The sequence below is a fragment of the Streptomyces sp. NPDC058674 genome (genome assembly GCF_042716505.1).
Lineage (GTDB): Bacteria > Actinomycetota > Actinomycetes > Streptomycetales > Streptomycetaceae > Streptomyces.
On record NZ_JBHXSC010000064.1, the window covers coordinates 1 to 42,675 of the forward strand.

Sequence of the window (42,675 nt, forward strand, 5' to 3'; positions counted from 1 at the left end):
TCCGCGTGCCCCCCCCCGCCCCCCCCCCCGCGGGGGGGGGGGGGGGGGGGGGGGGGGGGGGCCCGCCGCCCGCCCCCCCGGGGGGCGGCCCCCCCCCCGGCCCCACCCCCGGTGCCCGCGCCGTTCGACGGCGCGGGCCGTGGCCCGCCCTGTGAGAATCCCGGACCGCGCTGACGGTCCGCTGAGCTGTGCCTGACGTGCGCGCGTGACCTCGTAACCCCCCGGACGTGAGGAGTTCCCGGTCAGCGGGCCGCGGCCCGCGCCCGCGTCGCGGCCAGGTCGGTCTTGCCGTTGGCGTTCACCACGATCTCGTCCACCAGGTGCACCGCGCCCGGGACCAGCGCCGAGGGCAGCGCGGCGGCGAGCGTCTTGCGGACCAGCGCCGAGAACTCCTCCCCGTCGGGCCGCGGACCCCGTCCGCCCAGCCGGACGTACAGCTCCAGGGTGTCCACCGGTCCGCGCACGATGTCGAAGGCCGCGTCGGCGATCCCCGGCACGGACAGCACGTGGTGGCGCAGCTCGCCGAGCTCCACCCGGTACCCGTTGACCTTCAACTGGTCGTCCCCGCGGCCGAGGTAGAGCAGCGCCCCTTCCGGCAGCAGCTCCACGGTGTCCCCGGTCCGGTAGGCGCGCCCGCCGGCCGGCCCGCCCAGCGCGGCCTCGTCGAGGAACTTCCCGCCGCCCGCACCGCCCAGGTAGCCGGCGGCCACCGCCCGCCCGGCGACGACCAGTTCGCCGGGCGTGCCCGGCGCCACCGGGCGCAGCCCCTCGTCGACGACGTACGCCCGGGTGTTCCAGGCGGGCCGGCCGATCGGCACGGTGGGCGTCGACGGCACGCTGTGGCGGTCGAAGCGGTACGCGCAGCAGCCGATGGTGGTCTCCGTCGGGCCGTAGTGGTTGACCAGCCGGACCCCGTCGAGCCGGGAGCCGAGCGAGGCGATCAGGGCGGGGTCCAGGCCCTCCCCGCCGAACATCAGCAGCCCCGTCACCCGGTCGTAGCGCGGCGGCTCGGCCAGCACCTCGAAGAAGCGGGCGTGCGAGGGGGTCATCTTCACGAAGGTGTAGGGCTCCTCCCGCCCGCCGAACAGCGTCCCCTGGTCCCAGATCCCGGCGACCGCGGTGACCGTGCGGCCCTGGGCGAGCGGCACCCACAGCGAGGTCAGCGCGAGGTCGAAGCCGAGGCTCCCGAAGAGCGGGCTGCCGCCGCCCGCGCCGCCGACCAGGTCCCCGCACCAGGCGACGTAGTTGGTGAGCGAGCCGTGCGGGACCATGACGCCCTTGGGGGTGCCGGTGGAGCCGGAGGTGAAGACGATGTACGCGATGTCCGCGGAGCGCGGCAGCGCCGGCTCCGGCAGGCCGGGGGGCGCCGGCAGCTCCCGTACGTCGATGACCGGCACGGTCAGGGCGGGCAGCGTCCCGGCGCCCGCGGCGCCGTCGTGGAGCAGCGCGGCCGGCGCGGCCCCCGCCAGGACGGCGGCGGTGCGCTCGCCGGGGTGCGTCGGGTCGACGGGGACGTACGCGGCTCCGAGGGCCATCGCCCCCAGCGCGCCGGCCACCGTCCCGGCGGTCCGGTCGGCCCACAGGGCGACCCGGTCGCCCGGTCCGGTCCCGGCCTCGGCGAGGGCGGCGGCGACGGCCAGGGCCCGCTGCCACAGCTGCCGGTAGGTGACCTGTTCCCGGCCCGAGCGGACGGCGACGGCCTCCGGCCGGGTCCGGGCGTGCGCCCGCACCAGGTGCACGAACGACTCGGCCGCGACGGGCCGGACCTCGCCGGCGATCGAACTGGGGTGGGGTGCTGAGACCATCGCTCCTCCTGTGGTTCGCCCGGGCGGCCCTGCGCCGTACGGTCCGGGGCCCCGCCGGCACCGGGCCGGGGCCGTTCGCAGGCTAGGAGGGTCCGGCCGGCTCGGACCAGGCTCTTAAGCGCCCGGCTAATGTCCGGGGTCCGCACCCCGCGCGCCGTCCGCGGGGGTCGCCACGACCGCGACCAGCAGGCCGTTGCCCGCGCCCCACCGGCCCCGCAGCAGCACACCCGGTGCGCGTCGCACCCGCGCCTCGAACCGGCCGCCCGAGGCCGGGCCGCCGAAGTCCACCTCCACGTCGCGGAAGCCGATCAGGACGCGTGCGTGCGGGAACCACGCCTTGTAGGCCGCCTCCTTGGCACAGAACAGCAGCCGGTCCCCGCACACGCCGCCGCCCCCGCCGAAGCCGTCCCCGCCGAAGCCGTACGCATCCGTGCCGCACGCGCCGGGGTCCTCCCCGCCCGGCCCGTGCGCGATCAGGCCCGGCAGTGCCGCCCGCTCGGCGGGCGAGGCGATGGTCTCCAGCACCCCGGGGCGCAGCGGGCGGTCCGGCTCGGCGTCGATCCCGAGCCGGGCCACGTCGGCGGCGCGGGCGACCACGGCCGCGCGGTACCCCCGGGTGTGCGTCATGCTCCCCACCAGCCCGTCGGGCCAGCGGGGCACGCCGTCCCGGTCCGGCAGCAGCGCCACGGGCGGCGGGGCCGGCCCCGGGGAGCGGCCGGCCAGCTCGCGCAGCGCCCGGCGCGCGCAGTGCCGGACCGTGGCGAACTCCCGCCGCCGGCCGGGCGCGACCCCGGCGACCACCGCTTCCTCGGCCGGGAGCAGCGCCCCCTCCGGGGCGTCCCCGAAGGCGTCCGCCCCGGCGGCCCCCGCGGGCAGCAGGGCGCGGATCACCCCCGGAGCCGGCGGGCGACCGCCGCGCCGAGGGCGGTGGCCGGCGCCCCGAGGTCGAAGGGCAGGTCGAAGTGGTGCCGGCCGGGCACCACCAGCTCGTCCACGTCCGCGCCGCCGGCCCGGGCCGCCCGGGCGAAGGCCTCCTGCTGCCCGGCGAAGGCCGCGGTCTCGCGGACGCCCCGGGCGAGGACCAGCGGCGGCAGGGCCCCGGCGCCGGCGGGCAGCCGGCGCTGCGGGCTGACGTCGCGGGCCTCCCGCGCGTCCATGCCGAGCGCGTCGTTGACGTACGTGCGGGTCAGCGGCTCCAGGTCGTAGACCCCGCTGATCAGCGTCGCGGAGGCGATCTCCGCGGCCGGGTCCAGCCCCGCGGCCCGCCAGCCCGCGGTGTCCAGGAGCGCGGAGGCCACCAGGTGGGCCCCGGCGGAGTGGCCGCTGAGGTGCACGGAGGCGGGGGCGCCCGGCAGGCCGGACCGCCCGGCGCAGATCCGGCGTACGGAGTCGGCGGCCATCGCGGTGATCGCGCGCATCCGGTGGCGCGGGGCCAGGCCGTAGCCGAGCGCGGCGAACGACACGCCCGCCGCCACGAAGTCCGCCGCGGCGAAGGCCGCTTCGGCCCTGCTCAGCTCCTGCCAGTAGCCGCCGTGCACGAACACCATCAGCGGAGCCCCCGGCGCGGCGGCCGGGAAGAGGTCGAGCCGCTGCTCCGGCAGCGGACCGCACGGCAGGTCGCGGTGGACCCGCAGGGTCGTGCGGGCGCGTGCGCTGTCGGCCGCGTACCGCGTCAGGTGGGCGCCGAGGTCGGGGACGAGGGAGCTGGGGGAGTAGTCGCGGTCGAGGTCGGCTCCGGCCGTGCTCACGCCAGTTCCGCCCACACCTGGGGCAGCACGCGCCGGCGGGCCGCCATCCACAGGTAGGAGGCCCCGTCGGAGCCGGCCGTGCCGGTGCCGCCGCCCAGGAACCGCTCGGCGAGCACCGCGTGCCGGGCCCGCCACATCGCCACCGCCTCGTCGAAGTCGACCAGCGTGCGCCGCGCGGCGTCGGCGGACTCCCGGTCCGGACCGCCGGACACGTAGGCCTCGTACGCCTCCTGTACGGACCGCTGCTCCAGACGGTCGCGCAGCCGCTGCCGCTCGGCGGCGCTGAATCCGGCGGTGTTCAGGAAACGGGTGTCGCGCAGCCCGCAGAGGTACTCGATCTCGCGGAACTGCGCGGACTGGAAGCCGCTGGCCTCGCCCAGCGCGGTGCGGATGACCTCGAAGGCGGCCGGGGTGAGCGTGGCCAGCCCGTCGAACTGGCCCACGAGCGTGCGGAAGATGAGGGGCAGGGGAGCGGCGCGGCGGGCGGCGAGGAAGCCGTCGCCCGCGTCGAGGGCGTCCCGTACGTCCTCGAGGTGGCGCAGCACCACGGCGAAGAAGATCTCGCAGGACTGGTGGGTGGCGAGGAACAGCACCCGCTCCACGTCGTCCTCGCGGACACACGCGGCCTCCAGGAGCTCTTCGAGCCGCAGGATGCGGCCGTACGGCGGGGCCTCGGCGGTGTCGTTCACGGGGACCTGCTTCCTGGCGGAGGCGGGGCCTCCGCGCATACAAGGGGTAAAGCAGACGGGGAGCGTCTGTAGGGGAATTCGAGCGTAAGGAGTGGGCATGCGGGCAACATCGTCATCAAGTGCTCGCTTAAAGGCCCGCCGAGGCCCCGCGGACCGCGCCGGATGTCCGGTTCGCACCCCGCTCCGGAGGTGCTCCCGGAGGTGTCCCGCGGCCATGTGAAATCTTCATCTCGCGGTGGTGAGCCGGGCACTGTCAGGGCTCAGCAGTTCCTCGCAGAATCGTCAGCGAACGGACCGAATCCGCTCCACGACGACGCAGAGGGAACTCACCGCCATGACCATCATTTCGGCAGGCGCCCGCACCAGTTCCACCGAATCCGCGGCCCTTCCCGCCCGATCCCTCAGACGGGGTCTGGTGATCGAGAACCTTGACTCACTGACCGATGTGCCGGTCGTCCTCTTCACGATCTGCGGCCTGACGCAGATGACGGGCCCGGTGGCCCCGACCGCCGGACGGCTGGGGGCATGACCTCTGCCGAGATCGGGCGTGCGGCGGCCGTGCCGACGGACGCCGACGCGCTGGTGGGCTTCAAGTCCCACCTGAGGCCGACGGTCGTGCCGGACGACGCCGCCTACCTGGTGTCCCGGCGCGGAGTGACCGCCCTGCACGGCAGCGAGGCGGAGATCCTGGTGCCGCTCCTCGACGGGACCCGCACCGTGGCGGCGGTCCTGCGGGAGGCCGCGCGGGCGCTGGGCCCCGAGGACGTCGAGGCGGCCCTGGAGGCCCTGGCGGACGCCGGGCTGATCCGCTTCACCGCCCCGGCGGCGTCCGGCTCGGTGCCGGCGCCGCGCAGTGCGGAGGCGGAGGCGTACTGGGACCTGGCCGGGCTGGACGGGGGCCGGGCCGCCACCGACCTGTCCCGGACCTCGGTGGCGGTCGAGGCGCTGGCGGGCCTGGACCCCGCGCCGGTCGCCGCCGCCTGCCGGGCGTCGGGCATCCCCGTCACGGACGTCCCCGGGGACGCGGACCTGGTCCTGGTGCTGTGCGACGACTACCTCTCCCCGCAGCTGGCCGCCGCGGACGCGTTCCACCGCGCCGCCGGCCGGCCGTGGGTGCCGGTCAAGGTGTGCGGGACCGATCCCTGGGTGGGCCCGTTCTTCCAGCCCGGCTCCGGACCCTGCTGGCACTGCATGGCGGTGCGGCTGCGGGGACACCGCCACTCCGAGCTGCCGGTGCGGCGCGCCCTGGGTCTGGACGGCCCCGTGCCGCGGCCGCCCGCCGGGCTGGCCTCCGGGACGGCGCTGGCGGTGAACTTCGCCGTGCTGGAGACGGCGAAGTGGCTGGCGGGCCTGCGCCGCCCGGAGCAGGGGCACGTGCAGACCCTGGACACCCTGCGGATGCGCACCGCCAGCCACCCGGTGAGCCGGCGGCCCCAGTGCGCGGGCTGCGGCGACCCCGGGCTGGTGGCCCGCCGGGTCACGGCGCCGTTCGTCCCCGCTCCGCGTCCCAAGGCCGCGTCGGCCGGGTCTGACGACCGGGCGCTGACGGCGGCGCAGATGCTCCGGCGCTACGCACACCTGGTGGACCCGGTGACCGGGGTGGTCAAGGAGGTCCGGCGGGCGCCCGGGGCGCCCGACTTCGTCTCCTCCTACGTGTCGGGGCACAACCTGGCGATGGAGTCGGCCTCCTTCGCGGGACTGAGCTCGGGCCTGCGCGCGCTCAACGGCGGCAAGGGCCGCACCGAGGAGGAGGCGCGCACCAGCGCGCTGTGCGAGGCGGTCGAGCGCTACAGCGGCACCCGGCACGGCGACGAACCGGTCGTACGGGACTCCCTGCGGGGCCTGGGGGCGGCCGCCGTACACCCCAACGACTGCCAGCTGTACGGCGACCGCCAGTACGCGGACCGGGAGTACTGGAACGCGCAGCACTCCCGCTTCCACTACGTCTCCACGCCGTTCGACGAGGACCGGCCCACCGAGTGGACGCCGGTGTGGTCGCTCACCGAAGGCGTACAGCGGCTGCTGCCGACCTCGATGTTGTACTACGCGCGGGGCGACGTCCGGGCGGCGGGCCCGTCCTGGGACGGCCTGTGGGCCGACTCCAACGGCAACGCGGCGGGCAGCAGCCCCGAGGACGCCGTGGTGCAGGGCTTCCTGGAGCTGGTCGAGCGGGACGCGGTGGCCCTGTGGTGGTACAACCGCACCCGGCAGCCCGGGGTGGACCTGGACGCCTTCGCGGACGACTGGACCGAGCGGGTCCGTGCCGGGTACCGGCGGGTCCACCGGGAGGTGTGGGTGCTGGACCTCACCTCCGACCTGGGGATACCGGTGATGGCGGCGCTGAGCCGGCGGACGGACAAGCCCGACCAGGACGTCATCTTCGGCTTCGGGGCGCACTTCGACCCCGCGGTGGCGCTGCGCCGGGCGCTGTCGGAGATGGGGCAGCTGCTGCCCGCGGTGGGCGACGTACGGGCGGACGGCTCGGGGTACCGGATCACCGATCCGGAGCCGCTGTCCTGGTGGCACGTGGCAACGGTGGCCAATCAGCCCTATCTGGCGCCGGATCCGAAAGCGGCGCCGCGAACACCGGGGGACTGGGCTCCGGTTCGGCACGAGAATTTGCTTGATGATGTGGACATGATCAAAAATGTGGTCGCCGGAAAGGGGCTCGACTTGCTGGTCCTGGACCAGAGTCGGCCGGATCTGGATCTTCCGGTTGTGAAAGTCATCGTTCCCGGACTGCGCCACTTCTGGGCCCGATTCGGGCCCGGCCGCCTATTCGACGTGCCGGTCACCCTCGGACGACTGGCCGTTCCCACACCATACGGGCAGCTCAACCCCATCCCGTTGTTCGTTTGACCCGCAGAATCCCACCCTCCTTTCCCGTCCCTCGCCTATGCTCGCGCTGGACCTCGAACAGGGGCGTGCCGAAGGGGGATTGACATGGCTCACCGCCGCAAGGCCTCGGGTGAACTGCCGGAGGCGGTGGCAGTCGAGGGCATTCTGCGCCGAAGTCGGGATTTGCCCGCCCCGCGGATGGCCGAGGTCATCCTGATTGTCGCGATCCTCTGTTATGTGGGCATCACCATCCTCAACATCCTCAGTGCCGGGGTCGAGGGCCGCGGCCTGGCAGCCGCGATGGGCTGTCTGGCCGCGGTCTTCGCACTCCAGCTCCTGCACTCCCGGCCCGGCGCGCGCCACGTGCCCGCCGCCCGCAAGGCGCTGACCCTCGGCACCCAGGCCCTCTTCACCTACCTGCCGCTCATCGCCCTGAAGTCCCAGTGGGGCGCGATGGCGGGCTTCCTCGCCGGCTCCCTGCTGCTGCTCCTCCCCGCGCGCCTGGGCTGGACCCTGTACGGACTCGTGGGCGTCAGCATGCTGGTGCCCCCGGTGCTGGAGGGCCGGCCGGTGCTCGACAGCGTCTACCTCGTGCAGACCACCCTGCTGACCGGGCTGGTCACCTTCGGGCTGACCCGGCTGTCGGAGCTGGTCCGGGTCCTGCACGAGAGCCGGGGGGAGCTGACCCGGGCCGCCGTCACCCGGGAGCGCCTGCGCTTCGCCCGGGACCTGCACGACCTGCTCGGGTACAGCCTGTCCGCGATCCAGCTCAAGGGGGAGCTGATCCACCGTCTGATCCTGGCCCACCCGGCCAAGGCCAAGCAGGAGGTCGAGGACGTCCTGGCCATCTCCCGCCAGTCGCTCGCGGACGTACGGCGGGTCGCGAGCGGCTACCGGGACATGTCGCTGGAGGAGGAGATCGGCTCGGCCAGGTCGGTGCTCGGCGCCGCGGAGGTCAAGGCGGTGACCGACATCCGGATGGGCCCCGTCAGCCCGCCGGTGGACACCGTTCTCGCCACCGTGCTCAGGGAGGCCGTCACGAACGTGCTGCGCCACAGCCGGGCGGCGCAGTGCGAGATCACCGCCGTCGAGGTGGACGGCCTGATGACGCTCTCGGTCACCAACGACGGTGTCACCGAGGGGTACCGCGACTCCTCCCCGCACAGCGGCAGCGGCCTGGGGAACCTGGAGCTGCGCCTGCGGGCGGTGGGCGGTGAGCTGGAGGTCGACCGCGGCCCCGGCAACGTCTTCCGGCTGACGGCGCGGGTCCCCGCCCAGGGCGCTCTCGACCGCGACGAGGACCGCGACGGATCGGCGGAGGACGACGGCGCACGCCTCGCCGCATGAACAGACGTTTTAACCGCGGGTAGTTAACCGAATCCGGCCAAGTTGCTATGCTCGGCGGCACAAGATCGACCGCGCGGACGGGGGGGCTCGCAACGGTGATCAGAATTCTGTTGGCCGAAGACATGAACATGGTGCGCGGAGCGCTCGTCGCCCTGCTCAACCTGGAGGACGACCTGGAGGTCGTCAGCGAACTGGAGCGCGGTGACGAGATCCTCGCCGCCGCCCTCGACGTCAAACCCGACATCGCGATCATCGACATCGACCTTCCCGGCCTCGACGGGCTGAGCGCCGCCGTGCAGATCCACGAGCACCTGCCGGAGTGCCGGACGCTGATGCTCACCAGCCTCGGCCGGCCCGGCACCCTGCGCCGGGCGCTGGCGGCCCAGGTCTCCGGCTACCTGCTCAAGGACGACTCCCCGAAGGAACTGGCCAGCGCCATCCGCCGGGTGGTGGCCGGGCAGCGGGTCATCGACTCCAAGCTGGCCCTGGCCGCGTGGAGCGGCCTGGAGAGCCCGCTGACCGACCGGGAGACCGAGGTGCTGCGGATGGCGGCCCAGGGTGCGGAGGCGACCGAGATCGCGGGTGAACTGCACCTCTCCACCGGCACCGTGCGCAACTACCTGACGACGGTCGTGGCGAAGCTGAACGCCCGCAACCGGGTCGACGCGATCCGCATCGCGCGCGACGCGGGCTGGCTGGTCTGAGGGCCCGCCCGCCGGGATGGCGGGACGGCCCTCAGAGCAGGACCGGCGGGCCCCCGGGCGGGGACTCGTCGACGGAGGTGACCATGCCGGCCGCGTACAGGTACCCGATGATGTCCTCGGTCATGCGCGCGGGCAGCGGCAGCGCGGCCGAGGCCGCCGCGAGCGTGGTCGGCCAGGCCAGCAGCATCGCCACCCAGGCCGCCTCGGGCCGGTGCAGGACCACCCGGTGCGGCGAGTGCACGGATTCCAGCACGCACCCGCTGCCCGACTCCGGGACGGTGAAGGCCACGTGCCCGGGGAGCCGCACCCGGCGCTCGCCGGGCCGGCGGAGCAGGACCAGCGGCGCGGCCGGCGACAGCGGGAACACCGACAGCAGCGGCCCCTTCAGGTCGTCGACGCCGAGCGTGCGCACCACCAGGTGCGACAGCTTGGCGAGGGCCGGCAGCGCGGTCAGGCGCAGGTCCTCGGAGCCGCCCACGGCATTGCCCAGCAGCACCGGACCCAGCTCCATCCGGCGCAGCGCCTCGCGCACCGCCGGGCTGGGCCGGTCGAGCCGGTCCTGACCCCACCTGCTGGTGAGCAGCAGCGCGTCGTCTCCCGCACCCTGGTCGACGACCACGTCCTCGGACAGCGACCAGAGATGAACGGTTGGGGCATCCCCAGTCGTGCGCCGCATATCGCACCTCTCTTGCCCGGCGGCGGGATTCGTCGAGTATGGGGCCGGGCCCCGGCCCCACGACAGCCACGGCGTCATACGCCGACCATGAACTTCTCACGTCGTCCCTACAGCGCGACCAGGCTCGCAACGGGCGCGTCCAGGGTCGGATCGCAGCCCAGTACTGCCTGGTGCAGCTCCTGCAGCCGCCGCGACGGCTCGATGCCCAGCTCCCCGACGTAGGTCGAGCGCAGCCGCCGGAAGACCTCCAGGGCGCGCGAGGCGCGGCCGCTGCGGTACAGCGCGAGGATCAGCTGGGCGTGCAGGTTCTCCTGGAGGGGGTACAGCGAGGTCAGCGCCGTCAGCTCGCTCACCAGCCGGGTGTGCGCGCCGAGCCGCAGCTCCGCCCCGATCCGCGCTTCCAGCGCGGCCAGCCGTACCTCGTCCAGCCGCAGCGCCTCGGCCCGCAGCACCCCTCCCTGCTGGACGTCGCCCAGCGCCGGGCCCCGCCAGGAGGCGAGCGCGGAGCCCAGCAGGCCGGCGCCCCGCTCGTCGTCGCCGCAGGCCAGGGCCCGGTGGCCCTCCGTCACGGTCGCCTCGAACTCCCGGGTGTCGACCCGCGCGGCGGCGGAGCCGAGCCGGTAGCCCCCGTAGCCGGTGGCGACGATCTCCTTGGGGTCGGCGCCGGTGGCGGCCGCGATGCGGTGCCGCAGGTGCTTCACGTACGTCTGCACGGCGGCGGTCGGCCCACTGGGCGGGCACCCGCCCCACAGCTCCTCGACGATCGTCCCCATGCTCACCTCGCGCCCCATGTTCACGGCCAGCAGCGCGAGCAGCCTGCGCTGCTTCGCGGCACTGGGGACGACGGACCTGCCGCCGACCGTGACGACGAGGGGCCCCAACAGACCGATCTCCAGCCGCTCCATGTCCACTCCCTTCGGTGACCGCCCTCAGGCTCCCACCCGCGCCCCGCGGCAGGACAGTTACGCCGACACCAGTCGGCCGTGAGCTGCCGCCGCCCTCGCCATGAGAACTTCACGCCGGTCGCTCCGGCGGCGACTTTCGTCGGGGCCGAAGCGACGAAAGAGGGCAGCCGGAGCCCGACGCGGGTGTCTAGGGTCGTCGGGTGGATGCGATGGCGAAGACACGTGCGGGCCGGGAGTGGCTGAAAGGGCCCGAACCGTGGACCCGGCGGATGCTGGCCGGGGACCTGGCGATCGGCTCGGTGGCGGTCCTGCTCGGGCTGGGCGTCGAGGAGCTCGACAGGGGTTCCGGCCTGCGGATGCTGGTGAGCGCCGCGGTCGTCATGGCACTGACCCTGCTGCGCCGGCGGCTGCCGGCGGCGACGCTGGTGGCGGGTGCCGCACTCGGCGCGTTCCTGCCCGGAACGGTCCTGGTCACGACGGTGCTGGGCTGGTCGGCGGGGCGCCGGATCATCGGGGTGGGGCGGGCGGGGGCCGCCTTCACGCTGGCCTTCTTCGCGTCGGTCGGCCTCGGGGTGGTGCACGAGTGGTCGCAGATGCGCCCCCTGCTGGTGGTCATCTTCACCACGCTGATGTTCCTGGCGACCACGGTGATCCCGGGTCTCGCCAGCCGCTACTGGTCGCAGCGCCGCACCCTGCTGAGCGCGCTCCAGGAGCGCAACGGGCAGCTGCTGCGCGAGCGCGCGATGGTCGCCGGCCAGGCCCGGCTGCGCGAACGCCAGCGGATCGCCCAGGACATGCACGACAGCCTGGGCCACCAGCTCGCCCTGATCTCGGTGCACACCGGGGCGCTGGAGGTGGACCCCCACCTCACCGACCGCCAGCTCGAAGCGGTGGGCGTGCTGCGCCAGGCCTCCGTGGCGGCGATGCACGAGCTGCGCGAGGTCGTCGGGATTCTGCGGGACGGGGTCGAGGCGCCCCTCCCGGTGGAGGAGGCGGCGCAGCCGGCGGCGCGGGGGGTGGCCGGGATCGCGGGGGTCGTGGAGGCGGCGCGGGGCGCGGGCACGGACGTACGGCTGACGGCGTCGGGGGAGCCGAGGCCGCTGGCCGCGGCGTGCGACCACGCGGCCTACCGGATCGTGCAGGAGGCCCTGACGAACGCGTACAAGCACGCTCCGGGTGCCCCGATCACGGTGGAGCTGCGGTACGAGGACGACTCGCTGGTGGTGGAGATCGCCAACGGCCCGGCGGCCGGCCCGGGGGTCGGCGGGCTGGTGTCGGGCGGACAGGGGCTGACGGGGCTGCGCGAGCGGGCCCGGCTCGTCGGCGGGATGGTGCACGCCGGGGCGGTGGACGGCGGCGGGTTCCGGGTGGCGGGCGTCCTGCCGTACGGGGCGGAGCCGGCCGGGGCGGCGGACGTGGCCGACGACTTCGGGCAGCAGGCGCAGGCGCAGGGGCTCCGGGGTGTGCCGCCCATGGACTGGTCGGTGGTGGACCGGGAGCTGTCCGTCCCGGGGCGCACCAGGACCGGCGGCTTCGCGCTGGGGTGCGGCATCGCCTTCGCGGCGGTGGTGCTCCTGGTGATCGTGGTCGGCGCCGGGGTGGCGTTCCTGGTGGGCTCCATGGACGATTCGGTGATCGACCGCACGGAGTTCGAGGCGGCGCAGGTGGGCGCGGCGGAGCAGGCCGTGCGCGACCGGCTGCCGAGCAGCGGCGGCTTCCTCGTCGAGGGGGCGGCGGAGAAGGGGCCGCCCCGGCCGGAGGGCTCGCAGTGCACGGCCCGGCTGGCGAGGGACCAGCCGGGTGCGCTGGGGACGGACCTGGTTTTCCGGTTCTGCTTCAAGGACGGCAAGCTCGTGGACAAGCAGGCGTACGAGGTCAAGCAGTAGGAGCGCGGGGTGACAGCCCAAGTGATCAGAGTGGTGATCGCCGACGACGAGCCGCTGATCCGGGCCGGGATCAGGATGATCCTGACCTCGGCTCCGGACATCGAGGTCGTCGCGGAGGCGGCGAACGGCCGCGAGGCGGTGGAGTCGGCCTTGGCCCACGCCCCGGACGTGGTGCTGCTGGACATCCAGATGCCCGTGATGGACGGGCTGACCGCCCTGGCGGAGCTGGGGCGGGCCGTGCCGGGGGTGCGGGCGTTGATCCTGACCACCTTCGGCGAGAAGGAGAACGTCCTGCGGGCGCTGGGCCGGGGCAGTGCCGGCTTCCTGCTGAAGGACTCGGCCCCCGGCGAGCTCATCGGGGCCGTCAGGGCGGCCGCTGCCGGGGACGCGTACCTCTCGCCCGGGGCGACCCGCCATGTCGTCGACCAGCTGGCGTCCGGGAAGGCCGTCGCTCGCGGCGAGCAGGCGCGCCGGCAGGTGGCGGAGCTCAGCGAGCGCGAGCGCGGGGTGCTGGCGCTGCTGGGCGAGGGGTTGTCGAACGCCGATGCGGGCCGGCGGCTGCACATGAGCGAGGCCACGGTGAAGACGTACGTGAGCCGCATCCTCGCGAAACTGGGCTGCGACAACAGGGTGCAGGCGGCGCTGCTGGCCAGGGACGCCGGGCTGTAGGTACGGTCAGCGCGTTCTTGCGATCGACGGACGGGTGGGGCGGGGCACATGGCGGCTGGGGCTGGGCAGCGGATTCCGGAGGTGGCGGGGTTCGCGCCGCGGGTGGCGGAGGATTCGCCGAAGGAGCGGGGCAAGGCGCTGCGGGAGCGGGTGCCGCGGGCTGCGCACGCCCGCTTCGTGGCGCCGGCCGGACGGCCGGACGCCGTGCGCGCCGTGGAGGAGTCCAATGTCGGCCGGGTCGCCGGGCTGACGCCGATACGGGTCGGCCGGATGGCCGCGAACCCCTTCGCGTTCCTGCGCGGGGCGGCCGGGCTGATGGCGCACGACCTGTCCGCGGGGCCGGTCACCGGGATCGGCGCGCAGATCTGCGGGGACGCGCACGCGGCGAACTTCGGCCTCTACGGCGATGTGCGCGGGCACCTCGTCATCGACCTGAACGACTTCGACGAGACCGTCTTCGGCCCGTGGGAGTGGGACGTGAAACGGCTGGCGACCTCCCTGGTGCTGGCCGGTCGGGTGGCCGGGGCGGACGAGGACACCTGCCGGGCGGCCGCGCGGGACGCGGCCGGCGCCTACCGGCGGACCGTGCGGCTGCTGGCCCGGATGCCCGCACTGGACGCGTGGAACGCGATCGCGGACGAGGAGCTGGTCTCGCACGCCGACGCCCGGGACCTGGTCGGCACTCTGGAGCAGGTCTCGCAGAAGGCCCGCAACAACACCTCCGCACGGTTCGCGGCCAAATCGACCGCGCCCGCGCCGGACGGCGGGTGCCGGTTCGTCGACGCGCTGCCCGTGCTGCGCCGGGTCGGGGACGCGGAGGCGGCGGCCGTGGCGGCCTCCCTGGGGCCCTACCTGGAGACCCTCCAGGGGGACCGGCTGCCGCTGCTGGGCCGGTACACCATCCACGACGTGGCCTTCCGTGTCGTGGGGACCGGCAGCGTCGGCACCCGCTCGTACGTGGTGCTGCTGCTGGACCACCGGGGCGAGCCGCTCGTGCTCCAGGTGAAGGAGGCGCGCCCCTCGGCGCTGCTGCCGCACCTGCCCGCCCTGGGCTTCTCGGCCCCGCCGGAGGAGCACGAGGGCCGCCGGGTGGTGGCCGGGCAGAAGCGGATGCAGGTGGTCTCGGACATCATGCTGGGCTGGACCACGGTGGAGGGGCGGCCCTTCCAGGTGCGGCAGTTCCGCAACCGCAAGGGCAGTGTCGACCCGACGGCGCTGGCCGCGGAGCAGTTCGACGACTACGGCCGGATGACCGGGGCCCTGCTGGCCCGGGCGCACGCGCACAGCGCCGATCCCCGGCTGCTGGCCGGGTACTGCGGGAAGAACGAGGAGCTGGACGAGGCGATGGCCGCCTTCGCGGTGGCCTACGCGGACCGGACCGAGGCGGACCACGCCGACCTGGTGGCGGCCGTGCGCGCCGGGCGGATCGCGGCGGAGTCCGGGGTCTGAGCGGGCGCCCCGGGGGCCGGGGCGCCCCGGCCCCGGGGCTCGCGGGCGCGGGCACGGTGCGGGGGCCGGGCACGGTGCGGGGGCCGGCGTTGTTTCACGTGAAACCACGCCCGGACGGGCGGGCCGTAGGCTGGCCGGGTGAGCGAGCAGACCGAGCAGAGCGAGCAGCCCGTGCAGTCAGCCCCCGGGGATGCCGGCGACTCCGGCGGAGAGCGTCCCGAAGCGCGCCTGGAGCGGGCCGTGCGGGCCGCCGAGCAGGCACTGATCGAATTCGAGATCGCGGTGGAGACCTTCCGGGTGGAGGTGGAGAACTTCTCCCGCCTGCACCACCAGAAGCTCGGCCCGATGTACTCGCGGCTCGATGAGCTGGACGCGCAGATCGCCGAGGCCAAGGCGGCCGCCACCGGAGATCCCGAGGATCTGCGGCGGGCCCGCGAGGCGCGCTCGCTGGTCATGCCGATGCCCGGCGTGGACGAGCTGTTCCACGACTGGATGGGCTCGGACGGGATCTCCGACGACGCGGGCGCCATGCTCACCGACCGCCCCGTGCGGCCGCCGCAGCGGGTGCGCCCCTCAGAGGAGGTGCGCCGCCTCTACCGCGAACTGGTCCGCCGGGCCCATCCGGACCTCGCCCAGGACGAGGCGGAGCGGGAGCGCCGGGACGCGTTCATCGCGCGGGTCAACGCGGCCTACGGGCGGGGCGAGGAGCAGCAGCTGCGCGAGCTGGCCGAGGAATGGGCGGCCGGCCCGGCGCCCGAGCAGTCGGCTCCGGAGGAGAGCGGGGAGCTGTACGCCCGGCTGGAGTGGCTGTCGCGCCGCAAGGAGCTGTTGTCGCTGGTGGCCAAAGAGCTGGAGGACAGCGCGATCGGGTCGATGCTGCGGATGGCTCCGGACGACCCGGACCGGCTGCTGGAGGAGATCGCGGAGCAGTTGCTGGCGCAGGTCTCCGAGCGCGAGGCGGAGCTGGCCGGGCTGTCCGCCCCGTAGTCGGGGGCTCCGCCCCGTAGGGCGGGGCGTGCCGCCGCGACCGGCGGGGCCGCGAGGCCCCGTCGGATAGGTTGGCCTCCCCATCCGCGATGAGAGAAGGCGACGCATGAACTTCGGACCGCTTCCCTCGGTGGACGCCGCCGCGGTGCCCTCCGAAGGCTTTGTCCTCGACGTCCGTGAGGACGACGAATGGGCGGCCGGGCACGTCGAGGGCGCTCTGCACATCCCGATGAGCGACTTCGTCGCCCGCTTCGGCGAGCTCACCGAGGCCGTGGACGACGGCCGGCGGGTCCACGTGATGTGCCGGGTGGGCGGACGCTCCGCACAGGTCACCCAGTACCTCGTGCGCCAGGGCGTCGACGCCGTCAACGTCGACGGCGGGATGCAGGCGTGGGACGGCGCCGGGCGCCCGATGGTCACGGACAGCGGGAACCAGCCCTTCGTCCTGTAGACCCGCCCCGGTCAGGCGAGGGAGTGGGCGGCCAGCAGGTCGCCCAGGGCCTCCTCGTGCGCGGCGGCCGGACCGAGCTGGAGCTCCAGCTGCTTGGCCCACGCGTGGTAGCGGTGGAGCGGGTAGTCGGTGTCGGCGCCGAACCCGCCGTGCAGGTGCTGCGCGGTCTGGACGACCCGCCGCACCCCCTCCGAGGCCCAGATCTTGGCGACCGCGACGTCCCCGGCGCTCGGCAGGGGGCCGCCCGCTCCGCAGGTCGCGGCGTCGAGGCGCCAGGCGGCCTGCCAGAGGGTGGCCTCCATCGCGCGCAGGTCGATGTAGCGGTCCGCGGCCTGGACGGCCACGGCCTGGAAGGTGGCCACCGGGAAGCCGAACTGCTCCCGTTTGGCGGTGTACCGGCTGGTCATGGTGAGGACGCGCTCGCCGAGGCCGAGCGCGAGGGCGCAGGTCCCGGTGGTGAGGATCTGGCGGAGCCGGTCCCAGGCGCCGGGGGCCGCGATGAGGTGCGTGGCCGGTACCCGTACGCCGTCCAGGGACAGTTCGGCGAGGCGTTCCCCGCTGGTGGAGTACTGCTCGGCGAGGGCCAAGCCAACGGCCGCGCGCGGGACGAGCGCGAGGACGGCCCCGCCCTCGCCGGTGTGGGCCGGTACGGCGATCCAGTCGGCGCTCTGCGCCCAGGGGACGGCGGTCTGCGTGCCGTCGAGCGTCCAGGCGCCGCCCTCCCGGCGGGCGAGCACGGCCAGTTCGGCCGGATCGTGCCCGGAGCGGCCGTGGGCGGCGGCGGTCAGCACGAGGTCCCCGCTCCCGGCGCCGGGCAGCAGTGCGGCGGACAGTTCCGGGCTGCCGTGGGCCTGGACGGCCATGGCGGTGGCGCAGTGCTCCAGCAGCGGCACCCGGGCCAGCACCCGGGCGGCCTCGCGCAGCACCAGGCACAGGGCGACGGTGTCCAGGCCGGCGCCGCCGTGCTCCTCGGCGAGGACCAGGCTCAGCAGGTCGGAGGAGGCGAGCGTGGCCCACAGCGGGCGGTCGAAGTCCTGGGCCACGGCCCCCGGCGTCAGCGCGGGGCTCGGCACGCCGTCGGGCGCGATGTCCGCGAACACGGCCCGCGCCGCCTCGACGGCGGCCTGCTGCTCCTCGGTGAAGGTGAAGTCCACTGCCTGTCCTCCCGCGCACCCGGTCCGTCCTGTTCCTGACGGTGCGTCAAGATAGAACAAGTTCTTGGAAATGCACAGCCTGCGGCGGGACCGGATGCGGAGAGGGGCCCCGGCGCCCGGACCGTGTGCCCTGCACCCGGGACACACGGTCCGCGCCCGGCGCCTGGCACCTGGGGGGCGGGGCGCGGGGGGTCAGCGGTCGAAGTCGATCTCCACGTCCTCGGTCACCGCGTGCGACTGGCAGGCCAGCACGAAACCGGCCTCCGTCTCCTCGTCCTCCAGCGCGAAGTTGCGCTCCATCCGGACCTCGCCCGTCACCAGGAAGGCCCGGCAGGTGCCGCACACCCCGCCCTTGCAGGCGTACGGGGCGTCGGCGCGGTTGCGCAGCACCGCGTCGAGCAGGGACTCGCCGTCGAGGACCGGCCAGGTGCCCGATCGCCCGTCGAGCCGGGCGGTGACCCGGCCGCGGGCGGCGGAGGCCGCGGTGGCCGGGCGGGCGGGCGGGGCGGCGTCCTCGACGTGGAAGACCTCCTCGTGGACCCGGCTGCGGGCGACGCCGAGGGCGGTCAGCGCACGCTCGGCGCCCTGCACCAGGCCGTACGGTCCGCACAGGAACCAGCCCGTGACCTCGGCGACCGGCAGCAGGGCCGGCAGCAGCTCGGCCAGCCGTGCCTCGTCGAGGCGCCCGGAGGGCAGGCCGGCCTCCTGCTCCTCGCGGGAGAGGACCGTCACCAGCTGGAAGCGCGCGGGGTAGCGGTCCTTGAGGTCGGCGACCTCCTCCAGGAACATCGTCGAGGCGGCCGTACGGTCGCTGCGCACCAGGCAGAACCGGGCGTCCGGCCGGGCGGCCAGCAGGGTCGCGGCCATCGACAGCACGGGGGTGATCCCGCTGCCGCCGACGACCGCCGCGTAGTGCCCGCCGGCCGGGCCGGCCGCCGGGTCCAGGACGAACCGTCCGGCCGGGACCATCACGTCCAGTACGTCGCCCGCGGCGATCTCCTTGTGCGCGAACGTGGAGAACTCGCCGCCCTCCACCAGCCGCACCCCGACCCGCAGCTGCTCCGGGCCCGGGCCGTCCGGAGCCGGGGCGGCCGAGCAGATCGAGTACGTGCGCCGGATCTGCGCCCCTTCGGGTGTGGACCGGCGGAGGGTGAGGTGCTGACCGGGAGCGTGCCGGTACTGGGCGCGCAGCCCGTCGGGGACCTGGAGGACCAGCGCCACCGCGTCGTCGGTGAGACGCTCGACCGAGGCCACCGTGAGCGGGTGGAACGCGCCGTGCCGACCGGCCGGCCGGGGTGCCTCGGCCATCTACAGCTCCTTGAAGTGGTCGAACGGTTCGCGGCAGGCGACGCAGCGGCGCAGGGCCTTGCACGCGGTGGAGGAGAAACGGCTGAGCAGCTCGGTGTCGGTCGACCCGCAGCTCGGGCAGCGCACCGAGAGGGTGAGGGGGACCGGACCGTCGGCCGCGTGCGGTCGGGGCGGGGCGATGCCGAACTCGGCGAGCTTGCGGCGCCCCTCGGCGCTGATGTCGTCGGTGGACCAGGCGGGCGCCAGCACGGTGCGCACCCGGACCTCGGGGATGCCGTGGTCGTTCAGGACCCGCTCGATGTCCGCGGACATGGCCTCGATGGCGGGGCAGCCGGTGTAGGTGGGGGTGAGGGTGACCTCGACGTGGCCGTCCTCGTGCATGTGCACCCCGCGCATGACGCCGAGCTCCGCGAGGGTGAGCACGGGCAGCTCGGGGTCGGGGACGGAGCCCGCGAGCGCGGCCAGCTCCGCCTCCAGCCGGGTCGTCCCGGCCGTCCCCGTGCCGGTCACCACGACGCACCCGGGTGGCTGCGGTGCAGGTGCTGCATCTCGGCGAGGAGCCGGCCGAACGGTTCGGTGTGCAGGCCCTGCCGGCCGGCTCCAGCCGCCCAGGCCCCGGTGCGCGGCCCCGCGGGCAGGGCGAGCCCGGCCCGCTCCAGCAGGGCGGCGACCGCGGCCAGCCAGCGGGCCTCCAGAGCGGACCAGTCCAGGTCGAGGCCCTCGACGGGCCGGAACATCTCCCCGGTGTACTTCCACAGGGAGTCCAGGGCAGCCCGTATGCGGTCGTGGCTCTCCGGCGTGCCGTCGCCGAGCCGCAGCGTCCACTGCTCGGCGTGGTCGCGGTGGTAGGCGGTCTCCTTGACGGCCTTGGCCGCGAGCGGGGCGAAGGGGCCCCCGCCGCGCGCCAGTTCCCCGTACAGCTCGTGCTGGTAGAGGGAGAAGAACAGCTGGCGGACGATGGTGTGGGCGAAGTCGCCGTTCGGCTGCTCGACCAGCTGGAGGTTGCGGAAGGAGCGCTCCTCGCGGAGGAAGGCCAGCTCGTCCTCGTCGCCGACCAGGGACAGCAGCACGCGGGCCTGGCCGAGCAGGTCGAGGGCGATGTTGGCGAGGGCGACCTCCTCCTCCAGGACGGGGGCGTGCCCCGCCCACTCGCCGAGGCGGTGGGAGAGGATCAGCGCGTCGTCCCCGAGGGCCAGGGCCGCCGCGGTGACGGCGGGCCCGGCGTGGCCGAGCGCGGTGTCGGTGTCGGTGCCGGTCACAGGTGGCTCACTCCCTCCGGGATGTCGTAGAAGGTGGGGTGCCGGTAGGGCTTGTCGGCGGACGGCGCGAAGAACGGGTCCCGCTCGTCCGGCGAGGAGGCGGTGATCTCCGTGGAGGGCACCACCCAGATCGAGATGCCCTCGCCGCGGCGGGTGTAGAGGTCGCGGGCGTTGCGCAGGGCCATCTCCGCGTCGGGGGCGTGGAGGCTGCCCGCGTGCGTGTGCGAAAGGCCGCGCCGCGAGCGCACGAACACCTCCCACAGGGGCCAGTTCTGCGTCATACCCGTGCCTCCTCGGTCTGTCCGGTCTTCTTCGCGGCCTGCTTGTCCGCATACGCCGCTGCCGCCTCGCGCACCCAGGCGCCCTCCTCGTGGGCCGCGCGGCGCTGGCCGATCCGCTGCTCGTTGCAGGGGCCGTTGCCCTTCAGCACGTCCCAGAACTCGGCCCAGTCGATCGCGCCGAAGTCGTGGTGCCCGCGCTCCTCGTTCCACTTCAGGTCCGGGTCGGGCAGGGTCAGGCCCAGCGACTCCGCCTGGGGGACGGCGATGTCCACGAAGCGCTGGCGCAGCTCGTCGTTGGAGTGGCGCTTGATCCGCCAGGCCATCGACTGCGCCGAATGCGACGAGGAGTCGTCCGGCGGGCCGAACATCATCAGCGAGGGCCACCACCACCGGTCCACCGCGTCCTGCGCCATCGCGTGCTGCGCCTCGGTGCCCTGCGACAGGGCGTGCAGCAGCTCGTACCCCTGGCGCTGGTGGAAGGACTCCTCCTTGCAGATCCGCACCATGGCGCGGGCGTAGGGCCCGTAGGAGCAGCGGCAGATCGGCACCTGGTTGGTGATCGCCGCTCCGTCCACCAGCCAGCCGATGGCGCCGACGTCCGCCCAGGTCAGCGTCGGGTAGTTGAAGATCGAGGAGTACTTCTGCCGGCCCGCGTGGAGCAGGTCGAGCAGCTCGTCGCGGCTGGTGCCGAGGGTCTCGGCGGCGCTGTACAGATACAGCCCGTGGCCCGCCTCGTCCTGCACCTTGGCCATCAGGATCGCCTTGCGGCGCAGCGAGGGCGCGCGGGTGATCCAGTTGGCCTCGGGCTGCATGCCGATGATCTCGGAGTGGGCGTGCTGGGCCATCTGCCGGACCAGGGTGGCGCGGTACGCCTCGGGCATCCAGTCCCGCGGCTCGACGCGCTCGTCCGCGGCCACCGCTGCGTCGAAGGCCGCGGCGAGCTGCTCCAGCGCCGTGTCCTGTCCCGTGTCCGGGGTCACTGCCACCATCCCGGCCCCCTGTCTGAGTCTGCCGTCCGCCCGACCGACCGATCGTTCGGTTCATCCTCTTCAATGGTGGGACGACGGCCCGTAGGGTGTCAACCTCTGTGGTGAACCCTGTGGACACCGGATGATCGGGGCGGGATGGATTCGAACGAGCGCGAGCCCGCCGAAGCGGTCGCTCCGCCGCCGCCCAGGGCGCCCGGAATCGCGGGCCTGCCCGCCCCGTACCGGGTCGTCGCGGCCCTGGCCCTGGGCGTGGTCGCCGCGGCCGCCTGCTCCCACCTGGGGCTCGTCTTCCTGCACGTGGCTCCCGCGAACACGCTGAGCAAGGAGCACGCGCGGACGGTCGACGGCTGGATCTACCCGGAATTCGAACAGAACTGGAAGCTCTTCGCCCCCAACCCGCTCCAGCAGAACATCGCGGTGCAGGTCCGGGCCGAGGTGCGCCCGTGGACCGGCGGCGAACCGGTCACCACCGCCTGGCGGGACCTGACCGCCGAGGACGGGGCGGCCATCCGGCACAGCCTGCTGCCGAGCCACACCGAGCAGAACGAGCTGCGCAGGGCCTGGGACTTCTTCACGGGCTCCCACGACGAGGACGCCAAGCCGAACGGCGAGCGCGGCGAGCTGTCCGAGGAGTACCTGCGGCGGATCGCGCTGGACCGGATCGGACCGGACCTCCGCGAGGAGGGGCGCGTCCTGCGGATCCAGCTGCGCTCCGCGACGACGGCGGTGGCCGCGCCGAAGTGGAGCACCGAGAAGACGGACACCCAGACCTACTACCGGGAGCTGCCGTGGTGGAGGGCGTGAGTCCCCGGGCCTCGGCGCGGCGGGCACTGGCGGAGGTCTCCGGACGGGCCCTGGGCCCGTACCAGAGCGCCGTGATCCGCATCGGCTTCGCCGGCACCTGGCTGTTCTTCCTGCTCAGGGAGTTCCCGAACCGGGCCGAGCTGTACGGACCGGACGGGCCGTGGAGCTTCGGGCTGGCCGAGCGGCTGACCGCCTCGAACGGCGCCTTCACGGTGCTGCTGTGGTCCGACTCAGCCCTGTGGTTCGAGACCGTCTACGCGGTGGCCGTGCTGGCGAGCGCGGCCCTGCTGCTGGGCTGGCGGACCCGCGCCTCGTCCGTGGTGTTCATGGTCGGGGTGCTGTCGCTGCAGAACCGCAGCGTCTTCATGGGGGACGGCGGGGACAACGTCATCCACCTGATGGCGATCTACCTGGTGCTGACGCGGTGCGCCCGGGTGTGGTCGCTGGACGCGCGCAGGGCCCGTACGCGCGGCTCGGCCACGGCCGGGGCGGCGGGGCCGGTGCTGTGGGCCGTACTGGGCGCGGTGCTCGCGTACGGGGCGGCGGCCGGGCGGTTCGGCCCGGGCTGGCTGGCGGCCTTCGCGACCGTGTGGGTCTTCGCGGCGCTGTGGTGGACGGCCGACCGGTACGAGCCCGAGGGGGACGGGCGGGCGACGCTGGACGTGCTGGCGAACCTGCTGCACAACGCGGGGATGCTGGTGATCATGGCGGAGGTCTGCCTGATCTACGCGACGGCCGGGTGGTACAAGATCCAGGGGTCGCGGTGGCAGGACGGAACCGCCCTGTACTACCCGCTCGGACTGGACTACTTCACGCCCTGGCCGGGGCTCTCGGCGCTGCTGGCGAGCAGCGGGACGCTGGTGATGCTGCTGTCGTACGGCACGGTCGCGGTGCAGGTGGCGTTCCCGTTCACGCTCTTCAACCGGCGGATCAAGAACGTGCTGCTGGCGGTGATGATGCTGGAGCACGCGGGGATCGCGGTCCTGCTGGGACTGCCGTTCTTCTCCCTGGCGATGATCACCGCCGACGCGGTGTTCCTGCCGACGGTGTTCCTGGTGTGGCTGGGGCGGCGGGTCGGCGCGGTCGTGCCCCGGCGCAGGGCGGCGGCCGCGGAGCCGGAGCCGCAGCCGGAGCCGCAGTCGGAGCCGCAGTCGGAGCCGCAGTCGGAGTCGGCGCCCGTGCCCGCACCGGCGGCCCACAGCGCCGCCCGGGGGGCGCGCCCGGGGTGGGGGCGGGGAACGTAGGGTCGGGGCATGGGTGCGGACGCGGGATCGGGAGAAGTCGTGCGGCAGTGGCGGGAGGCCGCGGGGCGGGGGGACCTGGTGCTGCTGGACGGGTTCCACGCGCTGAAGCACGCCCTGCGCTTCGGGGCCCGGGTCGAGGCGGTCGTCGCCGACGACCCCGCCGCCGTACGGGCGCTCGCCGCCGGGTTGGCGCCGGATGTCGAGGCGGACGTGGCCCGGCTGGTACGGGCCGCGTCGCTCAAGGAGCTGCTGCCCCGCGTGCACCCCACCGGGGTCGCCGCGCTCGCCGTACGGCCCGATGCCGAGGCGGGCCGCGCCGTGCTCGGGAGGCTCCCGCGCCCCGCCCCCGTGGTCGTGCTCGACAACCCCCGCAACCTCGGCAACGTCGGAGCCGTGGTCCGCCTCGCCGCCGGCTTCGGCGCCACCGGCGTGCTCACCCGCGGCGACCTCGATCCCTGGCACCCGAACGCGGTGCGGGCCGGGGCCGGGCTGCACTACGCCACCACGGTGGACCGGCTGGGCCCGGACCTGGACGAACTGCCCCCGGGCCCGCTCTACGCACTGGACCCCGAGGGCGAGGACATCCGCGCCCTCGCCCTCCCGGACGACGCCCTGCTCGCCTTCGGCTCGGAGCGCCACGGCATCTCGCCCGAGCTGCGCGCCCGGGCGGACCACCTGGTCTCCCTGCCGATGCGGCCGCAGGTCTCCAGCTACAACCTGGCGACCTCGGTGGCCATGGCCCTCTTCCACTGGGGCGGGCCGGCCGCCCCGGCCGGAAGGGACGGCCCGGTGCTGTGACCGGACGGCGCCGGCGGGCCGGCCCGCCGACCCGCTATGCCTGGCGGCGGACCTCCACCACCCGGAAGCGGTTGGAGACGAACGCCCCGTCGCACAGGGCCGCATTGGCCGCCGGATTGCCGCCGGAGCCGTGGAAGTCGGAGAACGCCGCGGTCTGGTTGACGTACACCCCGCTGGTGAGGTTGAGCGAGAGCTGCGCTGACTCCTCCAGGCATACCTCCTCGATCGCCCGCTCCGTGTCCGCCGAGGTTGTGTACGCGCCGACGGTCATGGCGCCCTTCTCCCGCACCGTGCGGCGCAGGAGGTCGAGGGCGTCCGCCGTCGAGTCCACGGCCACCGCGAAGGACACCGGGCCGAAGCACTCCGAGAGGTAGGCCGCGTCCGGGTCCGGCTTGGCCGCGTCCAGCTTGACCATGACCGGCGTGCGGACCACGGCGTCCGGGAAGTCCGGGTTCACGATCTCCCGGGAGGCCAGCGCGACCTCGCCGAGCGAGGCAGCGGCCTCCAGCCGGGCCTTGACGTCCGGGTTGACCAGGGCGCCCAGCAGCGCGTTGGCGCGGGCGTCGTCGCCGAGCAGGCCGCCGACCGAGTCCGCGAGGTCGGCGACGACCTCGTCGTACGTCTTGTGCCCGGCGTCCGTGGCGATGCCCTCGCGGGGAATCAGCAGGTTCTGCGGGGTGGTGCACATCTGGCCGCTGTACAGGGACAGGGAGAACGCCAGGTTGGACAGCATGCCCTTGTAGTCGTCGGTGGAGTCCAGGACGACCGTGTTGACGCCGGCCTTCTCCGTGTAGACCTGCGCCTGGCGGGCGTTGGCCTCCAGCCAGTCGCCGAACTCCGTGGAGCCGGTGTAGTCGATCAGCTTGACCTCGGGTCGCACCGCCAGGGTCTTCGCGATGCCCTCGCCGGGCCGCTCCACCGCCAGCGCCACCAGGTTGGGGTCGAAGCCGGCCTTCGCGAGCACCTCCCGCGCCACCCGCACGGTCAGGGCCAGGGGGAGCACGGCGCGCGGGTGCGGCTTGACCAGCACGGCATTGCCCGTGGCCAGGGAGGCGAACAGCCCCGGGTAGCCGTTCCACGTGGGGAAGGTGTTGCAGCCGATCATCAGGGCGATGCCGCGCGGGACGGCCGTGAAGCTCTTGCCGAGCTGCAGCGGGTCCCGCTTGCCCTGGGGCTTGGACCAGTCGGCCCGCCCCGGGACGCGGGTCTGCTCCTCGTAGGCGTAGGCCACTGCCTCCAGGCCGCGGTCCTGTGCGTGCGGGCCGCCCGCCTGGAAGGCCATCATGAAGGCCTGCCCGCTGGTGTGCATGACCGCGTGCGCGAACTCGTGGGTGCGGGCCGAGATGCGGGAGAGGATCTCGATGCAGACCACGGCGCGGGTCTCGGGGCCCGCGTCCCGCCAGGCGCCCATGCCGGCCCGCATCGCGGGCAGCAGCACCTCCGGGTCCACGTGCGGGTACTCCACCCCCAGCTCCGGGCCGTACGGGGACACCTCGCCGCCGACCCAGCCGTCCGTGCCGGGCTGGTCCAGCTCGAAGCGGGTGCCCCGCAGGGCCTCGAAGGCGGCGAGCCCGTCGGCGGGCGCGGTCTCGCCGTACGCCTTGGGGTGCTCGGGGTGCGGGGACCAGTAGGCACGGCTGCGGATGGCCGACAGGGCCTGGTCCAGGGTGGGCCGGTGCGTGGCGGACAGCTGGGGGACGGTGAGCTCGGCGGCCATCAGGGACCAACTCCTCGTTGAGCCGGGCGAAGGAGAGCAGACTGGAGCTAGAGTAACCGAACGATCGGTCGGGACAAGAGGGCCCGGCGGACCTGTGGATAAGTCGGTGCGGGAGGATCGGGTCATGACAGCAATCGAGCGGTCTCGGACTGTGGCGGTCGTCGGCGCGGGCACCATGGGGCAGGGCATCGCCCAGGTCGCCCTTCTCGCAGGTCACCGCGTGCTGATCTACGACATCAACGCCGCACTCGCCGCGGACGGCGTCGGCATGGTGCAGGACCGCGTCGAGCGGATGGCCGCCAAGGGGCGCCTCGACGTGGCGGAGGCCCAGGACGCCGTCGCCCGGATCGCCCCGGCCGCCGGCCTCGGCGACCTCGCGGGCGCCGCCCTCGTCGTCGAGGCGGTCGTCGAGGACGCCGGCGTCAAGCGGGCCCTCTTCCAGGCCCTCGAAGAGGTGGTCGCCCCGGACGCGCTGCTGGCCACGAACACCTCCTCCCTCTCGGTCACGGAGCTCGCCGCCGGCCTCGCGCACCCCGGCCGCTTCCTCGGCCTGCACTTCTTCAACCCCGCACCGCTGCTCCCGCTCGTCGAGGTGGTCACCGGCTCCGCCACCGACCCGGCCGCCGCCGAAAGCGCGTACGCCACCGTCCTCGGCTGGGGCAAGACGCCGGTCCGCTGCTCCGACACCCCCGGTTTCATCGTCAACCGGATCGCCCGCCCCTTCTACGCCGAGGCCTTCGCGGTGTACGAGGAGCAGGGCGCCGACCCGGCCACCATCGACGCCGTGCTCCGCGAGAGCGGCGGCTTCAAGATGGGCCCCTTCGCACTGACCGACCTCATCGGCCAGGACGTCAACGAGGCCGTCACCCGCTCGGTGTGGGACTCCTTCTTCCGCAGCCCCAAGTTCACCCCCTCCCTCGCGCAGCGCCGCCTGGTCCAGTCGGGCCGCCTCGGACGGAAGTCGGGGCACGGCTGGTTCCCGTACGGACCCGACGCCGTCCTCCCCCAGCCGCACACCGCCGGACCCGAGGACGCCCCCGACAAGGTCACCGTCGTCGGCGACCTGGGGCCGGCGGCCGAGCTGGCCGACCTCCTGGAGGAGGCCGGGATCGCGGTCACGGCCACCGGGAACGGCGGCCCGTACATCCAGCTGCCCGGCGAGGGCCAGCTGGTCCTCGCCGACGGCAAGACCTCCGTGGAGTTCTCGGACGTCGTCTACTTCGACCTCGCGCTGGACTACCGCGCCTGCACCCGTGTCGCCCTCTCCGCGAGCGAGGACACCAGCGAGCGGACCCTCGCCGAGGCGGTCGGCCTCTTCCAGAAGCTCGGCAAGCAGGTCTCGGTCATCGGTGACGTCCCCGGCATGATCGTCGCCCGGACCGTGGCCATGCTGATCGACCTCACCGCCGACGCCGTGGCCCGCAACGTGGCGTCCGCCGAGGACATCGACACCGCGATGCGGCTCGGCGTCAACTACCCGCTCGGACCCGCCGAGTGGCACGACCGGCTCGGCCGCGACTGGGCCTACGACCTGCTCCACCACCTCGACGAGCGCTGTCCCGGCGGCCGGTACGCGCCCTCGCTGGCGCTCTTCAGGCTGGGCTACGCGGCGGGCACCGACGACGAGGCGGAGGACAACGGATGACGACGGCCAAGCGGGACACCTACACCCCCGAGACACTCCTGTCCGTCGCCGTACAGGTCTTCAACGAGCGGGGCTACGACGGCACCTCGATGGAGCACCTGTCCAAGGCGGCGGGGATCTCGAAGTCCTCGATCTACCACCACGTCGCGGGCAAGGAGGAGCTGCTGCGGCGGGCCGTCAGCCGCGCCCTCGACGGCCTGTTCGCCGTGCTGGAGGAGCCGCGCGCGGTACGGGGCCGCGCCGTCGAGCGCGTCGAGTACGTCACCCGGCGCACGGTGGAGGTGCTGGTCGGCGAGCTGCCGTACGTGACCCTGCTGCTGCGCGTACGGGGCAACACCCGGACCGAGCGCTGGGCCCTGGAGCGCCGCCGCGAGTTCGACCACCAGGTCGCCGAGCTCCTCAAGGCCGCCGCGGCCGACGGGGACCTGCGCGCGGACGTGGACATCCGCCTCGCCACCCGCCTGCTCTTCGGCATGGTGAACTCGCTGGTCGAGTGGTACCGCCCGCACCCGGGCACGAGCCAGGACCAGCTCGCGGACGCGGTGGTCAGCATGGCCCTGGACGGTCTGCGGACCGTCCGGAAGTGACCCGCCCGCCCGGGGCGGGCCCACCGCCCGGCCCCCGGACGGCCTAGTCCTCCGTGATCGTCGGTCCGGCCGGCCTCCCCGGGCCCGGGGACAGCAGGTCCGTCTCCTCGAAGACCAGCAGGGTGCGGGTGGAGAGGACCTCCGGGATGGACTGGAGGCGGGTCAGGACCAGCTCGCGCAGCGTCCGGTTGTCTGGCGTGTGCACCAAGAGCAGCACGTCGAAATCCCCACTGACCAGGGCGATGTGGGCGGCCCCGGGAAGCTCGCGGAGCTGTTCGCGGACCGTGCGCCAGGAATTCTGGACGATCTTCAGGGTGATGTAGGCGGAGGCCCCCTGGCCCGCCCTTTCGTGGTCCACGCGGGCGGTGAACCCGCGGATCACACCGTCGTCGATCAGGCGGTTGATGCGGGCGTAGGCGTTCGCGCGCGACACGTGCACCTGCTCGGCCACCGACCGGATCGACGCGCGGCCGTCCGCCTGGAGCAGCCGCATGATCGACCGGTCGATCGGGTCGAGCGGGCGGGGCGGCACCGGCGGACATGCGGGGGCGCCCCCGGGCGGGACCGGCGCGGAGCCCGCTCCGGCCATTTGTTCATCCGGCATTGCCCGATGCCTCACTCTCCTGGACGTCCTGCATCCATCCCAGGGCCCCGCCGCCAGTTTGTCCACAGCCTGGAGCCGCCTGTAGCCAAATTGCGCGGACAACCGAACAATCGGTAGGTGAGGCGCCTCACATCCGAGGCGTCCATGCCCGCTTCCCACGAGGAGGTGTACGCCGCCATGACGGTCCAAGAGCTGCCCGGTGCCGGTGCGTCCCACCGCTCCACCCCGCCGCCCGCCTGGAGGCCCCGTACGGACGCCGCTCCGCTGCTCCCGGACCCCGAGCCCTACCGGGTGCTGGGCACGGAGGCGGCCGACCGGCTCGACCCGGCCCTGATGCGGCGCTGCTACGCCGAGCTGGTCCGCGGCCGCCGCTACAACGCCCAGGCCACCGCGCTCACCCGGCAGGGCCGGCTCGCCGTCTACCCCTCCACGGTCGGCCAGGAAGCCTGCGAGGTCGCGGCCGCCCTGGTCCTGGAGGAGCAGGACTGGCTCTTCCCGAGCTACCGCGACACCCTGGCGGCCGTCGCGCGCGGACTGGACCCCGTCCAGGCGCTGACCCTGCTGCGCGGCGACTGGCACACCGGCTACGACCCGCGCGAGCACCGCATAGCCCCCCTGAGCACCCCGCTCGCCACCCAGCTGCCGCACGCGGTGGGCCTGGCGCACGCGGCCCGGCTGCGCGGGGACGACGTGGTGGCCCTCGCCATGGTCGGCGACGGCGGCACCAGCGAGGGCGACTTCCACGAGGCGATGAACTTCGCCGCCGTCTGGCAGGCACCGGTGGTCTTCCTCGTGCAGAACAACGGCTTCGCGATCTCCGTCCCGCTCGCCAAGCAGAGCGCCGCCCCGACCCTGGCCCACAAGGCCGTGGGGTACGGCATGCCCGGCCGGCTGGTCGACGGCAACGACGTCGCCGCGATGCACGAGGTCCTGTCCGAGGCCGTCCGGCGGGCCCGGGCCGGCGGCGGCCCGACCCTGGTCGAGGCGGTCACGTACCGGATCGAGGCCCACACCAACGCCGACGACGCGACGCGCTACCGCGCGGACGCCGAGGTCGAGGCGTGGAAGGCGCACGACCCGGTCCGGCTGCTGGAGCGCGAGCTGACCGCCCGCGGCCTCCTCGACGAGGAGGGCATACGGGTGGAGCGGGAAGCGGCGGAGGAGATGGCGGCGGCGCTGCGCGAGGGGATGAACGCCGATCCCGTGCTGGACCCCATGGACCTCTTCGCGCACGTCTACGCGGAGCAGACCGGCCGACTGCGCGAGCAGGCGGCCATGCTCCGTGCGGAGCTGGAAGCGGAGGACGCGTGATGACCACGGCGACGGAGGCGAAGCCCGCCCCGGCCAAGCCGGCCACGATGGCGCAGGCCCTGAACCGGGCGATGCGCGACGCGATGGCGCAGGACCCGACCGTCCACGTCATGGGCGAGGACGTCGGGACGCTGGGCGGGGTCTTCCGGATCACGGACGGGCTGGCGAAGGAGTTCGGCGAGGAGCGCTGCACGGACACCCCGCTGGCGGAGGCCGGAATCCTGGGCGCCGCGGTCGGCATGGCCATGTACGGCCTGCGGCCCGTGGTGGAGATGCAGTTCGACGCCTTCGCGTACCCGGCCTTCGAGCAGCTGATCTCCCACGTGGCGAAGATGCGCAACCGCACGCGGGGCGCGATGCCGCTGCCGATCACCATCCGGGTGCCGTACGGCGGCGGGATCGGCGGGGTCGAGCACCACAGCGACTCCTCCGAGGCGTACTACGTGGCGACGCCCGGCCTGACGGTGGTGACCCCGGCGACGGTCGAGGACGCCTACGGGCTGCTGCGGGCGTCCATCGCGAGCGACGACCCGGTGATCTTCCTGGAGCCGAAGCGGCTGTACTGGTCGAAGGCCGACTGGTCGCCGCAGTCGCCCGCGCGGGTGCCGGGCATCGGCAAGGCGCTCGTGCGGCGCAGCGGCACCAGCGCGACGCTGATCACCTACGGCCCCTCGCTGCCGGTGTGCCTGGAGGCGGCCGAGGCGGCCCGCGAGGAGGGCTGGGAGCTGGAGGTCGTGGACCTGCGCTCGCTGGTGCCCTTCGACGAGGACACGGTCGTGGAGTCCGTACGCCGGACCGGGCGCGCGGTGGTCGTGCACGAGGCGGGCGGTTTCGGCGGGCCGGGGGCGGAGATCGCGGCCCGTGTCACGGAGCGCTGTTTCCACCACCTGGAGGCTCCGGTGCTGCGGGTGACGGGCTTCGACATCCCGTATCCGCCGCCGATGCTGGAGAAGCACCACCTGCCGGGCGTGGACCGGATTCTGGACACCGTCGCACGCCTGCAGTGGGAGAACTGATGCCGCAGGTCATGGAGTTCAAGCTGCCGGATCTCGGCGAGGGCCTGACGGAGGCCGAGATCGTGCGCTGGCTGGTGGCGGTCGGCGACGTCGTCGCCATCGACCAGCCGGTCGTCGAGGTCGAGACGGCCAAGGCGATGGTGGAGGTGCCGTGCCCGTACGGGGGCGTGGTCACCGCCCGCTTCGGTGAGGAGGGCCAGGAGCTCCCGGTGGGGGCTCCGCTGATCACCGTGGCGGTCGGCACGGGGGCGGCCGCGGCCGCCGGGGCCGACGCGGAGGCGGAGGCCGGGGCCGAGGCGGAGTCCTCGGGGTCGGGGAACGTGCTGGTCGGCTACGGCACGGACCACTCCCGCCCGGCGCGACGGCGGCGGGTGCGACCCGCCACCGCCGAGGCCGCGCTCGAGGCCCCGGCCCCGGCTCCGGTCGCCGCTCCGGCACCGGCGGCGCCGGCTTCCACCGGGCCGGTGGCGGTCGTCTCGCCGCTCGTCCGCAAGCTGGCCCGGGACCACGGAGTGGACCTGCGGGCGCTGCGGGGATCGGGCCGCGAGGGCCTGATCCTGCGTGCGGACGTCGAGGCGGCGCTGAGTGCTCCGCAGGCCCCGACGGCGGGCCCGGCGGCCGCCGGGCCCGTGTCCGCCGCGGCGGCGCAGGGCGAGCGGATCCCGCTGAAGGGGTTGCGCGGGGTCGTCGCGGAGAAGCTCTCGCGCAGCCGGCGGGAGATCCCGGACGCCACGTGCTGGGTGGACGCCGATGCCACCGAGCTGATGGCCGCCCGGGCCGCGATGAACGCCGTGGGCGGGCCGAAGATCTCGGTGCTAGCCCTGCTGGCGCGTATCTGCACGGCCGCCCTGGCCAAGTACCCGGAGCTCAACTCCACCGTCGACCTGGCGGCGGGCGAGATCGTCCGGCTCCCGGCGGTCCACCTGGGCTTCGCCGCGCAGACCGACCGCGGCCTGATGGTCCCGGTGGTCCGCGACGCCCAGGGCCGCAGCCCGGAGTCCCTCTCGGCGGAGTTCGCCCGGCTGACCGAGCTGGCGCGTGCGGGCAAGCTGGCGCCGTCGGACCTGACGGGCGGGACGTTCACCCTGAACAACTACGGGGTGTTCGGCGTCGACGGCTCCACGCCGATCATCAACCACCCCGAGGCGGCGATGCTCGGCGTCGGTCGGATCATCCCCAAGCCGTGGGTGCACGGGGGCGAACTGGCGGTCCGCCAGGTGGTGCAGCTGTCCTTGACGTTCGACCACCGGGTGTGCGACGGCGGGACGGCGGGCGGCTTCCTGCGCTACGTCGCGGACTGCGTGGAGTCGCCGGCGGTCCTGCTGCGCAGCCTGTAGCGCGAGGCGGACGGGCGGACGGGGTACGGCCCCGCCCGCCCGGGGTCGTACCGGCCGGCCTCGGCCGGGCCGGCCCCGCCGGGCCTGCGCAGGTCGCCGCGGTACGCCGGTGGCGCCGGCGGGGCCGACGGTCGCCCCGGTGCGTCCGCCGGGCGTCCCCGCCGAGCGTCCCAGCCGGGCCTTCGGCGGGCCCGGAGACTGTCCCGGCGGAGCCGGAGGGGGGTTCCGCCGGGGTCAGGGCGTGAGCAGCAGTTTGCCCACGTGGCTGCTGGACTCCATCACCCGGTGGGCCTCCGCGGCCTCCGCCATCGGGAACGTCGCGTGCACCACCGGCCGTACCCGGCCCGCCGACACCAGGGGCCACACGTGCTCCCGTACGGCCGCGATGATGGCCGCCTTCTCCTCCAGCGGCCGCGCCCGCAGCGAGGTGGCGGTGATCGCCGCCCGCTTGGCCAGCAGCGCGCCGAGGTTCAGCTCGGCCTTCACCCCGCCCTGCAGGCCGATGACCGCGAGCCGGCCGTTGACGGCCAGGGCGTCCAGGTTCCGCGCGAGGTACTTCGCGCCCACGATGTCCAGGATCACGTCCGCCCCGGCCCCGTCCGTCGCGGCCCGCAGCTCCGCCACGAAGTCCTGCTCGCGGTAGTCGATCAGGATGTCGGCGCCCAGCTCCTTGCAGCGGGCCAGCTTCTCCGGGCCGCCCGCCGTCACGGCGACCGTCGCCCCCACGGCCTTGCCCAGCTGGATCGCCATCGTTCCGATGCCGCTGGAGCCGCCGTGCACGAGGAGGGTCTCGCCCGGACGCAGCCCCGCCACCATGAAGACGTTGGACCAGACCGTGGCGACGACCTCGGGCAGCGCCGCCGCCGTCACCAGGTCCACCCCGTCCGGGAGGGGAAGCAGCTGGCCCGACGGGACCGCCACCTTCTGGGCGTACCCGCCTCCGGCCAGCAGCGCGCAGACCTCGTCGCCCACCGACCAGCCGGAGACTCCGGGGCCGATGGAGGAGATCCGCCCCGAACACTCCAGGCCCGGGTGGCGGGAGGCGCCGGGCGGCGGTTCGTAGAAGCCCTGCCGTTGGAGGACGTCGGCGCGGTTGACGGCGCTCGCCGCGACCTCGACGAGCACCTCGCCCTCGCCCGCCACCGGATCGGGTACGTCGGTCCAGACGAGGGCCTCGGGGCCGCCGGGCTGCTCGATGGTGATCGCATGCATGGCCCGGAGGCTACGCGAACGGGCCCCGCCGGGACAGCACTGCTACTCCGCGGACGGCAGCGTCACGGGGGGTGAAGTCGGCGGCACGGCGCGGACGATGCTGATGACACGGTCCGTCGGCTGCAACGGGCTCGCGTGCGCGTCGTCGTACGCGAGCAGCCGGTGCCCGCGCAGTACGCTCACCACCAGGTCGTGCGTCTCCCGCACCGACTTGCCGACCTCGGACTTGGTGACGGGCCGTTCGATGAGGTCGAGGCCGCTGCCCTGCTGGATCAGGTCCTCCATCACGGTGCCCGCGCTCGGACTGAGGACCGACAGGCCCAGCAGCCGGCCGGCGGCGCTCGCGCTGGTGATGACCGCGTCCGCACCGGACTGGCGCAGCAGCGGGGCGTTCTCCTCCTCCCGTACCGCGGCGACGATCTTCGCGCCGCGGTTGAGCTGCCGCGCCGTCAGCGTGACCAGCACCGCGGTGTCGTCCCGCTGGGTGGCGATGACGATCTGACGGGCCTTCTGGAGCTCGGCGCGCAGCAGTACGTCGGAGCGGGTGGCGTCGCCGACCACACCCGTGAGGCCCTCCGAGTTGGCGATGTCGATCACCGTGGCGCTCGGGTCGACGATGACGACCCGTTCCTTGGAGAGGCCGGTGGCCAGCAGCGTCTGCAGGGCCGAGCGGCCCTTGGTGCCGAAGCCGATGACGACCGTGTGCTCGCGCAAGTTCTTCCTCCAGCGGTTCAACCGCCACTCTTCTCGGGTCCGCTCGGTCAGCACTTCCAGTGTGGTGCCGACCAGGATGATCAGGAACAGCACGCGCAGAGGGGTGATGAGCAGGATGTTCACCAGGCGTGCGCTGTCGCTGTACGGGACGATGTCGCCGTAGCCGGTCGTCGACAGCGTCACGGTGGCGTAGTAGACGCAGTCGAGGAAGTCGACCTGGTCGTTGGCGTTGTCGTGGTAGCCGTCCCGGTCGACCCACACGATGAGGACCGTCAGGCAGAGCACGAACAGCGCCATCATCAGGCGCTTGCTGACCTGTTGGAGCGGCTTCTCGACGATGCGCGTGGGGAGTTTGATGCGCCGGGAGACGAGCTTCTCGTCCGCCGCCCGGGCCATGGCGTCCTGGCCGTGGAGTTTCACGTGAAACATCCTCCCGAAGCCCAGGGCAGATCGAGGATCTCCAGCTCCTGGCCGGACCGTGCCCCGTACGGCGGTACGACGGCCAGCGCGTCGGCGGCGGCCACGCCGCGCAGCATCGCCGGGCCGTTGTAGCGCAGCGGCGCCGCGTGCTCGTCGCCGAGCAGGACCGGCACCAGCCGGGTGTCGTGCGGGTGGCCCGGCACGTCCCCCTGGACCGCCGCCGTGTAGCGGGGGCGCCTGCGGCGGCCGGCGAGGGCGCGCAGCAGCGGCTCGGCGAGGGTGAGCAGGCCGGAGACGGCGGCGAGGGGGTTGCCGGGCAGCCCGACGAGGTACCGGCCGTCCGTCCCGTCGCCGATGCGGGCCAGCAGCATCGGATGGCCGGGGCGCACCGCGACCCCGTCGACGAGCAGTTCGGCGCCGGCGCGGGCCAGCACCGGGTGGACGTGGTCCACGGGCCCGGAGGCGGTGCCGCCGGTGGTGACGATGAGATCGGCGGTGGAGGTGGTGACGGCCTCCAGCAGGGCGTCCGCCCCGGCGGGGTCGTCGCCCAGCCTGCGGGTCCCCACGACCTCGGCGCCGAGGCGGGTCAGCCAGGGGCCGAGCATGGGGCTGAGGGCGTCCCGGATCAGGCCGTCGTGGGGGAGGCCCCCGGTCAGCAGCTCGTCGCCGAGGACCAGGATCTCCACCCGGGGGCGGGGCCGTGTGGTCAGTTCGTCGTAGCCGGCGGCCGCGGCCAGACCGAGGACGGCCGGGGTGACGAGGGAGCCCGCGGGCAGCAGCAGGTCGCCGGAGCGGCACTCCTGGCCGCGCGGGCGGATGTCCTGGCCGGTCAGGACGGGCCGGTCGGCGAACAGCTGGGCGCCGTGCTCGCGGCAGTGCTCGCTGCGGATCACGGCGGTGGTGTCGGCGGGGATGCGGGCGCCGGTGGCGATCCGCACGGCCTCCCCGTCCGCGAGGGGCTCGGGCCGTTCGGAGCCCGCGAGGACGCCGCCGCCGGCGCGGACGGCCCAGGGGCCGGGACCGGCGACGGCCCAGCCGTCCATGGCGGAGGTGTCGAAGGACGGCAGGTCCGTCAGGGCGTCGAGGGGTGCGGCCAGCACCTCGCCGAGGGCGTCGCCGAGCGGGACCCGATGGGTGCGGGACGGCGCGGCCGCCCCGGCGCGGACGGCGGTGTCGCGGGCCCGCTGCCAGGCGGAGGCACGGTGTCCGCCGTCGTCGGGGGTGCGGCTGACCAGCGCCAGCGCCTCTTCGAGGGCCTGCTCGGCGGACCCGGCGGACCCGGCGGACCCGGCCGTTTCGGCCGGGGTGCCGTCCAGGGCGTGGTCGGCGTCGGTGGGGGTCATCCGGAGCCGTTCTGTCGGGGGCCGGCGGCGGGGTCGGTGGCGGGGTCGGTGTCGGTGTCGGCGGCGGTGGTCCCGGCCCCGGCCCCGGCCCCCGTTTTGGCCTCGGTTTCGGCCTCGGCTTCCGCCGCCCAGCGCAGGGCCAGGTCGGCGGCCTTGCGCGAGGCCTCGGCGACGGCCCGCGCGGGGTCGTCGCCGGTGGCTTCGGCGCGGGCCGCCGCGTAGCCGACCAGGAAGGTGGTCAGCGGGGCGGCGGGCCGGGCGACGCCGTGGGCGGCGTCACGGGCGAGGTCGAGGAGGGCCGTGGTGTCGACGTCGAGGTCGATGCCCAGCTCGTTCTTGACGGCGGTGATCCATTGGTCCAGCACGGTTCCATGCTCTCTGATCCGGGCGCGGGCGACGGAGAGATCGTCCCAGGTGTCGCAGTCGAAGGAGGCGAGTGGCTGCCCCTCGACGCGGGTGAGGTCCAGTCCGGCGGTGAGCGCCCGCAGCGGAAGCCCGGCGAGACCGCCGTGCGCCGCGGTGAGCAGGGCGAGCTCGCGCCGGAGCGGTCCGGCCCGGTAGGCGGCGAGGAGGGGCTGGTCCCGGCCGCCCGGGTCGCGCAGCAGCGCGCCCTCGCGCCCGGCGGAAGCGGTGGCTCCCCCGGTTCCCCCGGTTCCCCCCGTTCCCCCCGCTCCCCCGGCTTTCCCGGGGGCGGTGAGCAGGGACCGTACGGTGTCCCGGTCGAGGAACGGCAGGTCCGCGGAGAGCACGAGGACCAGCTCGGCGGTCGTCTGCCGCAGCCCGGCGTCCAGCGCGGCCAGCGGGCCGCCGCCGGGCGGGTCCTCGCGGGTCCAGCGCACCGGGCGGGCGGTGGGCCTGGGGCCGCCGACGACGACGGTCGTGCCGGCGTCCGGGCAGGCGTCGAGCACCCGGTCGAGGAGGGCGCGGCCGCCGACGCTCAGGGCCGGCTTGTCGGCCCCGCCGAGCCGCCGCGCGGCGCCTCCGGCCAGGACGATCGCGTCGTAGCTCATGCCCCAGAGTATGCGCGGCCCGTGTTCCCGAGGGGGAGTCCCCTCACCGGCCGTTCATCCGTCTCCGCCGGGGCGGGGCGGGGGCCGCCCGGCCCCGGCCCCGTACGGCGACGGCTCTGGCCGCCGGCGGTCAGAGGTAGGGGCCGGAGCGGACGGCTCCGTGGCCGCCGTCCTCGTCGTCGTCGTGGGAGGCACCGGGCGGGAGCGCGCGGCGCATCTGCTCCAGTTGGGCGCGCGCCGCCATCTGCTGCGCGAACAGAGCCGTCTGGATGCCGTGGAAGAGCCCTTCGAGCCAGCCCACCAGCTGGGCCTGCGCGATGCGCAGTTCCGCCTCGGAGGGGATGGCCTCCTCGGTGAACGGGAGGGACAGGCGCTCCAGTTCCTCCACGAGCTCGGGGGCGAGGCCGTCCTCCAGTTCCTTCACCGACGCGGCGTGGATGTCCTTGAGCCGGACCCGGCTCGCCTCGTCGAGAGGTGCGGCGCGTACCTCTTCCAGGAGTTGCTTGATCATGCTTCCGATCCGCATGACCTTGGCGGGCTGTTCGACCATCTCCGTCACCGGGACCTCGCGCGACTCGTCATCGGCGCCGCCGACCGCCGTCCCGTCCTGTCCCACGATCAGGACGTGCGGGGGGCTGTCCTGCGACCGTTCACTCCTCGGCATCTCCATGCCGTCATTGTCTCGCACAGCTTCGTACTCACACGGTGTGCCCCCGTACAGGCGTGATCCACCCTGTACGGGGGCACCGGCACCACTTCGTGTGCCTACCCGGCGGCCCTGCGGGCGAGCGCCCCGTTGGACCGGGTGACCAGGGCCGCCAGCAGGGCGGCGCCCAGCGGGACGACGACCAGCAGCCCGCCGAGGGTCTCCCACGGCACGGCGATGGGCACGTACGGCGCGGCCTCGTCCGTCAGGCCCCGTCCCAGGAGCGACCGGTAGAGGTGCTCCTGCTCCTGCCGCTGGACCATGCGCAGCCCCACCGCGGGCAGGATTCCGGCGGCCGAGCCCAGGACGACGCCCATGAGGGCGATCACCCCGCACTGGAAGCCGCTCAGGGTCCGCCGGACCCGCGGCGGAGCGCCGACGGCGGCCAGGGTCTTCAGGTCGGCCTCGGAGTCGGCCTGGGCGAGGCCGGTGGCGATGCCGGCCGCACCGATGGTGACCAGGCCCGCGAAGACGGTGAGGACGAGGGTGCTGAGGTCGGCGGTGCCCTGGTAGCCCTCCTCGATGGTCAGGGAGGCCTCCACACCGAGCCGGTCCATCTCGCCTTCCATGCGCTGCTTCTGCTCGGTGGCGACGGCTCCGTCCAGGGTGAAGTACGAGCCGAGGGGAGCGGTGGCCAGGCCGGCGGACTTGACGGCGGCGGGCGGCAGGACCAGGTGGACGCCCCAGCTGTTGACCGTGGCGGGAGCCTGGTGGACGGGGAACACCTTGTCCTGGCCGGGCGGGTCCTCGTGCTTCTGCTGGGCCCGGTCCGCTGCCTCGCCGTCGGTGACGATCCGGAGGGTGACCTTGCCGTCCTTGGTCTCGCGGGCGTCGAAGGAGACGGCCCGGCCGGAGGCGAGGGCGGCCGCGGAGCCGGGATCGTCGACGGCGAGCACCGACAGGAGCTTCTCGTCGGCGACGACCGTCGCGTACTGGACGCTCTGTTCGCTCGTCTTGCAGCGCGGGTCGGCCCGCAGGGACAGGGCCTGCTCCTCGGTGAAGGAGGCGGGCCCGTTGGGGGCGTCGAAGAGCGGGCAGCGCTGCTCCTTGGGCACGATGATCTCGACGCGCCCGCAGCCCTCGTCCGAGGAGTACTGGTCGCAGCCCGGTTTGCCGACGACCAGCCGGTCCACGTCCGCCCGCTGGTCCAGCGGGAGTTCGCGGGCGAGTGCCTGGCGCAGCGCGGGCACCTCCTTGTGGGCGCTGTTCTCGCTGGTCTCCAGCAGGCCGGTGCGGTCCGGGAGGCTCGCGACGTACGCCTGCCGGTTCTGCACCTCCTGGCTGTTCTGGTACGTGGCGACGGCGACGGTCCCGGCGACGGCGGCCAGGACGGCGGCGACGGCGGGCGCCGTGCGCCCCCGGTTGCGCACGGCGTCGCGCAGGGCGAGCCGCGGCGACAGCGGAAGCCAGCGGCCGAGGCGCCCGAACAACCCGACCAGGGTGGGTGTCAGGGCGACGACGCCCAGCTCCGCGAGGGCGCTGCCGCCCGCCACGACGGTGGCTCCCATGCGGGAGGTCGCGCCGTAGACGGCGATCACGGCGCCGGCGGCGCAGGCGAGCAGCCCGATCACGGGCAGCACCCGGTTGGCGCGGCGGACCCCGCGGCGGCCGGTGAGCGAGGCGAGCACGGTCTCGCGGGAAGCGGTGACGGCCGGGACGACGGCGGCCAGCAGGCCCGTCACGACGGCGAGCAGTGCGATGGCGGCGAGTTCCACCGGACGGACCCGGAAGCCGCCGAACCGCTCGCCGAGGTAGTCCTCCAGCACCGGGCGCAGTCCGGCGGTGAGGGCCATGCCGATGCCGGTGCCGAGGACGGCGGCCGCCGCGCCGAGGACGATCCCGCCGGAGAGGACGATGGCGCGGATGTGCCGCCGGTCACCGCCGTTGGCCCCGACGAGGCCGAGCTGGCGGCGCGAGCGCCGGGCGCCGACCGCGAAGGCGGGGCCGGCCAGCAGGCAGATCTCCAGCATGGCGAGGCCGACGACGGTCGCCAGGACGGCCAGCTCGCTCTTGGGCGCGCCGCCACCGAACCGGTTCTTGCCCTCCTGCTGGTAGAGGGGTACCTCGGAGTCGGCCGGCGGCGCGAGCAGCACGGTCCGGGAGACGGCCAGCACGCCCTTGGCGTTGGCCGCCTTGACCATGTTCCACGTGAAACCGTCGCCGCCGACCTTGACGAGGTAGGAGTCCTGGCTCCGGATGCCGGGGGAGCCGGCCGCCGTCAGCTCCTTGTCGAGCGGTGCGATCAGCGTGCCGGGCGGGGCCAGCACCTCGGCCCGCCGCAGGTCGGAGGGGTTCTCGTAGGTGCCGACGATCGTGTACCTGGTCTGCGAGCCGCGCGGGGTGAGCGAGGAGCCGACGAAGAGGCCGGAGGACTCCAGGAAGTGGTCGGTGGCGATGACCTCGCCCGGGCGCTCGGGGAGCCGTCCGCGGTTGGGCGTGAGCAGGCCCTTCACCAGGGGGCTGTGCGCGTCGACTTCGCGCAGGTCCGTGCCGAGCAGGCCGTGCCGGGTGCGGATCTTGCCGTAGCCGCGGCTGTCCTTGAGGGACTGCGCGCCCGGCGGCAGCAGGGCGGCGGCGCGGTCGGGCTCCTTCTCGTTCGCGGGCGGGGTGTAGGCGTCGAAGCCGCCGACGGGCGCGTAGTCGTCGCCGCCGGGGCTCTGGTAGAGCGCCGTGTCCAGGCCCGAGGCGCGCAGCCGGACGTCGGCCGCGCCGAGCTGCCGGTCGGCTTGCTGGGCGGTGGACAGCTGGCCGCTGCGGTAGGTCAGGTCGGCGGCGCTCACCCCGATGATGGGCAGGGCGAGCATGGCGAGGACGAGGGCGCTGCGGCCCTTGGCGCGCCAGGCGTCGCGCCGGGCTATGCGCAGGGCCGCGACCCAGGAGTGGTACCAGGTGCCGAACGGGGAGGTCACTGGCCGGCCGCCTGCCCCGAGAGCAGGGAGTCGGCGTGGCTGCGCAGGGTCTCGTCGACCACGCTGCCGTCGCGCAGGAAGACCACGCGGTCGGCCCAGGCGGCGAACCTCGGTTCGTGGGTGACGAGGATGCCGGCCGCTCCCGCGTCGCAGCGCGAGCGCAGCAGGGCGAGCACGGATTCGCCGGTCTCGGAGTCGAGGGCGCCGGTGGGCTCGTCGGCGAGGACCAGCCGGCGGTCGCCGACCAGGGCGCGGGCGATGGCCACGCGCTGCTGCTGGCCGCCGGACATCTCGTCGGGGAAGCGGTCGGCGAGCCGGCCCAGGCCCATCTCCTCCAGCGCGGCGAGCGCGCAGACGCGGGCCTTGCGGGCGGAGGTGCCGTCGAGTTCGCGGGGCAGGGCCACGTTCTCGGCGGCGGTGAGGGCCGGTATGAGGTTGTAGTCCTGGAAGACATAGCCGATGCTGCGGCGGCGCAGCGCGGCGAGCTGCTTGCGGCCGGCGGTGGTGATGTCGGTTCCCTCGACGACGACCCGGCCGCTCGTCGGGGTGTCGAGTCCGCCGGCGAGGGTGAGGAGCGTGGACTTGCCGGAGCCGGACGGGCCCATGACGGCGACGAGTTCGCCGGGGAAGACGGAGAGGTTGATGCCGCGCAGGGCGTGCACTTCGGTGGCTCCGCTGCCGTGCGTGCGGACCAGTCGGTCCAACTGGAGCACGGGCGACGGGGACTGGCGCTGGTCGGGCATGAGGGGTCCCCCCTGGGACGGTGGTTCAGCCGCGCCGCGTGCGGGCGGCGGCGTGCGGGGCGGTTGCGGTCGGCGGGGTGTGCGGGGAGCCCGGGTCCGCGTCCGCGGGGGCGCCGGGTCCGGCGGTCTCGGCGGGCCGGGGCGGCACGGGTGCGTCGGCTCCCCGGTCGGCCGGCGGACAGAGCCGTACGAGCCGGGCCTCGCAGTGGTCGAGCCAGCGGGCCTCGGCCTCGGTCTGGAAGATCAGCTGTTCCAGGACGAGCAGCCAGGCCACGTCGTCGCGCTCGCGGGTGTCCCCGCTCTCGACGGCGGCCAGGGCCCGGGCCTTGAGGCGGGTGTAGTCCTGCATCGCCCGGATCGTGGCGTGCCGCTGGGACTGGATGACGGCGCGGATGTCCACGCCGGGGGCGCCGACGGCCATGGCGAGCTTGATGGACAGCTCGTCGCGGGGCGGGTTGGCCCGGTCGACGGGGCGCTCGTACCACTCGCGCAGTTCGGTGCGGCCGGGGTCGGTGATGGCGTAGAGCGTGTGGCCGGCGGCGTCCTCTCCGCCGGGTGCGACGAGGCCGTCGCGTTCCAGCCGGGCGAGTGTGGTGTACACCTGCCCGACGTTGAGGGGCCAGGTGGAGCCGGTGCGGGATTCGAACTCGGTGCGCAGCTGTGAGCCGTACCGAGGACCCCGTTCCAGCAGGGCGAGAAGGCCGTGACGGATCGACATACCGAGTATGTATACCCAGTATGCCGAACCCCGGCAACCTCCTCCGGTCGTAGTCCGTGAGGAGGGCGCGGTGATCGGTGCCGGTCGGCCCGGGGGCTCGGCCCCGGCCCGCCCGGGTTCTCGGGGCGGCCCTCAGATGCTTCGGCGGAGCCTGACGCCGAGGTAGCCGAGGCCCACTCCCATCAGGGCGAATCCGGTGCCCAGTGGCAGCAGGTGCGCGGCCAGGTCGGCGGCCCGCTCGTTGGGTCCGGTGCCGAGCGCGGTGACCGGCCCGGTCGCCACCGCGGTCGGTTCGGACCGCGGGCGCGGCGGGGGCGAGGGCGGGGGCGAGGGCCGGTTGGGCGGCCGTACGGGGAGCGGCCGGGTGGCCACCATCGCCTCCCGGTTCACCCGGTCGCCCACGGGCCGGCCGGGCCGTTCCCGGCCGGCCCCCGCGACGGTTCCGGCCAGCTCCCCGTGTCCCGGGTCCGGACCGCCGGCCGGGCGGGAGTGCGCGGGGTTGGCGAGGGCGAGCGCGGGCGCGGCGCCGGACACGAAGGCGGCGGCGGCCAGTACGGCGGCGGCCAGTGCGGCGGCTCCCGGCGCACGCCGGGCGAGCAGCCGCCCAGCCCGCCCGGCCGGCGCGGCCCGCCCGTTCGGCCCGGCCCGCGCGGCCCCTTCGGCCCGCGCGGCCCCTTCGGCCTGTGCGGCCC

At 74.5% G+C, this 42,675-nt stretch carries 39 protein-coding genes and 1 pseudogene; 17 read left to right on the forward strand and 23 right to left on the reverse strand.

Going from position 1 to position 42,675, the window contains the following annotated elements:
- Positions 1–242: 242 nt before the first annotated feature.
- The 4 genes from ACFWU6_RS26690 to ACFWU6_RS26705 all read right to left on the reverse strand — a co-directional run bounded on the left by ACFWU6_RS26690 (position 243) and on the right by ACFWU6_RS26705 (position 4,242).
- Positions 243–1,805 carry an amino acid adenylation domain-containing protein gene (locus ACFWU6_RS26690; RefSeq protein ID WP_383983473.1) on the reverse strand — a complete coding sequence of 521 codons (1,563 nt, stop codon included), beginning with the start codon at positions 1,803–1,805 and terminating at the stop codon, positions 243–245.
- Between the two features lie 126 nt (positions 1,806–1,931).
- A complete protein-coding gene (locus ACFWU6_RS26695) occupies positions 1,932–2,696 on the reverse strand; it encodes a 4'-phosphopantetheinyl transferase (RefSeq protein ID WP_383983475.1) in 765 nt (254 codons plus the stop codon).
- Positions 2,693–3,553: an alpha/beta hydrolase gene (locus ACFWU6_RS26700; RefSeq protein ID WP_383802469.1), complete on the reverse strand. Its 861-nt coding sequence runs from the start codon at positions 3,551–3,553 to the stop codon at positions 2,693–2,695. The genes ACFWU6_RS26695 and ACFWU6_RS26700 overlap by 4 nt, the downstream gene beginning before the upstream one ends.
- The gene (locus tag ACFWU6_RS26705; protein ID WP_383802466.1) at positions 3,550–4,242 is read right to left on the reverse strand and encodes a tryptophan 2,3-dioxygenase family protein; all 693 of its coding nucleotides are present in this window, start codon (positions 4,240–4,242) and stop codon (positions 3,550–3,552) included. The genes ACFWU6_RS26700 and ACFWU6_RS26705 overlap by 4 nt, the downstream gene beginning before the upstream one ends.
- Positions 4,243–4,576: 334 nt before the next feature.
- Between ACFWU6_RS26705 and ACFWU6_RS26710 the strand changes: the two genes are divergently transcribed.
- The 4 genes from ACFWU6_RS26710 (at position 4,577) to ACFWU6_RS26725 (ending at position 9,131) form a co-directional block, all read left to right on the forward strand.
- Positions 4,577–4,771 carry a hypothetical protein gene (locus ACFWU6_RS26710; RefSeq protein WP_383983477.1) on the forward strand — a complete coding sequence of 65 codons (195 nt, stop codon included), beginning with the start codon at positions 4,577–4,579 and terminating at the stop codon, positions 4,769–4,771.
- A complete protein-coding gene (locus tag ACFWU6_RS26715) occupies positions 4,768–7,101 on the forward strand; it encodes a TOMM precursor leader peptide-binding protein (RefSeq protein WP_383983479.1) in 2,334 nt (777 codons plus the stop codon). The genes ACFWU6_RS26710 and ACFWU6_RS26715 overlap by 4 nt, the downstream gene beginning before the upstream one ends.
- Positions 7,102–7,185: 84 nt before the next feature.
- Complete coding sequence (locus ACFWU6_RS26720) at positions 7,186–8,427, forward strand: sensor histidine kinase (protein ID WP_383983481.1); 1,242 nt, start codon at positions 7,186–7,188, stop codon at positions 8,425–8,427.
- Between the two features lie 47 nt (positions 8,428–8,474).
- Positions 8,475–9,131 carry a DNA-binding response regulator gene (locus ACFWU6_RS26725; RefSeq protein ID WP_383802457.1) on the forward strand — a complete coding sequence of 219 codons (657 nt, stop codon included), beginning with the start codon at positions 8,475–8,477 and terminating at the stop codon, positions 9,129–9,131.
- Between the two features lie 31 nt (positions 9,132–9,162).
- On the opposite strand, the gene ACFWU6_RS26730 is transcribed toward ACFWU6_RS26725, so the two are convergent.
- Both ACFWU6_RS26730 and ACFWU6_RS26735 read right to left on the reverse strand, forming a co-directional pair.
- Positions 9,163–9,807 (reverse strand): NADH oxidase, encoded by a 645-nt coding sequence (locus ACFWU6_RS26730; protein WP_383983482.1) that lies wholly within the window; start codon positions 9,805–9,807, stop codon positions 9,163–9,165.
- A gap of 107 nt (positions 9,808–9,914) precedes the next feature.
- Positions 9,915–10,712 (reverse strand): BTAD domain-containing putative transcriptional regulator, encoded by a 798-nt coding sequence (locus tag ACFWU6_RS26735; protein WP_383983484.1) that lies wholly within the window; start codon positions 10,710–10,712, stop codon positions 9,915–9,917.
- Between the two features lie 209 nt (positions 10,713–10,921).
- Here ACFWU6_RS26735 and ACFWU6_RS26740 point away from each other — a divergent pair, with 209 nt between their 5' ends.
- The 5 genes from ACFWU6_RS26740 (at position 10,922) to ACFWU6_RS26760 (ending at position 16,154) form a co-directional block, all read left to right on the forward strand.
- Positions 10,922–12,598, forward strand: coding sequence for a sensor histidine kinase (locus tag ACFWU6_RS26740; protein WP_383983486.1), 1,677 nt, complete (start codon positions 10,922–10,924; stop codon positions 12,596–12,598).
- Positions 12,599–12,619: 21 nt separating this feature from the next.
- Entirely contained in the window at positions 12,620–13,267 is a 648-nt protein-coding gene (locus tag ACFWU6_RS26745) for a response regulator (protein ID WP_383802491.1), read from the forward strand.
- Between the two features lie 48 nt (positions 13,268–13,315).
- Entirely contained in the window at positions 13,316–14,716 is a 1,401-nt protein-coding gene (locus tag ACFWU6_RS26750) for a DUF2252 domain-containing protein (protein WP_383983488.1), read from the forward strand.
- Positions 14,717–14,887: 171 nt separating this feature from the next.
- A complete protein-coding gene (locus ACFWU6_RS26755) occupies positions 14,888–15,703 on the forward strand; it encodes a hypothetical protein (RefSeq protein WP_383802488.1) in 816 nt (271 codons plus the stop codon).
- A 106-nt stretch (positions 15,704–15,809) separates the two neighbouring features.
- Positions 15,810–16,154, forward strand: a complete 345-nt coding sequence (locus tag ACFWU6_RS26760; protein ID WP_383802443.1) for a rhodanese-like domain-containing protein — start codon at positions 15,810–15,812, stop codon at positions 16,152–16,154.
- An 11-nt stretch (positions 16,155–16,165) separates the two neighbouring features.
- Here ACFWU6_RS26760 and ACFWU6_RS26765 read toward each other — a convergent pair whose 3' ends face one another.
- From ACFWU6_RS26765 to paaA, 6 genes are all read right to left on the reverse strand, one after another.
- Positions 16,166–17,308 (reverse strand): acyl-CoA dehydrogenase family protein, encoded by a 1,143-nt coding sequence (locus ACFWU6_RS26765; protein ID WP_383802440.1) that lies wholly within the window; start codon positions 17,306–17,308, stop codon positions 16,166–16,168.
- A 192-nt stretch (positions 17,309–17,500) separates the two neighbouring features.
- Entirely contained in the window at positions 17,501–18,616 is a 1,116-nt protein-coding gene (locus ACFWU6_RS26770) for a 2Fe-2S iron-sulfur cluster-binding protein (RefSeq protein ID WP_383802437.1), read from the reverse strand.
- Positions 18,617–19,129 (reverse strand): 1,2-phenylacetyl-CoA epoxidase subunit PaaD, encoded by a 513-nt coding sequence (paaD, locus tag ACFWU6_RS26775; protein WP_383983490.1) that lies wholly within the window; start codon positions 19,127–19,129, stop codon positions 18,617–18,619. It lies immediately after the preceding gene.
- On the reverse strand, positions 19,123–19,875 hold the full coding sequence (gene paaC, locus ACFWU6_RS26780; RefSeq protein ID WP_383802431.1) for a 1,2-phenylacetyl-CoA epoxidase subunit PaaC: 753 nt from the start codon (positions 19,873–19,875) through the stop codon (positions 19,123–19,125). Before paaC ends, paaD begins: the two co-directional genes overlap by 7 nt.
- Positions 19,872–20,156 (reverse strand): 1,2-phenylacetyl-CoA epoxidase subunit PaaB, encoded by a 285-nt coding sequence (gene paaB / locus ACFWU6_RS26785; RefSeq protein WP_030009045.1) that lies wholly within the window; start codon positions 20,154–20,156, stop codon positions 19,872–19,874. Before paaB ends, paaC begins: the two co-directional genes overlap by 4 nt.
- Positions 20,153–21,145 (reverse strand): 1,2-phenylacetyl-CoA epoxidase subunit PaaA, encoded by a 993-nt coding sequence (paaA, locus tag ACFWU6_RS26790; protein ID WP_383802426.1) that lies wholly within the window; start codon positions 21,143–21,145, stop codon positions 20,153–20,155. The genes paaB and paaA overlap by 4 nt, the downstream gene beginning before the upstream one ends.
- Before the next feature lie 135 nt (positions 21,146–21,280).
- Between paaA and ACFWU6_RS26795 the strand changes: the two genes are divergently transcribed.
- Genes ACFWU6_RS26795 through ACFWU6_RS26805 form a run of 3 tightly spaced genes read left to right on the forward strand, consistent with a single transcriptional unit; the run spans position 21,281 to position 23,991 of the window.
- Positions 21,281–21,949 carry a DUF5819 family protein gene (locus ACFWU6_RS26795; RefSeq protein ID WP_383983492.1) on the forward strand — a complete coding sequence of 223 codons (669 nt, stop codon included), beginning with the start codon at positions 21,281–21,283 and terminating at the stop codon, positions 21,947–21,949.
- The gene (locus ACFWU6_RS26800) at positions 21,937–23,193 is read left to right on the forward strand and encodes an HTTM domain-containing protein (protein WP_383983494.1); all 1,257 of its coding nucleotides are present in this window, start codon (positions 21,937–21,939) and stop codon (positions 23,191–23,193) included. Before ACFWU6_RS26795 ends, ACFWU6_RS26800 begins: the two co-directional genes overlap by 13 nt.
- A gap of 9 nt (positions 23,194–23,202) precedes the next feature.
- Positions 23,203–23,991 carry a TrmH family RNA methyltransferase gene (locus tag ACFWU6_RS26805; protein ID WP_383802417.1) on the forward strand — a complete coding sequence of 263 codons (789 nt, stop codon included), beginning with the start codon at positions 23,203–23,205 and terminating at the stop codon, positions 23,989–23,991.
- Positions 23,992–24,025: 34 nt separating this feature from the next.
- Here ACFWU6_RS26805 and paaN read toward each other — a convergent pair whose 3' ends face one another.
- Positions 24,026–25,708 (reverse strand): phenylacetic acid degradation protein PaaN, encoded by a 1,683-nt coding sequence (paaN, locus tag ACFWU6_RS26810; RefSeq protein ID WP_383802414.1) that lies wholly within the window; start codon positions 25,706–25,708, stop codon positions 24,026–24,028.
- A 124-nt stretch (positions 25,709–25,832) separates the two neighbouring features.
- Between paaN and ACFWU6_RS26815 the strand changes: the two genes are divergently transcribed.
- Both ACFWU6_RS26815 and ACFWU6_RS26820 read left to right on the forward strand, forming a co-directional pair.
- The gene (locus tag ACFWU6_RS26815; protein ID WP_383802412.1) at positions 25,833–27,353 is read left to right on the forward strand and encodes a 3-hydroxyacyl-CoA dehydrogenase; all 1,521 of its coding nucleotides are present in this window, start codon (positions 25,833–25,835) and stop codon (positions 27,351–27,353) included.
- Positions 27,350–27,940, forward strand: a complete 591-nt coding sequence (locus ACFWU6_RS26820; RefSeq protein WP_383802409.1) for a TetR/AcrR family transcriptional regulator — start codon at positions 27,350–27,352, stop codon at positions 27,938–27,940. Before ACFWU6_RS26815 ends, ACFWU6_RS26820 begins: the two co-directional genes overlap by 4 nt.
- A gap of 43 nt (positions 27,941–27,983) precedes the next feature.
- Here ACFWU6_RS26820 and ACFWU6_RS26825 read toward each other — a convergent pair whose 3' ends face one another.
- Complete coding sequence (locus tag ACFWU6_RS26825; protein WP_383802406.1) at positions 27,984–28,544, reverse strand: Lrp/AsnC family transcriptional regulator; 561 nt, start codon at positions 28,542–28,544, stop codon at positions 27,984–27,986.
- A 177-nt stretch (positions 28,545–28,721) separates the two neighbouring features.
- On the opposite strand from ACFWU6_RS26825, the gene pdhA reads away from it, so the two are divergent.
- From pdhA to ACFWU6_RS26840, 3 genes are read left to right on the forward strand one after another with little or no spacing between them, the layout of a single operon-like run.
- Positions 28,722–29,855: a pyruvate dehydrogenase (acetyl-transferring) E1 component subunit alpha gene (gene pdhA / locus ACFWU6_RS26830; RefSeq protein WP_383802485.1), complete on the forward strand. Its 1,134-nt coding sequence runs from the start codon at positions 28,722–28,724 to the stop codon at positions 29,853–29,855.
- The gene (locus ACFWU6_RS26835; protein WP_383802403.1) at positions 29,855–30,871 is read left to right on the forward strand and encodes an alpha-ketoacid dehydrogenase subunit beta; all 1,017 of its coding nucleotides are present in this window, start codon (positions 29,855–29,857) and stop codon (positions 30,869–30,871) included. The genes pdhA and ACFWU6_RS26835 overlap by 1 nt, the downstream gene beginning before the upstream one ends.
- Positions 30,871–32,208 (forward strand): dihydrolipoamide acetyltransferase family protein, encoded by a 1,338-nt coding sequence (locus ACFWU6_RS26840; protein ID WP_383802401.1) that lies wholly within the window; start codon positions 30,871–30,873, stop codon positions 32,206–32,208. Before ACFWU6_RS26835 ends, ACFWU6_RS26840 begins: the two co-directional genes overlap by 1 nt.
- Before the next feature lie 234 nt (positions 32,209–32,442).
- On the opposite strand, the gene ACFWU6_RS26845 is transcribed toward ACFWU6_RS26840, so the two are convergent.
- The 9 genes and pseudogenes from ACFWU6_RS26845 to ACFWU6_RS26885 form a co-directional block, all read right to left on the reverse strand.
- Positions 32,443–33,420, reverse strand: a complete 978-nt coding sequence (locus ACFWU6_RS26845) for an NAD(P)H-quinone oxidoreductase (RefSeq protein ID WP_383802398.1) — start codon at positions 33,418–33,420, stop codon at positions 32,443–32,445.
- A gap of 42 nt (positions 33,421–33,462) precedes the next feature.
- On the reverse strand, positions 33,463–34,563 hold the full coding sequence (locus tag ACFWU6_RS26850) for a potassium channel family protein (RefSeq protein WP_383802395.1): 1,101 nt from the start codon (positions 34,561–34,563) through the stop codon (positions 33,463–33,465).
- Entirely contained in the window at positions 34,551–35,897 is a 1,347-nt protein-coding gene (locus tag ACFWU6_RS26855; protein WP_383802392.1) for a molybdopterin molybdotransferase MoeA, read from the reverse strand. The genes ACFWU6_RS26850 and ACFWU6_RS26855 overlap by 13 nt, the downstream gene beginning before the upstream one ends.
- Positions 35,894–36,907, reverse strand: a complete 1,014-nt coding sequence (locus ACFWU6_RS26860; protein ID WP_383983496.1) for an NTP transferase domain-containing protein — start codon at positions 36,905–36,907, stop codon at positions 35,894–35,896. Before ACFWU6_RS26860 ends, ACFWU6_RS26855 begins: the two co-directional genes overlap by 4 nt.
- A gap of 130 nt (positions 36,908–37,037) precedes the next feature.
- Complete coding sequence (locus ACFWU6_RS26865) at positions 37,038–37,577, reverse strand: bacterial proteasome activator family protein (protein WP_383802386.1); 540 nt, start codon at positions 37,575–37,577, stop codon at positions 37,038–37,040.
- A gap of 95 nt (positions 37,578–37,672) precedes the next feature.
- Positions 37,673–40,417 (reverse strand): FtsX-like permease family protein, encoded by a 2,745-nt coding sequence (locus ACFWU6_RS26870; protein ID WP_383983498.1) that lies wholly within the window; start codon positions 40,415–40,417, stop codon positions 37,673–37,675.
- 101 nt (positions 40,418–40,518) lie between these two features.
- Positions 40,519–41,265: an ABC transporter ATP-binding protein gene (locus tag ACFWU6_RS26875; protein WP_383802383.1), complete on the reverse strand. Its 747-nt coding sequence runs from the start codon at positions 41,263–41,265 to the stop codon at positions 40,519–40,521.
- A 25-nt stretch (positions 41,266–41,290) separates the two neighbouring features.
- Complete coding sequence (locus ACFWU6_RS26880) at positions 41,291–41,983, reverse strand: PadR family transcriptional regulator (RefSeq protein ID WP_383802380.1); 693 nt, start codon at positions 41,981–41,983, stop codon at positions 41,291–41,293.
- Positions 41,984–42,115: 132 nt separating this feature from the next.
- Positions 42,116–42,675: pseudogene (locus ACFWU6_RS26885) on the reverse strand (hypothetical protein); the annotation flags it as partial.

What these genes read in the sequence shown, in the direction of transcription:
- ACFWU6_RS26690 (WP_383983473.1), bottom strand. Translation starts at nt 1,805, where the DNA reads ATGGTCTCAGCACCCCACCCCAGTTCGATCGCCGGCGAGGTCCGGCCC.
- ACFWU6_RS26710 (WP_383983477.1), top strand. Translation starts at nt 4,577, where the DNA reads ATGACCATCATTTCGGCAGGCGCCCGCACCAGTTCCACCGAATCCGCG.
- ACFWU6_RS26715 (WP_383983479.1), top strand. Translation starts at nt 4,768, where the DNA reads ATGACCTCTGCCGAGATCGGGCGTGCGGCGGCCGTGCCGACGGACGCC.
- ACFWU6_RS26720 (WP_383983481.1), top strand. Translation starts at nt 7,186, where the DNA reads ATGGCTCACCGCCGCAAGGCCTCGGGTGAACTGCCGGAGGCGGTGGCA.
- ACFWU6_RS26725 (WP_383802457.1), top strand. Translation starts at nt 8,475, where the DNA reads ATGCTCGGCGGCACAAGATCGACCGCGCGGACGGGGGGGCTCGCAACG.
- ACFWU6_RS26730 (WP_383983482.1), bottom strand. Translation starts at nt 9,807, where the DNA reads ATGCGGCGCACGACTGGGGATGCCCCAACCGTTCATCTCTGGTCGCTG.
- ACFWU6_RS26735 (WP_383983484.1), bottom strand. Translation starts at nt 10,712, where the DNA reads ATGGAGCGGCTGGAGATCGGTCTGTTGGGGCCCCTCGTCGTCACGGTC.
- ACFWU6_RS26740 (WP_383983486.1), top strand. Translation starts at nt 10,922, where the DNA reads ATGGCGAAGACACGTGCGGGCCGGGAGTGGCTGAAAGGGCCCGAACCG.
- ACFWU6_RS26750 (WP_383983488.1), top strand. Translation starts at nt 13,316, where the DNA reads ATGGCGGCTGGGGCTGGGCAGCGGATTCCGGAGGTGGCGGGGTTCGCG.
- ACFWU6_RS26760 (WP_383802443.1), top strand. Translation starts at nt 15,810, where the DNA reads ATGAACTTCGGACCGCTTCCCTCGGTGGACGCCGCCGCGGTGCCCTCC.
- ACFWU6_RS26770 (WP_383802437.1), bottom strand. Translation starts at nt 18,616, where the DNA reads ATGGCCGAGGCACCCCGGCCGGCCGGTCGGCACGGCGCGTTCCACCCG.
- paaB (WP_030009045.1), bottom strand. Translation starts at nt 20,156, where the DNA reads ATGACGCAGAACTGGCCCCTGTGGGAGGTGTTCGTGCGCTCGCGGCGC.
- paaA (WP_383802426.1), bottom strand. Translation starts at nt 21,145, where the DNA reads ATGGTGGCAGTGACCCCGGACACGGGACAGGACACGGCGCTGGAGCAG.
- ACFWU6_RS26795 (WP_383983492.1), top strand. Translation starts at nt 21,281, where the DNA reads ATGGATTCGAACGAGCGCGAGCCCGCCGAAGCGGTCGCTCCGCCGCCG.
- ACFWU6_RS26805 (WP_383802417.1), top strand. Translation starts at nt 23,203, where the DNA reads ATGGGTGCGGACGCGGGATCGGGAGAAGTCGTGCGGCAGTGGCGGGAG.
- paaN (WP_383802414.1), bottom strand. Translation starts at nt 25,708, where the DNA reads ATGGCCGCCGAGCTCACCGTCCCCCAGCTGTCCGCCACGCACCGGCCC.
- ACFWU6_RS26815 (WP_383802412.1), top strand. Translation starts at nt 25,833, where the DNA reads ATGACAGCAATCGAGCGGTCTCGGACTGTGGCGGTCGTCGGCGCGGGC.
- ACFWU6_RS26820 (WP_383802409.1), top strand. Translation starts at nt 27,350, where the DNA reads ATGACGACGGCCAAGCGGGACACCTACACCCCCGAGACACTCCTGTCC.
- ACFWU6_RS26825 (WP_383802406.1), bottom strand. Translation starts at nt 28,544, where the DNA reads ATGCCGGATGAACAAATGGCCGGAGCGGGCTCCGCGCCGGTCCCGCCC.
- pdhA (WP_383802485.1), top strand. Translation starts at nt 28,722, where the DNA reads ATGACGGTCCAAGAGCTGCCCGGTGCCGGTGCGTCCCACCGCTCCACC.
- ACFWU6_RS26835 (WP_383802403.1), top strand. Translation starts at nt 29,855, where the DNA reads ATGACCACGGCGACGGAGGCGAAGCCCGCCCCGGCCAAGCCGGCCACG.
- ACFWU6_RS26840 (WP_383802401.1), top strand. Translation starts at nt 30,871, where the DNA reads ATGCCGCAGGTCATGGAGTTCAAGCTGCCGGATCTCGGCGAGGGCCTG.
- ACFWU6_RS26845 (WP_383802398.1), bottom strand. Translation starts at nt 33,420, where the DNA reads ATGCATGCGATCACCATCGAGCAGCCCGGCGGCCCCGAGGCCCTCGTC.
- ACFWU6_RS26850 (WP_383802395.1), bottom strand. Translation starts at nt 34,563, where the DNA reads ATGTTTCACGTGAAACTCCACGGCCAGGACGCCATGGCCCGGGCGGCG.
- ACFWU6_RS26855 (WP_383802392.1), bottom strand. Translation starts at nt 35,897, where the DNA reads ATGACCCCCACCGACGCCGACCACGCCCTGGACGGCACCCCGGCCGAA.
- ACFWU6_RS26860 (WP_383983496.1), bottom strand. Translation starts at nt 36,907, where the DNA reads ATGAGCTACGACGCGATCGTCCTGGCCGGAGGCGCCGCGCGGCGGCTC.
- ACFWU6_RS26865 (WP_383802386.1), bottom strand. Translation starts at nt 37,577, where the DNA reads ATGGAGATGCCGAGGAGTGAACGGTCGCAGGACAGCCCCCCGCACGTC.
- ACFWU6_RS26870 (WP_383983498.1), bottom strand. Translation starts at nt 40,417, where the DNA reads ATGCTCGCCCTGCCCATCATCGGGGTGAGCGCCGCCGACCTGACCTAC.
- ACFWU6_RS26875 (WP_383802383.1), bottom strand. Translation starts at nt 41,265, where the DNA reads ATGCCCGACCAGCGCCAGTCCCCGTCGCCCGTGCTCCAGTTGGACCGA.
- ACFWU6_RS26880 (WP_383802380.1), bottom strand. Translation starts at nt 41,983, where the DNA reads ATGTCGATCCGTCACGGCCTTCTCGCCCTGCTGGAACGGGGTCCTCGG.